This window comes from Ruegeria sp. CI8 (genome assembly GCF_056536865.1).
Window position 1 is genome coordinate 1,681,663 of record NZ_JBQFQL010000001.1, and the last position, 54,868, is coordinate 1,736,530.

60 protein-coding genes and 1 riboswitch (2 of these 61 running past the window's edge) are annotated in these 54,868 nt (G+C 61.4%); of the genes, 32 read left to right on the forward strand and 28 right to left on the reverse strand.

What is annotated here, in order from left to right:
- The 5 genes from ACR0DA_RS08275 to metZ form a co-directional block, all read right to left on the reverse strand.
- On the reverse strand, positions 1-724 hold the 5' portion of the coding sequence (locus ACR0DA_RS08275) for a thiamine pyrophosphate-binding protein (RefSeq protein ID WP_480753571.1). It extends 857 nt beyond the left edge of the window; 724 of the gene's 1,581 nt are visible here — the first part of the coding sequence; its start codon is at positions 722-724; the stop codon falls past the left edge of the window.
- Complete coding sequence (locus ACR0DA_RS08280) at positions 724-2,172, reverse strand: TrkH family potassium uptake protein (protein WP_480753572.1); 1,449 nt, start codon at positions 2,170-2,172, stop codon at positions 724-726. Before ACR0DA_RS08280 ends, ACR0DA_RS08275 begins: the two co-directional genes overlap by 1 nt.
- 52 nt (positions 2,173-2,224) lie before the next feature.
- Positions 2,225-2,821 carry a hypothetical protein gene (locus tag ACR0DA_RS08285; RefSeq protein WP_480753574.1) on the reverse strand — a complete coding sequence of 199 codons (597 nt, stop codon included), beginning with the start codon at positions 2,819-2,821 and terminating at the stop codon, positions 2,225-2,227.
- Positions 2,822-3,098: 277 nt separating this feature from the next.
- Positions 3,099-4,202 (reverse strand): GTP cyclohydrolase FolE2, encoded by a 1,104-nt coding sequence (gene folE2, locus ACR0DA_RS08290; protein WP_170437978.1) that lies wholly within the window; start codon positions 4,200-4,202, stop codon positions 3,099-3,101.
- A gap of 192 nt (positions 4,203-4,394) precedes the next feature.
- Entirely contained in the window at positions 4,395-5,585 is a 1,191-nt protein-coding gene (metZ, locus tag ACR0DA_RS08295) for an O-succinylhomoserine sulfhydrylase (RefSeq protein ID WP_170599402.1), read from the reverse strand.
- A 67-nt stretch (positions 5,586-5,652) separates the two neighbouring features.
- A riboswitch (SAM riboswitch) is annotated at positions 5,653-5,730 on the reverse strand.
- A gap of 105 nt (positions 5,731-5,835) precedes the next feature.
- On the opposite strand from metZ, the gene ACR0DA_RS08300 reads away from it, so the two are divergent.
- From ACR0DA_RS08300 to ACR0DA_RS08310, 3 genes are all read left to right on the forward strand, one after another.
- A complete protein-coding gene (locus ACR0DA_RS08300) occupies positions 5,836-6,534 on the forward strand; it encodes a glutathione S-transferase N-terminal domain-containing protein (protein WP_480753576.1) in 699 nt (232 codons plus the stop codon).
- A 129-nt stretch (positions 6,535-6,663) separates the two neighbouring features.
- Positions 6,664-7,068 (forward strand): hypothetical protein, encoded by a 405-nt coding sequence (locus tag ACR0DA_RS08305; RefSeq protein WP_480753577.1) that lies wholly within the window; start codon positions 6,664-6,666, stop codon positions 7,066-7,068.
- A 36-nt stretch (positions 7,069-7,104) separates the two neighbouring features.
- Positions 7,105-7,731, forward strand: a complete 627-nt coding sequence (locus ACR0DA_RS08310) for a Hint domain-containing protein (protein WP_480753917.1) — start codon at positions 7,105-7,107, stop codon at positions 7,729-7,731.
- Between the two features lie 49 nt (positions 7,732-7,780).
- On the opposite strand, the gene ACR0DA_RS08315 is transcribed toward ACR0DA_RS08310, so the two are convergent.
- The 3 genes from ACR0DA_RS08315 to ACR0DA_RS08325 all read right to left on the reverse strand — a co-directional run bounded on the left by ACR0DA_RS08315 (position 7,781) and on the right by ACR0DA_RS08325 (position 9,485).
- The gene (locus tag ACR0DA_RS08315) at positions 7,781-8,593 is read right to left on the reverse strand and encodes a class I SAM-dependent methyltransferase (protein WP_480753579.1); all 813 of its coding nucleotides are present in this window, start codon (positions 8,591-8,593) and stop codon (positions 7,781-7,783) included.
- Between the two features lie 37 nt (positions 8,594-8,630).
- Positions 8,631-9,068 (reverse strand): OB-fold nucleic acid binding domain-containing protein, encoded by a 438-nt coding sequence (locus ACR0DA_RS08320; protein WP_254429356.1) that lies wholly within the window; start codon positions 9,066-9,068, stop codon positions 8,631-8,633.
- A 102-nt stretch (positions 9,069-9,170) separates the two neighbouring features.
- Positions 9,171-9,485 carry a hypothetical protein gene (locus ACR0DA_RS08325; protein ID WP_093962513.1) on the reverse strand — a complete coding sequence of 105 codons (315 nt, stop codon included), beginning with the start codon at positions 9,483-9,485 and terminating at the stop codon, positions 9,171-9,173.
- 262 nt (positions 9,486-9,747) lie between these two features.
- On the opposite strand from ACR0DA_RS08325, the gene ACR0DA_RS08330 reads away from it, so the two are divergent.
- Positions 9,748-10,071 (forward strand): 2Fe-2S iron-sulfur cluster-binding protein, encoded by a 324-nt coding sequence (locus ACR0DA_RS08330; protein ID WP_093962514.1) that lies wholly within the window; start codon positions 9,748-9,750, stop codon positions 10,069-10,071.
- A 32-nt stretch (positions 10,072-10,103) separates the two neighbouring features.
- Positions 10,104-10,850, forward strand: a complete 747-nt coding sequence (locus tag ACR0DA_RS08335) for an FG-GAP repeat domain-containing protein (protein ID WP_480753919.1) — start codon at positions 10,104-10,106, stop codon at positions 10,848-10,850.
- Between the two features lie 78 nt (positions 10,851-10,928).
- Here ACR0DA_RS08335 and purD read toward each other — a convergent pair whose 3' ends face one another.
- Entirely contained in the window at positions 10,929-12,191 is a 1,263-nt protein-coding gene (gene purD, locus ACR0DA_RS08340) for a phosphoribosylamine--glycine ligase (RefSeq protein ID WP_480753581.1), read from the reverse strand.
- A gap of 74 nt (positions 12,192-12,265) precedes the next feature.
- Between purD and xseA the strand changes: the two genes are divergently transcribed.
- Positions 12,266-13,759 carry an exodeoxyribonuclease VII large subunit gene (xseA, locus tag ACR0DA_RS08345; protein WP_480753582.1) on the forward strand — a complete coding sequence of 498 codons (1,494 nt, stop codon included), beginning with the start codon at positions 12,266-12,268 and terminating at the stop codon, positions 13,757-13,759.
- A gap of 13 nt (positions 13,760-13,772) precedes the next feature.
- Here xseA and ACR0DA_RS08350 read toward each other — a convergent pair whose 3' ends face one another.
- Positions 13,773-14,165, reverse strand: coding sequence for a hypothetical protein (locus ACR0DA_RS08350; RefSeq protein ID WP_170402237.1), 393 nt, complete (start codon positions 14,163-14,165; stop codon positions 13,773-13,775).
- Between the two features lie 127 nt (positions 14,166-14,292).
- Here ACR0DA_RS08350 and ACR0DA_RS08355 point away from each other — a divergent pair, with 127 nt between their 5' ends.
- The 5 genes from ACR0DA_RS08355 to ACR0DA_RS08375 all read left to right on the forward strand — a co-directional run bounded on the left by ACR0DA_RS08355 (position 14,293) and on the right by ACR0DA_RS08375 (position 18,542).
- A complete protein-coding gene (locus ACR0DA_RS08355) occupies positions 14,293-14,928 on the forward strand; it encodes a lysoplasmalogenase (RefSeq protein ID WP_480753584.1) in 636 nt (211 codons plus the stop codon).
- 57 nt (positions 14,929-14,985) lie between these two features.
- Positions 14,986-16,137, forward strand: coding sequence for a signal recognition particle-docking protein FtsY (gene ftsY, locus ACR0DA_RS08360; RefSeq protein ID WP_480753585.1), 1,152 nt, complete (start codon positions 14,986-14,988; stop codon positions 16,135-16,137).
- Between the two features lie 79 nt (positions 16,138-16,216).
- Positions 16,217-17,119 (forward strand): EamA family transporter, encoded by a 903-nt coding sequence (locus tag ACR0DA_RS08365; protein WP_093963009.1) that lies wholly within the window; start codon positions 16,217-16,219, stop codon positions 17,117-17,119.
- A 17-nt stretch (positions 17,120-17,136) separates the two neighbouring features.
- The gene (locus ACR0DA_RS08370) at positions 17,137-17,742 is read left to right on the forward strand and encodes an inner membrane-spanning protein YciB (RefSeq protein ID WP_170338344.1); all 606 of its coding nucleotides are present in this window, start codon (positions 17,137-17,139) and stop codon (positions 17,740-17,742) included.
- A 131-nt stretch (positions 17,743-17,873) separates the two neighbouring features.
- Positions 17,874-18,542: a Crp/Fnr family transcriptional regulator gene (locus ACR0DA_RS08375; RefSeq protein ID WP_170337872.1), complete on the forward strand. Its 669-nt coding sequence runs from the start codon at positions 17,874-17,876 to the stop codon at positions 18,540-18,542.
- Between the two features lie 241 nt (positions 18,543-18,783).
- Here the strand turns inward: ACR0DA_RS08375 and ACR0DA_RS08380 are convergent, their stop codons facing one another.
- From ACR0DA_RS08380 to rpiA, 6 genes are all read right to left on the reverse strand, one after another.
- Entirely contained in the window at positions 18,784-20,277 is a 1,494-nt protein-coding gene (locus ACR0DA_RS08380) for a Do family serine endopeptidase (protein ID WP_480753586.1), read from the reverse strand.
- A gap of 130 nt (positions 20,278-20,407) precedes the next feature.
- Complete coding sequence (locus tag ACR0DA_RS08385) at positions 20,408-20,602, reverse strand: DUF2065 domain-containing protein (RefSeq protein WP_093962522.1); 195 nt, start codon at positions 20,600-20,602, stop codon at positions 20,408-20,410.
- Positions 20,602-21,498, reverse strand: coding sequence for a protease modulator HflC (gene hflC, locus ACR0DA_RS08390; protein WP_170338336.1), 897 nt, complete (start codon positions 21,496-21,498; stop codon positions 20,602-20,604). The genes ACR0DA_RS08385 and hflC overlap by 1 nt, the downstream gene beginning before the upstream one ends.
- Before the next feature lie 3 nt (positions 21,499-21,501).
- Positions 21,502-22,650 carry an FtsH protease activity modulator HflK gene (gene hflK, locus ACR0DA_RS08395; RefSeq protein WP_170338334.1) on the reverse strand — a complete coding sequence of 383 codons (1,149 nt, stop codon included), beginning with the start codon at positions 22,648-22,650 and terminating at the stop codon, positions 21,502-21,504.
- A gap of 72 nt (positions 22,651-22,722) precedes the next feature.
- Positions 22,723-24,081 (reverse strand): glutathione-disulfide reductase, encoded by a 1,359-nt coding sequence (gor, locus tag ACR0DA_RS08400; RefSeq protein WP_480753588.1) that lies wholly within the window; start codon positions 24,079-24,081, stop codon positions 22,723-22,725.
- A 119-nt stretch (positions 24,082-24,200) separates the two neighbouring features.
- Positions 24,201-24,986 carry a ribose-5-phosphate isomerase RpiA gene (rpiA, locus tag ACR0DA_RS08405; protein ID WP_170338330.1) on the reverse strand — a complete coding sequence of 262 codons (786 nt, stop codon included), beginning with the start codon at positions 24,984-24,986 and terminating at the stop codon, positions 24,201-24,203.
- Between the two features lie 242 nt (positions 24,987-25,228).
- Here rpiA and ACR0DA_RS08410 point away from each other — a divergent pair, with 242 nt between their 5' ends.
- The 3 genes from ACR0DA_RS08410 to ACR0DA_RS08420 are packed head-to-tail and all read left to right on the forward strand — an operon-like array spanning position 25,229 to position 28,004.
- Positions 25,229-26,602: an L-serine ammonia-lyase gene (locus ACR0DA_RS08410; protein WP_480753589.1), complete on the forward strand. Its 1,374-nt coding sequence runs from the start codon at positions 25,229-25,231 to the stop codon at positions 26,600-26,602.
- Between the two features lie 25 nt (positions 26,603-26,627).
- Positions 26,628-27,044, forward strand: a complete 417-nt coding sequence (locus ACR0DA_RS08415) for a GFA family protein (protein ID WP_170529031.1) — start codon at positions 26,628-26,630, stop codon at positions 27,042-27,044.
- Between the two features lie 45 nt (positions 27,045-27,089).
- The gene (locus ACR0DA_RS08420) at positions 27,090-28,004 is read left to right on the forward strand and encodes a DMT family transporter (RefSeq protein WP_170372224.1); all 915 of its coding nucleotides are present in this window, start codon (positions 27,090-27,092) and stop codon (positions 28,002-28,004) included.
- Here the strand turns inward: ACR0DA_RS08420 and ACR0DA_RS08425 are convergent.
- A complete protein-coding gene (locus ACR0DA_RS08425; protein WP_480753591.1) occupies positions 27,949-28,656 on the reverse strand; it encodes a thiamine diphosphokinase in 708 nt (235 codons plus the stop codon). The genes ACR0DA_RS08420 and ACR0DA_RS08425 overlap by 56 nt on opposite strands.
- Before the next feature lie 124 nt (positions 28,657-28,780).
- On the opposite strand from ACR0DA_RS08425, the gene ACR0DA_RS08430 reads away from it, so the two are divergent.
- Positions 28,781-30,535, forward strand: a complete 1,755-nt coding sequence (locus tag ACR0DA_RS08430) for a hypothetical protein (protein ID WP_480753592.1) — start codon at positions 28,781-28,783, stop codon at positions 30,533-30,535.
- Positions 30,536-30,604: 69 nt separating this feature from the next.
- On the opposite strand, the gene ACR0DA_RS08435 is transcribed toward ACR0DA_RS08430, so the two are convergent.
- From ACR0DA_RS08435 to nthA, 6 genes are all read right to left on the reverse strand, one after another.
- Positions 30,605-31,318, reverse strand: a complete 714-nt coding sequence (locus ACR0DA_RS08435; protein ID WP_170446656.1) for a porin family protein — start codon at positions 31,316-31,318, stop codon at positions 30,605-30,607.
- Positions 31,319-31,404: 86 nt separating this feature from the next.
- A complete protein-coding gene (locus ACR0DA_RS08440) occupies positions 31,405-31,647 on the reverse strand; it encodes a DUF2842 domain-containing protein (RefSeq protein WP_093962533.1) in 243 nt (80 codons plus the stop codon).
- Positions 31,647-32,942, reverse strand: a complete 1,296-nt coding sequence (locus tag ACR0DA_RS08445) for an adenylosuccinate synthase (RefSeq protein ID WP_170449436.1) — start codon at positions 32,940-32,942, stop codon at positions 31,647-31,649. The genes ACR0DA_RS08440 and ACR0DA_RS08445 overlap by 1 nt, the downstream gene beginning before the upstream one ends.
- Before the next feature lie 218 nt (positions 32,943-33,160).
- Positions 33,161-33,487 (reverse strand): nitrile hydratase accessory protein, encoded by a 327-nt coding sequence (locus tag ACR0DA_RS08450; RefSeq protein WP_480753594.1) that lies wholly within the window; start codon positions 33,485-33,487, stop codon positions 33,161-33,163.
- A complete protein-coding gene (gene nthB / locus ACR0DA_RS08455; protein ID WP_170435017.1) occupies positions 33,484-34,161 on the reverse strand; it encodes a nitrile hydratase subunit beta in 678 nt (225 codons plus the stop codon). The genes ACR0DA_RS08450 and nthB overlap by 4 nt, the downstream gene beginning before the upstream one ends.
- A complete protein-coding gene (gene nthA / locus ACR0DA_RS08460; RefSeq protein WP_480753595.1) occupies positions 34,158-34,772 on the reverse strand; it encodes a nitrile hydratase subunit alpha in 615 nt (204 codons plus the stop codon). The genes nthB and nthA overlap by 4 nt, the downstream gene beginning before the upstream one ends.
- Before the next feature lie 150 nt (positions 34,773-34,922).
- Here nthA and secG point away from each other — a divergent pair, with 150 nt between their 5' ends.
- The 10 genes from secG to ACR0DA_RS08510 all read left to right on the forward strand — a co-directional run bounded on the left by secG (position 34,923) and on the right by ACR0DA_RS08510 (position 42,620).
- Positions 34,923-35,288 (forward strand): preprotein translocase subunit SecG, encoded by a 366-nt coding sequence (gene secG / locus ACR0DA_RS08465; RefSeq protein WP_093962537.1) that lies wholly within the window; start codon positions 34,923-34,925, stop codon positions 35,286-35,288.
- Positions 35,289-35,448: 160 nt separating this feature from the next.
- A complete protein-coding gene (locus tag ACR0DA_RS08470; RefSeq protein ID WP_093963011.1) occupies positions 35,449-37,092 on the forward strand; it encodes a CTP synthase in 1,644 nt (547 codons plus the stop codon).
- An 80-nt stretch (positions 37,093-37,172) separates the two neighbouring features.
- Positions 37,173-37,466, forward strand: a complete 294-nt coding sequence (locus ACR0DA_RS08475) for a DUF1330 domain-containing protein (RefSeq protein WP_170363112.1) — start codon at positions 37,173-37,175, stop codon at positions 37,464-37,466.
- Positions 37,467-37,505: 39 nt separating this feature from the next.
- Positions 37,506-37,955 carry a tellurite resistance TerB family protein gene (locus ACR0DA_RS08480; protein ID WP_170340012.1) on the forward strand — a complete coding sequence of 150 codons (450 nt, stop codon included), beginning with the start codon at positions 37,506-37,508 and terminating at the stop codon, positions 37,953-37,955.
- Between the two features lie 20 nt (positions 37,956-37,975).
- Entirely contained in the window at positions 37,976-38,413 is a 438-nt protein-coding gene (locus ACR0DA_RS08485) for a tellurite resistance TerB family protein (RefSeq protein ID WP_093962539.1), read from the forward strand.
- Between the two features lie 5 nt (positions 38,414-38,418).
- Positions 38,419-39,162: a phosphate/phosphite/phosphonate ABC transporter substrate-binding protein gene (locus ACR0DA_RS08490; RefSeq protein ID WP_480753921.1), complete on the forward strand. Its 744-nt coding sequence runs from the start codon at positions 38,419-38,421 to the stop codon at positions 39,160-39,162.
- Positions 39,163-39,290: 128 nt separating this feature from the next.
- Complete coding sequence (locus tag ACR0DA_RS08495) at positions 39,291-40,067, forward strand: ABC transporter ATP-binding protein (RefSeq protein ID WP_093962540.1); 777 nt, start codon at positions 39,291-39,293, stop codon at positions 40,065-40,067.
- A gap of 32 nt (positions 40,068-40,099) precedes the next feature.
- Complete coding sequence (locus tag ACR0DA_RS08500; RefSeq protein ID WP_093962541.1) at positions 40,100-40,849, forward strand: transporter substrate-binding domain-containing protein; 750 nt, start codon at positions 40,100-40,102, stop codon at positions 40,847-40,849.
- Positions 40,850-40,929: 80 nt separating this feature from the next.
- Complete coding sequence (locus ACR0DA_RS08505) at positions 40,930-41,817, forward strand: ABC transporter permease (RefSeq protein WP_170358530.1); 888 nt, start codon at positions 40,930-40,932, stop codon at positions 41,815-41,817.
- Positions 41,814-42,620 (forward strand): ABC transporter permease, encoded by an 807-nt coding sequence (locus tag ACR0DA_RS08510; RefSeq protein WP_170358529.1) that lies wholly within the window; start codon positions 41,814-41,816, stop codon positions 42,618-42,620. Before ACR0DA_RS08505 ends, ACR0DA_RS08510 begins: the two co-directional genes overlap by 4 nt.
- A 25-nt stretch (positions 42,621-42,645) precedes the next feature.
- Here ACR0DA_RS08510 and ACR0DA_RS08515 read toward each other — a convergent pair whose 3' ends face one another.
- On the reverse strand, positions 42,646-42,933 hold the full coding sequence (locus ACR0DA_RS08515) for a sll1863 family stress response protein (protein WP_170372210.1): 288 nt from the start codon (positions 42,931-42,933) through the stop codon (positions 42,646-42,648).
- Between the two features lie 275 nt (positions 42,934-43,208).
- Between ACR0DA_RS08515 and ACR0DA_RS08520 the strand changes: the two genes are divergently transcribed.
- The 5 genes from ACR0DA_RS08520 to ACR0DA_RS08540 all read left to right on the forward strand — a co-directional run bounded on the left by ACR0DA_RS08520 (position 43,209) and on the right by ACR0DA_RS08540 (position 49,268).
- Positions 43,209-44,528 (forward strand): glutamine synthetase family protein, encoded by a 1,320-nt coding sequence (locus tag ACR0DA_RS08520; RefSeq protein WP_480753597.1) that lies wholly within the window; start codon positions 43,209-43,211, stop codon positions 44,526-44,528.
- A 58-nt stretch (positions 44,529-44,586) separates the two neighbouring features.
- Complete coding sequence (locus ACR0DA_RS08525; RefSeq protein ID WP_170337836.1) at positions 44,587-45,267, forward strand: type 1 glutamine amidotransferase; 681 nt, start codon at positions 44,587-44,589, stop codon at positions 45,265-45,267.
- Positions 45,267-46,625: a glutamine synthetase family protein gene (locus ACR0DA_RS08530; protein ID WP_170338296.1), complete on the forward strand. Its 1,359-nt coding sequence runs from the start codon at positions 45,267-45,269 to the stop codon at positions 46,623-46,625. Before ACR0DA_RS08525 ends, ACR0DA_RS08530 begins: the two co-directional genes overlap by 1 nt.
- Positions 46,626-46,637: 12 nt before the next feature.
- Complete coding sequence (locus tag ACR0DA_RS08535) at positions 46,638-47,942, forward strand: NAD(P)/FAD-dependent oxidoreductase (RefSeq protein WP_480753599.1); 1,305 nt, start codon at positions 46,638-46,640, stop codon at positions 47,940-47,942.
- Positions 47,943-48,053: 111 nt separating this feature from the next.
- Positions 48,054-49,268 (forward strand): DegT/DnrJ/EryC1/StrS family aminotransferase, encoded by a 1,215-nt coding sequence (locus ACR0DA_RS08540; protein ID WP_170372206.1) that lies wholly within the window; start codon positions 48,054-48,056, stop codon positions 49,266-49,268.
- A gap of 48 nt (positions 49,269-49,316) precedes the next feature.
- Here the strand turns inward: ACR0DA_RS08540 and phaR are convergent, their stop codons facing one another.
- The 3 genes from phaR to ACR0DA_RS08555 all read right to left on the reverse strand — a co-directional run bounded on the left by phaR (position 49,317) and on the right by ACR0DA_RS08555 (position 52,387).
- Complete coding sequence (gene phaR, locus ACR0DA_RS08545; RefSeq protein WP_170363106.1) at positions 49,317-49,871, reverse strand: polyhydroxyalkanoate synthesis repressor PhaR; 555 nt, start codon at positions 49,869-49,871, stop codon at positions 49,317-49,319.
- A 136-nt stretch (positions 49,872-50,007) separates the two neighbouring features.
- Complete coding sequence (locus tag ACR0DA_RS08550; RefSeq protein WP_170338288.1) at positions 50,008-50,454, reverse strand: phasin, PhaP; 447 nt, start codon at positions 50,452-50,454, stop codon at positions 50,008-50,010.
- 130 nt (positions 50,455-50,584) lie between these two features.
- Positions 50,585-52,387, reverse strand: coding sequence for a PHA/PHB synthase family protein (locus ACR0DA_RS08555; RefSeq protein ID WP_480753601.1), 1,803 nt, complete (start codon positions 52,385-52,387; stop codon positions 50,585-50,587).
- 111 nt (positions 52,388-52,498) lie between these two features.
- On the opposite strand from ACR0DA_RS08555, the gene phaZ reads away from it, so the two are divergent.
- Together phaZ and ACR0DA_RS08565 are read left to right on the forward strand one after the other, a co-directional pair.
- Positions 52,499-53,770, forward strand: a complete 1,272-nt coding sequence (gene phaZ, locus ACR0DA_RS08560; RefSeq protein WP_170337826.1) for a polyhydroxyalkanoate depolymerase — start codon at positions 52,499-52,501, stop codon at positions 53,768-53,770.
- Entirely contained in the window at positions 53,770-54,354 is a 585-nt protein-coding gene (locus ACR0DA_RS08565) for a DUF6151 family protein (RefSeq protein ID WP_480753603.1), read from the forward strand. The genes phaZ and ACR0DA_RS08565 overlap by 1 nt, the downstream gene beginning before the upstream one ends.
- Here the strand turns inward: ACR0DA_RS08565 and ACR0DA_RS08570 are convergent.
- Positions 54,351-54,868, reverse strand: the 3' portion of a protein-coding gene (locus ACR0DA_RS08570; protein WP_480753604.1) for an alpha/beta fold hydrolase. Its footprint extends 193 nt past the window's final position; only the last 518 of its 711 coding nucleotides appear in the window; its start codon lies beyond the right edge, outside the window; the stop codon is at positions 54,351-54,353. The genes ACR0DA_RS08565 and ACR0DA_RS08570 overlap by 4 nt on opposite strands.

Sequence of the window (54,868 nt, forward strand, 5' to 3'; positions counted from 1 at the left end):
GGGCATAGCCGGTGCCGACCAACCCACGCCCCGCATAAGAGGTGAAACAGGCCGCACCGAGCTGAGACAGAATCTGGCGCCACAGGTTAGACCTCGACCCACCACCCAGTATGAACAGCGGCCGCCGTGCGATGTTCAGCAGCGACAGAACCGGCGCAATGTCCGGCGCCAGAGCCTTGACCCGCACCGCGTCCTGGTTCGGAAAAGGAGCGGGGTCGGCCTCGGCCTCCAACTGCGCGATCGGGACCTGGATATGCTTGGGACGCGGGCGTTTCAGCGCGAACTCCTCAAAGGCGCGTTCGATCAGGCCATAGGCCGATTGTGCGTCGTTTGCCTGGCAGGACCAGTCGGTCACGCATTCAGCGGCCGCGCGCTGGTCTTTCATCTGGTGCAACTGGCCGCGCTGAGCCTGCGTTTCGCTCAGACAGGACGACAGAACCAGCATCGGAACCGAGTCGGTATAGCCCTGCCCCATCGGCGTCATGACGTTGCACAGGCCAGGACCGGTGATCACGTAGGCCACGCCGGGCTTGCCCGTCGCCCTTGCATAGCCGTCAGCCATGAAGCCCGCGCCCTGCTCATGCCGCGCCAGCACATGAGTAATGCCCGCTTCTTCGATTCCACGGTACATTTCCTGATTGTGCACACCGGGAATGCCGAAAATCACTTCGACCCCCCGATCCTTGAGCATGTGCGAGATTTGGGCGCCCAATGGTCTTTTCATCAGCCTCTCCAGAACCGAATGGTGAACAGGACATACACGGCCATCAGCTCCAGCCGGCCGGTCAGCATTCCGAAGGTCAGCAACCACTTGGCCGTGTCGTTCAGCCCGGCGAAATTCCCGGCCGGACCGATCTGATCACCCAAGCCGGGGCCGACATTGGCAAGCGCCGTCGCTGCACCGGATACCGCTGTGATGAAATCCAGACCAGTCAGCGCCAGCGCCCAGGACAGCGCCCCCAGCGACAGCGCGAAGAACATGAAAAAGCTCATGACCGATGTCAGGACATCGCGGCTGATGGCGCGGCCATCGTATTTGGGCACGAACACCCCGTGCGGGGACCGAATCCGGCTGATCTGAGCCTTGATGGACGCAATCAGCAACTGATAGCGGAAGATCTTGATGGAACAGGCCGTCGAACCGGCGCAACCACCGATCAGACCGATCATGAAGAACATCATGATCGGAAAACTGCCCCAGGCCATGTAATCGACACTGGCGTATCCGGTGCCGGAAATGATCGAGGTGATGTTGAACAGCGACTCGCGCACCGCCTGTTCCCAGTGGTGCGGAAAGACCGATGTCAGAAAGACCGCCATGATCACCACCAGAACGGCAATCGTGGCCAGAAAGGCCCTGATCTGGCTGTCTTCCAGGATCGAGCTTGTCCGGCCGTTGACGAATTGTACATACCGCACGAACGGCAGTGCAGCCAGGATCATGAATACGGACGCGGCATATTCCGCGGGCCCCGAGAACGTACCGAACGACGCGTCATAGTTCGAGAACCCGCCGGTGGACATGGTTGTGAACGCATGAACAACCGCGTCGAAAAAGTTCATGCCCAAACCGGCATAAACCAGTGCGCAGGCTACGGTCAGGAAAACATAGATCAGCGAAATCTGGCCCGCGATCTCTTGCGCGCGAGGAAGGATTTTTCCCATGGTTTCAAACCCTTCCGAGCGGAAGATCTGCATACCGCCGACCTTGAGCTCGGGCAGGAAGACCATGGCCACGACAATGATACCGATCCCGCCCAGCCACTGCAGCAAACCGCGCCACAAAAGCAGGCCACGCGGCAGATCATCCAACCCGGAAATTACGGTCGAACCGGTGGTGGTCAACCCGGACATGGCTTCGAAATAGGCATCGACAAATCGCAGCTCGGTCTCACCGAACACGAAGGGGATTGCCCCGAACAGCGGCAGCGCGACCCAGACGCCGGTGGTCAGCAAAAAGGTCTGACGGATGGTCAGCCCCTCGCCCACACCGTTTGAGCAGCTCATGGCCAGAACCACGCCAGTCAGGATCGTGATGACGCCGCTTTCAAAGAAAACGTTCCACTCGCCCCGACCCTCGATGATGTCCGCAAGCATAGGCAACAGCATGGTCGCCCCAAGTATGGCGACCAGCAAGCCAATCACATATCCGACCGGGCGAAGATCCATCATGACGGGCAGCGTTGGCGCGCCGGCCCGAAACTGTCAAGCAGATGATCTGTGATCAGTCGTCCATTTTTTCAGCCACGGGCGGCATGGCCGGTGGCTTGGACGGCGCACGCGTGCGGCGTGTGGCCGGTTTCGGTGCCTCGGCGGGTTTGGTTGTTGCAGCCGCTACGGGCTTTTTGGCCTTGGCTCCAGCGATTGAAGCCGCGGGTTTTGCCGCGCTGGGCTTGACCTTGGGCGTCACCGCCGGTGCCGGTTTTTCCGATGCGACCGGAGCAACGCGCTGTGTGGGGGTGGCCGTCGCGACGGGTTGCGACGGTTTTTTGGCCGGTGCAGGCGGCGTTTTGGGCTTGGCTGTAGCCTTCGCGACCGGTTTCGGTGCGGCTTTTGCGGGTGCCTTCGGCTTCGGAGCCGACTTTGCGACCGTTTTGGCCTTGGCCCGGACCACAGGTTTCGCCTTCTTCGCTGCGGGTTTGGCCGTGGTTCGCGCCACCGGTTTCTTGGCCGGCCTTGTTGGTTCGGTGACCGACGCAACCGGCATCGGGAACACGGTTTGGGCAAATGCCTGCATCATTTTCATCTGGCTGGTCACGGCATAGCCGGCCAGACGAACGGCGGCGGCCTGCAGCTCAAGCTGTTGGGCAATGGGATTCATTCCAAGTCTCTCCTGTACCAATGAAGCAGCCCGATTTCCGAGGTAGAAAAGCCCTTGCCGTTCCGATCGCGCGGACGGACGAAGGTGTATTGCAGTCCAAGGCGTGACACGTCCCGGCTTCCTTTCGGGGTGGTGCGCCACAACTGACATGGCGCGCCACAGCTGCATTCATCTTCAATGTATGCAAATAATCGCGCGCATGCAGCATTTTTCGCTGCATTGCGGCAAAAAGGCGCCTACCGCCCAATATACGCCGGTTTTCTCGGCGCTTTTCGGGTCAGCCGACGTGGAACAGCGTCGTGAACAAGCGCGGGTCCAGGCTGGTGGATGCAAAAGTCGGCCCCTCGGTCAGAATCGACACCGCATCGTGGCTGTGCAGACTTTCCTGATGGCTGGCAATGACGCGGAAGTCACCCACGTGGTGATCGGCCAGAAGCTCGGCACAGAACAGACGCGCGGCGTCTTCGACAAAGATGGGGTTGGCGGCGTTCAGCTCAGCAAAGGCCTGTTCGTCCTCGCGCTTGACCATCACCTGGGTTTCGGTGGGGACGGCACGGCGGCACAGGGCGATCAGATCCTCGAACCACAGGCAATCGGCGTCACAATCGACCACGACCGAAATGCGAGCCACGGAACGCTGCGAATGCGGCGTCGCAAGCTGTCCGCGCACCGACCGGGCGTGTTCGCTGAGTTCCAGCGAGCATGGGCAGGTCGAAGAATAGACATAGTCGAGATGCATGATCTTCTGCCGCACCCCGCCCTGTTCGACCAGTTCAAGCGCGATGTCGTAATACTGATATCCCTCAAGCCCCGAACGCAGGCTTTTGACCCGATCGGGATAGGAGAAGCGCATCTGAAGCCTTGCATCGAAACTGTCGAGGTCGGTCAGATAATCGCTCAGGGCGGATTCCATCACCTCGAAACTGAACGTACGCTCGGCATGCTTGTAGAAGGACCGCATGATCCGGGACATGTTGATGCCCTTTTTCTCGGCCTCGAGGCTGACGGTGCCCGTGACCGAGGTTTCCAGCGTTAGGTCCGGACCGTTCTTGCTGTGAAACCGGATCGGCAGGCGGAAATTCGAGATGCCCACATGCTGGATCTGCTGTTTCGCACCGCGGATCAGGCTGGACGGGCCGTTCTGGAGATCGGGCAACGCGGATTTGTAGGCTTCGTCGACTTTGAAGTCTTCGGGGTATTCACGTGACATCGAAGGGTAGTTGTCCGGCATCAACCCGGGCACCAAGCGCGCCACGGCTGGATCAAGCTGGCTGATCTCGGCCTCGCTGGCGCCCTTTGCCCATTTCCGCAGGACCTTGAGAGCCTCAGCGGCCTCGTCCCGATCAGGTTTTTCGTCAATGTCGCGCGAATGAATGTTCATCGGCTGCGTATCCTCGGTGTGTCGTCAGGTCATCTCTGACTGCGGCGGAAACCGCAGTGTAACCCAATACGGTTGAGATAGCAGCCCGGATCGAAAAAACCATCGCAAAACCGCCATTTCCGAACGGATTGCGCCCTTTTACCCGGGCGACATTGCGCGGTTGCCGATGTGTTCAACGGCGCGTGTCCGCCGTCACACCGCAGCAGCCGACAATGCTTGCCGGATATCTTCCAGCAGATCATCGGCATCCTCGAGCCCGACAGAAAAGCGGATCAAACCGGGCGTGATCCCCAATTCGTCTTTCTGCGCATCGCTCAACCGCTGGTGCGTGGTCGTTGCGGGATGGGTTGCGATCGACTTGGCGTCGCCCAGGTTGTTCGAAATCACCGGGATCGTCAGCGCGTTCAGGAACCGGAAGGCCGCGTCCTTGCCCCCCTTGATGTCCAGCGACAGGACCGTACCGCCCTTGCCCCCCAGCTGGCTCTGCACCAGAGCGTTCTGGGCATGAGATGTCAGGCCCGGATACATGATCCGCTCCAGCGCCTCATGGCCTTCCAGCGCCTCGGCCAGTTTCTGCGCCGTCTCGGCCTGGGCATTGACCCGCAGGGCCAACGTTTCCAGCCCCTTGAGCATGATCCAGGCGCTGAACGGGCTGAGTGCACCGCCCGTGTGTTTGAGGTAAGGCTCGACCGTTCCGCGAATGAATTCCTTGGTGCCCAGGATCACGCCGCCCAGCGCGCGTCCCTGCCCGTCGATATGCTTGGTGGCCGAGTAAACCACCACATCCGCGCCCTGCGCGATCGCTTGCGAGAACACCGGGGTCGAGAACACGTTGTCGACGATCACGGTGGCCCCCACCGCATGGGCCAGTTCTGCCACCGCGCGAATGTCGATGACTTCGAGCGTGGGGTTCGACATGGATTCGAAGAACACGGCCTTGGTGTCGGGCCGGATCGCGGCCTTCCATTGGTCCATGTCCGTACCGTCGACAAAGGTCACCTCGACACCATAGCGGGTCAGGATATTCTCCAGAATGTACAGGCACGACCCGAACAGGGCCTTGGCCGAAACCACGTGATCGCCCGCCTTCAGCATCGAGGTCAGCGCCCCGTTCACGGCCGCCATACCGGACGCCGTCGCAAAACCATCCTCGGCCCCCTCAAGCGCAGCGATGCGCTGTTCGAACATCGCAACCGTCGGGTTGCCATAACGGGCATAGATGAACTCGTCCGGGCCAGTCTCGATGAACCGAGCTTCGGCCTGCTCGGCGGTGTCGTAGACAAACCCCTGCGTCAGGAAAATCGCCTCGCTGACTTCGTTGTACTGGCTGCGACGGATACCGCCGTGGACGGCTTGGGTGCGTTTGTTCCAGCTTTCGCTCATGTCTTTACCTTTCGGCCCCAAAACCCGAGGGCAAATCAAAAAAACCCCATACGCGGTCAAGCGAAAGGGGTCTTTCATCCTGACCTTTTAGCGGTGTTGTTTAGCGTGGCCCGCAATCCGGTAACAAATCGCCACGTGGTTTCTGGATTGCGCATACGCCTCGGGCGCGCGGGCGTCAAGCCGCGACATCCACCGCGCACTTGCCCTTTGCGGCGAATGGCTCATGATCGTCTCGCAACACGGAGGCCCCATGACACACCCGATCGACCTGTATTTCTGGCCCACGCCAAATGGCTGGAAAGTATCCATTGCCCTTGAAGAGATGGGGCTGCCCTACCAGACTCACCTCATAAACATCGGCAAAGGCGATCAGTTCGCGCCCGAGTTTCTGAATTTCTCGCCCAACAACCGGATGCCTGCGATCGTCGACCCAGACGGCCCGGATGGCGCACCGATCTCGGTTTTCGAAAGCGGCGCGATCCTGATGTACCTTGCCCGCAAGACCGGCCAGTTCTACGGGTCGACCGAGCGTGACCGGATCGCGGTCGAGGAATGGCTGATGTGGCAGATGGGTGGCGTCGGACCGATGGCCGGTCAGGCACACCACTTTCTGAAATATGCCCCCCAGTTGGACCCGCCGCAGGACCTGCCCTATGCCAAGGACCGCTATCGCACCGAGGTTGCGCGCCTGTACGGCGTTCTGGACCGGCGCCTTGCCGACAACGAGTATGTTGCCGGCGACTTCTATTCGATCGCCGATATGTCGATTTGGGGCTGGGCGAGCCTGTGGGAGGGTCAGCAGCAGACGCTGGAGGACAAGCCCCACTTTGCCCGGTGGCTGGAAGCCGTGGGAGCCCGCCCCGGAGTTCAGGCGGGACGTGCCCTGCATGCCGAGCTGCGCGGAGATCATCGCAGCAAAGACGCGCAGAACGTTTTGTTCAAACGGTAGAGTTCACCAAATGCTGAAATTTCAGGCAACTAGGTGCGAATCGCACCTCTTTCTGCATCAAGACCCTGACGACAGTTGAATTGCGCGTTGGCCGTTCTGTAACTACAAGCGGTAACAAGGAGTTAAGGTTTGGCGACATTCAATTTCACGGTTCCGATTTACGGGTTCGACCAATGGACCGGCGCATCGACGAACAACACTGTCGGCTATCCTGTCGGAACGACCTTTTCCTTGAATGCCGGTGCCGCACTGACCGTGATCAACGTCGAGGATGACGACGGCACGGCCAGCCAGCTGTTTTCGGACGGTTACATCGACACGCCCGGAGACGGGTCGTCGCCCAGTACGGCCAACAACGACCAGGTTTTGAGCCAGGCGGTGACGATCAACGGACAGACCTTTCAGCCCGGCGATCAGGTCGAGCTTGAGTTCGGTTTTACGACAACCTCCGGCGACACGTTCTGGGTCATTCGCATCGACGGTGTGAATGTCGGCATCAGCGGTCCCGTCCTGCCAACGCCCGGTACGACCTAGGAGGTTGCCGGCAGCAGTGATGGTCAGGCATCGCCGATTTCGAATGTCCCATGCTTTACCGCCGGCACACTGATCACTACCAAGAACGGGACAAAAAAGATCGAAGACCTGTCGGTCGGAGATCTGGTTCTGACCTACGCCGGCAGCTATGAACCGATCCGCTGGATCGGGCGCCGTGAGCTGGACAGCGTCGACTTCTCCGCCAATCCGAAACTGGTTCCCATCCGGGTTTCCGCCGGCGCGCTCTGCGCAGGGCTCCCAGCACAGGACCTGGTCGTTTCACCCCAGCACCGCATTCTGGTGCGGTCAAAGATCGCGCAGCGCATGTTCAACACCAACGAGGTGCTGGTTTCGGCCAAGTCGCTGCTGCCGCTGGACGGCATTGACCGGGTCTGTGCCACGGAGTCCGTTTGCTATTTCCACCTTCTTTTCGACACGCATCAGGTCATCTTTGCCAACGACACCCCAAGCGAAAGCCTCTTCGCCGGTCCCCAAGCGCTGAAATCCATCCCCGAGGCGGCTCGCGCCGAGATATTGGCCCTGTTCCCCGAGCTTGAGGACCCCGGCTTTGAACCGCGGCCAGCCGCCCTGATTCCAAAAGGTCACAAGCAGCGCGGTCTGATTTCGCGTCACCTCAAGAACGGTCAGGCGCTGTTGGCCTGATCGTCATTGGGTTTTTTCTGACCCGGGCCGGATTGTGCGCGAGCTACCGTCAGGTCTTTCGGCAGACGAACGTGGTTGCTGACAGTGGCATCGTCATGCCCTGCGGACCAAAGACGCGCTTCAATTCAGAGAACATCCGCGCCGCCAAGTCCGTGGGATCCACGCCGCCGCGCTCTCGTACTTCATCGACCAACGGGTTTCCAAAAACCAGAGCGTGGGCAAAGGCTTCCGGGTTGACGATGGTCTTCGTCAACCGGATCGTTTCGTGTTCGATATCCGTCCAGCCTGCGGCCCTCAGATCAGCCCGGACAGCCTCGGGGTCACCATAGTGAAACGGTACCTTGTAGAATCCCGGCGGATCCTGCGGAAAGAAATGCGCCCCCACATCGTGCGCGACTTGCGAGAACGGGTTTTCGGACATCGGGCTCCACACGTTGAAAACATAGCGCCCACCCGGTCTGAGCACCCGCGCCGCCTCATGGAACGAAGCGGGTTTGTCGGGAAAGAACATGACCCCGAACTGGCAGGTAATCAGGTCGAACGCGCCGTCTTCGAACGGTAGATCCATCGCGTTGACGACCGCGAACTCGACGTTGTCCGCCGCCGAGAATTTGGCCTTTGCAACCTCCAGCATGGGCGCGTTCAGGTCCGAGATCAGAACTTGGGCCTCGCTCGGCAGCACATCGCACAGCTTGCGGCTCAGGATCCCCGTACCCGCGGCCAGTTCAATGGCCTTGGCCACCGGCTCTTCGGCGCAACGGGCGGCAAGTCTGTCTGCGTAGTCAGTGAAGATATTCGGGCCCAACCCCGCGTCGTAATGACTTGGAATATTGCCCACGAAACCAGCCGAATTTGTTGACATCTGCGCTCCCCCCCCGGCAACCGCATGATGCAAAAGACTAGCCGAAATTGCGCGTTTTGGCGAACTCATTGTGCTCTGCAGTCGGCTGGGGCCGGTAGGCATCCGCCCCGTCACCCCGCACCAGCAGGTCCAGCATGCCCGATATGTCCTCGATCTCCTCCGCGATCACATGGGTCACCGCATGGGCCCGCTGCATCCGCCCGGTTACCCGCAGCAACCGCCCCGAGATCACCGCTCGGCGGAACCGCTCATAGATCTTGCGCCAGACAATCACGTTCACGATGCCGGTCTCGTCTTCGAGCGTGATGAAGATCACCCCTTTGGCCGTACCAGGCCGCTGCCGCAGGATCACCAATCCCGCCACAGCAACCCGCGCACCCTCGGGCGGGTCGTCCAGTCGGTTGGCTGGAAGGCAAGCCGGTGGTCTGGGCCATGGGCGGCCCGAACTGGGCTGTGGTGTCGATGCGATACGCATAAGAACAAAAATAGAACAAATGCCCTGAATGTCCAGATGCAGGGGACCGAAACCACAGCCAGAAAGGTCATGCGCTACGCGCGACCGCAGCGCAGACAAGGGTCACTTGGCGTCATGCGCGTTGAACGTGGCCAAACCTTCCCGCAGAACCGCCTTGGCCTTGGCCAGGTCATCCCCGTCCAACGCATCCAGCGCCCGCAAAACGTCACTGCGCAACCGCAGAGCCTTGGGGCCCGGTGCTCCGACCGGATGAAGCTCATCGTCATTCGCTGCTGCCAATGCACCATGGCTGATCCCGTCGATCACCTCCACGATTTTCGCCTGGCTTTCGCCAAACCACGCGGCAATGTCATGCTCGGCATCGCCCCGCTCGTTCATCCCAACCACAATCTTTGCGTCCTGAACCGTCAACGGCATCTGCTCACTCCCTTATCAAATCACGGTCACACGACCAGAACACAAATCCATGCACGCAACAATCGAAACCGTTATCCGCGCCTCAACCTTTGATGGAAAAAACCGGCCAAACCATTCGGTTGCGGCGCGAACGCGTGGAATTTGGGCGACAATGACGGACCGTTTGCCCGATCACGCCCCGATTGGTCGCAAATGGCACTGGAAAGACCTAAATCCCTTGACTAATGAGGAACCTGAACACCGCAGAAGGAAGACGCGAGCAATGGCAAAGATCACCTATGTCGAGCATGGCGGCACCGAACACACAGTCGAGGTCGCCAACGGCCTGACCGTCATGGAAGGCGCCCGTGACAACAACATTCCCGGCATCGAGGCCGATTGCGGCGGCGCCTGCGCTTGCTCGACCTGTCACGTCTACATCCATCCCGATTGGGTCGAGAAACTGCCTGCCAAGGACGACATGGAAGAAGACATGCTGGACTTCGCCTACGAGCCCGACCCGGCCCGTTCGCGTCTGACCTGCCAGATCAAGGTGACTGACGAACTGGACGGGCTGGTCGTCCAGATGCCGGAAAAGCAGATCTGATGCGACGGCGCATGTCCCGCTCGTCCGGCGGCATGCGCTGCGGCTTCAAAGCGCCGCGTCCGGCGGTGCGCTTTTGGCCGTGCCACGTACGCGGCGCGCTGATGGCTGTGTGCCTGTGGCTGGCGGGTCCAGCCTTGGCCGCCGAAACCATTGTGACCGCCCGCTACACGGATCCGACCACCCGCTATCCCCACGGCGTTCTGGGTGACCAGATCGAATGGGGTTCGATTGAACTCACGCTTTCAGATGGTAAACACCGCAGCTTCACGCTGCCCGATCATCTGGTCTTCGAAGACCTAGCGCCCCGCGTGATCGACGTCACGGGCGACGGGCTTCCAGAAGTCATCGCGGTGGAGAGTGGCGCGCAGCACGGCGCGCGTCTTGCCATCTACGGCCCGCACGGCCGCATGGCGGCGACACCGCATATCGGCACCCGTTTCCGCTGGCTGGCTCCGGTCGGAGCGGCAGACCTGAATGGCGACGGGCATATTGAAATTGCCTATGTCGACCGCCCTCACCTGGCCAAGACCCTGCGCATCTGGCGCTTCTCAGACGGCCGACTGACGGAAATCGCCGCGCTCCCCGGCCTGACCAATCACCGGATCGGAGAGGATTTCATTTCAGGCGGGCTTCGCTCCTGCGACGGCCAGCCTGAGTTGATCGTCGCCAGCGCCGATTGGCGCCGGATCATTGCCGTCCGCTACGATGGCGGCTGGCAAACCCAGGATCTTGGCCCGTTGAAAAACCGACAAGCCCTTATAAGCGCGCTGAACTGCTGATCCGGGGTTCATCTGGTCAAGAAATCCCGAGGTGAGGCCGTCGGCCGAGGTCCCCCGTTCCCTGCAGGCCGTCAAACGTCAAAGCGCCCGCCAACCGATATCGCGGCGATAGAAGCCGCCCGGCCAATCGATGGCCTCGACCATCGCATAAGCGTTGTCACGCGCCTCCTGCAGTGTTGCTCCGCGCGCCGTCACGTTCAGAACCCGGCCCCCTGAGGCCACAATCTGCCCGTCCTGCGCTTTGGTGCCTGCGTGAAAAACCATATGGCTGCTGTCCTCGGGCAAGTCATCCAGCCCGTTGATCACGCTGCCTTTTTCATACGCCCCGGGATAGCCCAGCGCGGCCATCACTACGGTCAATGCGTGATCGTCGGCCCAATTGACCCGCACCTCGCCCAGCCGTCCCTCGGCCGCCGCATGCATCAGGTCCAGCGCCTGCGCCCCCAACCGCATCATCAGCACCTGGCATTCCGGATCGCCAAAGCGCACGTTGTATTCCACCAGCCGCGGTTGTCCGTCCTTGATCATCAGACCGGCATACAGCACCCCCTGAAACGGCGTGCCGCGCCGTTTCATCTCGGCCATCGTCGGGCGCACGATCTGTTCCATCGCTCGCTCCTCAATCTCAGAGCTCAGAACCGGTGCCGGAGAATAGGCGCCCATGCCGCCGGTGTTCAGGCCGGTATCACCTTCGCCCACGCGCTTGTGGTCCTGCGCGGTGCCGACCGACAGGATGTTCTCGCCGTCGCACAGCACGAACAGCGAGGCTTCTTCACCGTCCATGAACTCCTCAATCACCACCTCAGCCCCGGCCCCGCCGAAGGCGCCGCCGAACATGTCGTCCACGGCCTCCAGCGCGGTCGCCTCGTCCGTCGCCACGATCACGCCCTTGCCCGCGGCCAGACCGTCGGCCTTAACCACGATCGGCGCACCCTGCTGGCGAATATAGGCCTTGGCGGGCTCGGCCTCGGTAAACCGGGCATAGGCCGCGGTGGGCGCACCGGCCGCATCGCAGATTTCCTTGGTGAAACTTTTCGAGGCCTCCAGCCGCGCCGCCTCGGCCGAGGGGCCGAACACCAGGATGCCCGCCTCGCGCAGCCGGTCGGCCACCCCGGCAGCCAGGGGCGCTTCCGGCCCAACGATCACGAAATCAATCGCGTTTTCCTCGGCAAAACTGACCACCGCGCCGCCATTCTCTATATCCAGCGCCGCGCAATCGGCGATCTGCGCGATCCCGGCATTGCCCGGCGCCACGATCAGGCGGTCGCATTTGGGGTTCTGCATCACCGCCCAGGCCAGGCTGTGTTCGCGCCCGCCGCTGCCGAGAATGAGGATGTTCATGAAAGTCTCCGATCTGCTTGGCCTTGCCTGCGCGGCGTTCTAAGCTGCGCGAGCTATCGAAACAAGGCGCTGAAATGTCCGACCTGCTTGACGATCCGATTCCCGGCCAGAATACCGCCGAATACTCCGTGTCCGAGATCTCGGGCGAGGTGAAACGCACGCTGGAAGGCACATTTGGCCGAATCCGCGTACGGGGCGAGGTCGGGCGTGTGTTCAAGGCGCGCTCGGGGCATTTGTACTATGACATCAAGGACGACCGGAACGTGCTGGCCTGCACCACCTGGAAGGGCCAGATAGCGGGCCTGTCGGTGGTGCCGGAAGAGGGGCTCGAAGTCGTCGTCACGGGCCGCCTCACAGCTTTTGGCGCGCAGTCGAAATACAACCTGAACGTCGACGAGGTGGCCGTAGCCGGGCAAGGCGCGCTGATGGCGCTGCTGGAAAAACGCAAGAAACAGCTCGAATCCGAAGGGCTCTTCGCGCCCGAGCGCAAGCAGCTCCTGCCCTTCCTGCCTCAGATCATCGGCGTCGTCACCTCGCCCTCGGGCGCGGTGATCCGCGACATCCTGCACCGCCTGCGCGACCGTTTCCCGCGCAAGGTGCTGATCTGGCCCGTGGCCGTGCAGGGCGCCAATTGCGCGTCCGAGGTCGCCAACGCCATTCAGGGCTTCAACCGCCTGACACCCGGCGGCGCGCTGCCCCGCCCCGATCTGATCATCGTCGCCCGCGGTGGCGGCTCGATCGAGGATCTGTGGGGATTCAATGAGGAAATCGTCGCCCGCGCCGCCGCCGAGTCCGAGATTCCGCTGATCTCGGCCGTGGGGCACGAAACCGACACCACATTGATCGACTATGTCTCGGACCGCCGTGCGCCCACCCCCACCGCCGCCGCCGAACTGGCGGTTCCCGTGCGGATGGAACTGCTGGCCTGGACCGGCGAACAGGGCGCGCGTCTGTCCCGCGCAGCCACCGACGCCGTGCAGCGCCGGGCCCAACGCCTGCGCGATCTGTCGCGCGCCCTGCCGCGCCCCGAGACCCTACTGGATGGTCCGCGCCAGCGACTGGACCTGATTGCCGATCGTCTAGCCCCAGCGTTGCAACGCGGTGTGCAAAACCGCCGCCTGCAGGTGGTGGAACTGTCCGGGCACCTGCGCCCGTCAACGCTGCGCAACCTCGTGGCCGCGCGGCGGGACACGCTGCACAACCTGTCCTCGCGTCTCTCGATCCGCCCGATCCAACGCGACATTCAGCAGCAGCGCGACCGAGTCAACCAACTGGCCCAGCGCATGACGGCCGCGCAGACCCTGCGGGTGGACCGGCTCCGCCAGCAACTGGATGCGACCGACCGGTTGCGCGAGACGCTCAGCTACAAAGCCACGATTCAACGCGGCTACGCCGTGGTGCATTCCGAAAGCGGCGTGGTCACCACAAAGGCGCAAGCCAGCAAGCACGCTGCACTGACCATCGAGTTTGCCGATGGAGAATTGAAGACCGCACCGCTGTCCGGGACGACCCCGACCGCCAAGAAACCGTCCAAGCCACCAGCCCCGGATCAAGGGTCGCTGTTCTGACGAAGGCCAATGTTCAGACGCCGACCTCGGGCCCGTAACAGATCATATCTTCGTCGACGTCGGCTGCTTCGTACAGTTCGGTGGCTTCGGGGTTGCCCTCGAACTGCGCGATTAGTCCCTGGGACGAGCGGTTAAAGACCCAGCATTGCGGGTCGGGGCGATCTTCGTAAACAAAGCAAATCTGGCCGTTCTGTTCGTACCAGATGCCCTCCTTGCAGTCGCCATCCAAAAACGACCAGACCACGCGCCGGTTGGGCAAGTACCGTTCGACGCCATAGGTCGTTCCACCGAAGCCGTAGAACAGGGTTTTGCCGCGTGTATAGGCGTCAAATTCTGCCCCTGACAAAGACTGCGCGACGACCGGCTGGGCCAGCAAAGATCCGAGAATCAACGAACGTATCCACATCGTTTCATTCTGGCAGATGCCACGGCCGCGCGCCAATCTTGGAACGCCCTGCCCCAACGTTATGGGTTGAGCGTAAACTCAGTTCGCGGCGACACTGCATTGCATCGGTGCCATCGGAAGGCAGGACATGACGATACTCGTACTCGCAGCGCTGGCCTGTGCCCTGGCCTACCTGGCCCTGACGGCCCGTCCGGCCAGCCTGTTACGCACGGCGTTGAAAACCGCCAGCGTCGCCCTGCTGGCGGTCGAGGCGGCGGTGCAGTCCGGCCCTCTGCTTCTGATCCTCGCGCTGTCTCTCTGCGCCTTCGGCGACGCCCTTCTGTCGCGCGAAACCGACGGCACCTTCATGGCAGGCATCGGGACGTTCGCCGCCGGGCATCTGGTATACATCGCCTTGTTCCTGACCCATCCGGCAAGCGACACCGACCTGATCCTGGACAAACCCGGATACGCCTGGACGCTGGTCATTCTGGGCATCGTGATGGCCACGCTGCTGGCCCAGCGGGCCGGTGATCTGCGCGGACCGGTCCTGGCCTATATCCCGATCATTCTGGGCATGGGCATCACCGTTCTGGCCCTGCCCGAGGCCGGAGCGCTGCGATGGGCGCTGCCGGCCGCGATGGCCTTCATCGCCTCGGACCTGATCCTGGCAACCGAAAGGTTCCTGCTGCCGTCCGGCCACCCGGCCCTGCGGCTGGCCCCCTATCTGGTCTGGCCGCTCTACTGGGGCGCGCAGTTCGGCTTTTTCCTGGCCTTCACCTGACCCTTTGCAACTGCCGCCATTCCGCATTAGGTGAAGGGAACACCTGCGGAGACCAAGATGGCGTTTTTTACCAAGCTCAAGGACCGGCTGTTCAAATCCTCGTCCCGCCTCGAACAGGGGCTTGAGGCAATCGTCGAGGACGGCGGCGAAGAAACCACCGCCCCTGACCCGGTGATCCCCCAGCCCGAGCCCGAGCCGCAACCCGTCCCGGAAATCCCCGAACCCGCGCCCACACCGCAACCGGTCGAGACACCTTCGCCAGAGCCTGCCGACCCAACGCCCGCCCCGCCTCCGCCGGAACTGCCGGATCAGCCCCAGTCCAAGGGCCTGATCGGGCGTCTCTTCGGTCACGGCGATGCCGGGCCGGTGGTGCGCCGCACGCTGGACGACGACATGCTCGAACAGCTCGAGGAACTGCTGATCGCCTCGGACATGGGTGTCGACACTGCCCTGCGCGTCACCGCCAACATGGCCGAGGGGCGCTATGGCCGCAAACTCTCGACCCCGGAAATCAAGCAACTGCTGGCGCAGGAAATCGCCCGCGTGATGGAGCCGGTCGCCAAACCGATGCCCCTCTACCCCAAGCGCCCGCAGGTGGTGCTGGTGGTGGGCGTCAACGGCTCGGGCAAGACGACGACCATCGGCAAGCTGGCCAGCCAGTTCAAGGCAGCAGGCAAAAAGGTGGTTATCGCAGCGGGCGACACCTTCCGCGCAGCCGCCGTGGAACAGCTGCAGGTCTGGGGCGACCGCGCCGGAGTTCCAGTCCTGACCGCGCCCGAAGGCTCCGACCCCGCCTCGCTTGCCTTCGACGCCCTGACCAAGGCACAGGCCGAAGGCGCCGACCTGCTGATGATCGACACAGCCGGCCGCCTGCAGAACCGCGCCGACCTGATGGAGGAATTGGCCAAGATCGTCCGCGTCATCCGCAAGATCGACGAAACCGCCCCGCACAACACCCTGCTGGTGCTCGACGCCACCACCGGCCAGAACGCGCTCAGCCAAGTGGAAACCTTCCGCAAGCTGGCTGATGTCTCGGGGCTTGTCATGACCAAGCTAGACGGCACCGCCAAGGGCGGCGTGCTGGTGGCGCTGGCCGACAAGTTTGGCCTGCCGATCCACGCCATCGGAGTCGGCGAACAGATCGACGATCTGGCCCCCTTCGACCCCGAGGAATTCGCCGCCGCCCTGACCGGCCTCGACAGCAACTGACCTTCATCTGGCCCCAAATATTCTCGGGGGTCTGGGGGTGGAAAATCCCCAGATTCTCCACCAGCGAAAGACCCGCAGCGTGAGCGACTGGCTGATCTCTCTCGAAGGCACCGAGGCCGGGCACAGGCTGGCCCTTGGCCTCGCCCTGATGGCGGCCTTTCTGCATGCGGTGTTCGGCGCGCTGCAGAAGGGTCGGCACGACCCCTGGCTGTCGCGCGGCGCGATCGACGCCTGCTATTGCCTGATGGCCGCACCCTTTGCGTTCTTCGTCGTGCCCTGGCCCGAACCTTTCATGTGGCCGATATTCGCCGTGGTCTGGCTGATCCATGTCGCCTACAAGACGCTGCAGGCGATGGCCTATACCAAGGGGTCCTACACCGTGGTTTACCCGGTGGTGCGTGGCACCGGCCCGCTGTTCACCGTCATCGGCGCCTATCTTCTGTTCAACGAAACCTTCTCGCCCACCCAATGGCTGGGCGTTGCCGTGCTGCTGACCGGCATCTTCGGGCTGGCCGCCTACAATTTCCGCTTCCTGGAAACCAACCGCGAGACTTTAGGCATCGCATTGGCCCTTGCGGTTGCAACCGGCCTCTTCGTGGCGCTCTACACCACGTATGACGCCTACGGCATCCGCGCCACGGCCGATCCGTTCACCTTTCTGGCCTGGTTCTTCATGATCGACGGGGCGACAATGCCGATCTACGCCTTCCTGCGCTGGCGGGCGATGGTTCACCGCCCGGCAATCGGGCCGTTGATGCTGCGGGGGCTTGCAGGCGGGCTTATCGCCCCCATGTCTTTCGGAGCGATCATGCTGGCCACCCGGCTGGACAAGGTCGGCGAAGCCGCGGTGCTGCGCGAAACCTCGACCGTCTTTGCCGCCTTGATCGGCTGGCTGGCCCTGAAAGAGACCGTGGGGCCTCGGCGCATAATCCTGATGGCATTGATTGCATTGGGCGCGGTAATAGTTGAAATGGGCGGGTGAACAGCAGGACGACAGGCATGGCAGACAAGAAAGAGATCAATCCGTTTCTGAAACAGGTGCTGGAACTGGGACCACCGCTGGCCTTCTTCTTCATCTACCTGCGCCTGCGCGACGACAGCTTTCTGATCGGCGGCACCGAATATTCCGGCTTCATCGTGGCCACCATCATTTTCGTTCCGCTGATGCTGGGGGCGATGGGCGTCCTGTGGTATCTGACCGGCAAGCTCAGCCGGATGCAGATCTTCACCGCCATCATGGTCATCTTCTTCGGTGGCCTGACCGCCTGGTTCAACGACGAGCGGTTCTTCAAGATGAAAACCACGCTGGTCTACGGGTTCTTCTCGCTGATGCTGGGCATCGGCCTGCTGCAAGGCAAATCCTACCTCGCCTATGTGCTGGACGAAATGCTGCCCATGCGCCACGAGGGCTGGATGATCCTGACCCGCCGCCTTTGCGCCTGTTTCGCAGTGCTGGCGGTGGCCAATGAACTGGTCTGGCGCACCCTGTCCACCGATTTGTGGGTCAAGATCGAAACCTTTGGCTTTCCGATTGCCTTGATGGGGTTCCTGATGCTGCAATTCAGCATCCTGCAAAGCTATATGGACGATCCGGACAAGCAGTAATGCGTCCCTGACACGGGCCGGCGGACCTTGGGGAAACCTTAGGAAAACCGGATAAAATCCTTGGCTTAGCTCCAAAGCTGTGGAAAGCTGGGAAACCACCCACACCACTCATCCGGAGAACCGTGTCTTCCATGACCGCCTTTCCGAACAGCGGGTTCCTGTCCGAAGCTTCAGACCGGCTTCGTGATATGCTCTCTGCGCTAGCCACTTCTGTCTCGCTGGACCGCGGCGAGGTCTTGTTCGAACAAGGCGACGAGGGGGACGCCCTCTATGCCTTGCTGGAAGGCGCTTTGGAGGTGTCCTTCCTGGCCATGAGCGGGCGCAAGTTGGCGCTCAGCCTGATGCGCCCGGGCGAAGTGTTCGGCGAAATCGCCCTCTTCGACAGCGGCCCGCGCACCGCCACCATCACCGCAGCCGAGCCGTCGCGTGTACTGCGCGTGCGCCGCAAGGATCTGATGGAACAAATCCGCAAGCACCCCGAACTGGCCGAGGACATGATCCGGCTGGCCGGACTGCGCATGCGCTGGATGGGGGCGCAGTTGAACGAGCAGGTATTCCTGCCGATGCCTGTGCGACTTGCGCGAAAGCTTCTGCTTCTGGCCAACCAGCAGGACGCGCCGTCCGAACGCATCGCCCTGTCGCAGAGCGAGCTAGCGGAATTCGTCGGCGCGACGCGCGAGGCGGTATCCAAGACGATCTCGACGTGGAAACGCTCGAACGTGGTCGAGGCTTCGCGCGGTGGGCTGCAGATCCACGACTTTGACGCCCTGCGCCAACTCGCCGAATCCGATCTGATCTGACCTGCTGCCCGGAAAATGACCCGGATGTGATCCGCTTCACATACAACGGGATTCGCTTCTATTAGGTAATGAATTGTTACCGTAGGGTGCCAGAGTATCATCCCCGATATCTGTCCACTGGCATCTCCCTGCACCAGAGCCACGCGCCTCCCCGGCGTGTGGCTCTTTTGATTCATGCAGCCAAAACGAAAATCGGCCGGAGCATCTGCCCCGGCCGATCATGTTGACCAAACTGGCTGCCCTACTCTTCGAGGCTCAGCGCGACGAAGCGCGGATCGCCACCGCGGCGCACCAGCAGCAGCAGCGACTTGCGCCCTGCCTCCCGAGCCTCGTCCATCCGATCCTCGAGATCGGAGATCGACGACACTTTCTGCTGACCAGCCTCGGTGATCAGGTCGCCTGCCCGCAGGCCCTTGGCGTAGGCTTCGGAGGCCTCATCCACATCCGTCACAACCAGACCATCTGCGTCCGCGTCCAGACCCAGATCTTCGCGCAACGTGTCGGTCAGCGGCGAAATCGTCAGGCCAAGGATGTCTGCATTCTCGTCCAGCGGCGCCTCTTCCGCACCATCATCATCGCCGGTTTCCGCACGCTCGGCATCCTCGCGACGCCCAAGAGTGACAAGCACGGTCTGAGTGCTGCCGTCCCGCTGAACAACCACGCGCACGGACTTGCCGACCGGTGTCTCACCGACCTGCCGCACCAATCCGCGCGTGTCCTTCACCTCGACACCATCAAAGCTGAGAATCACATCCCCTGCGAGCAGACCCGCTTCTTTGGCAGGGCCGTCCGGCACATCGCTGATCAGCGCGCCGCCCGGCTTGTCCAGGCCCATCGCCTCGGCCATATCCTCGGTCACGTCCTGAATGCGGACACCCAGCCAGCCGCGGCGGGTTTCGCCGAATTCCCGCAACTGATCGACAACCTTGGACACCACGTTCGACGCCATCGAGAACCCGATACCGATCGACCCGCCATTCGGCGACAAGATCGCGGTGTTCACACCGATTACCTGACCGTCCATGTTGAACAGAGGACCGCCCGAGTTGCCCCGGTTGATGGCCGCGTCCGTCTGGATATAGTCGTCATAGGAACCGCTGAGCTCGCGATTGCGCGCCGACACGATCCCGGCAGATACCGAGAACCCCTGGCCCAGCGGGTTGCCCATAGCAACCACCCAGTCCCCTACAAGCGCTGTGTCGCTGTCGCCGAAAGTGACGTATTTCAGTGGACCCGACGCGTCGACCTTGAGCAACGCGATGTCCGTTTTCTCATCCGTTCCAATGACCTTGGCCGGCAGCTCTTTTACAGGCTGACCATCGCCGGGAAAGAACTCGATCAGAATTTCATCCGCCTCTGCGATGACGTGATTGTTCGTGACGATGTAGCCATCCTCGGAAATCACGAAGCCCGATCCCAACGCATTGCTGCGGCGCGGGCGATTGTCCTGGTCGCCATTGCGGTCCTGAAACTCGCGAAAAAAGTCCTCGAACGGGGACCCTTCGGGAACGATCCCCTGCGCGCCCGACTGCCCCTCGATCAGAGTCGTCGTGGTGATATTGACCACGGCCGGGCTGATCCGGTTGACCAGCGGCGCCAGGCTTTCCTGACGGGCCTGTGCAGCCAACGTCTGGAGCAACAAAAGGGAAACCGCGGCAAAGGCCAGCCACAAAAGCCGCGCCATCGTCACCACATCGTCCCGGCGGACGGATACACTGCGTGCTACTGCCTGCACTTGGTCTCTCCTTGTCGACATTGTTCTGTTGGTGGCTGCCTGAGCAGCTTGCTGGGAAACAATGTAGTCAGTTTGTGACCGCCCGCAACTCGGGAAGTTGAGGAATTCACTGCCAGTTTACTTCAACCGATCAAAACCCCAGCCGATTGGCCGTCCACAACAGGACGAAGCCGCTGACCACACACAGAAGTCCGACCAGTCTGCGGGCCGGTTCGGGGATGCTGCGCAACGCCTCAAGCATCCGCTCCACAAGCGAAGGGGCCAGCGCATAGGCCAGCCCCTCGACGATCAACACCAGCCCGAAGGCCAGCAGGATCATACCCATTACTGGGAGGCCGGCGCGGCGGGCGCCGAACGGCCTTGCGGAGATCCGAGGTAGTTGAAGAACTCGGAATCTGGGCTGAGCACCAGCGAGCTGTTGCCGCCTTTCAGAGCGTTCTCATAGGCCGAAAGCGAGCGGTAGAACTCGAAGAACTCCGGGTCCTTGCCATAAGCTTCCGCAAAGATCGCGTTCCGTTCGGCATCAGCCTCACCGCGAACGATCTCCGCCTCACGGCGGGCCTCGGAGACCAGTTCGACCACGGTCCGGTCAGCCTGGGCACGGATCCGCTGTGCAGCTTCTTCACCGCGCGCCACTTCGTCGGCCGCCTCGCGTTCCCGCTCGGCGCGCATCCGGGCAAAGGTCGCTTCGAGGTTGGCCTGCGGCAGGTCGGTACGTTTCAGGCGAACGTCGATCACCTCAAGGCCCAGATCGCGGGCCTCGGCGATCGCGCCGTTGCGAATGCGCAGCATCAGCGCCGCCCGGTCCGAGCTGAGAATGTCATTCGAGCTTACCGAACCCAGAACCTCGCGGGTTTTGGCGCGCAGGATCGAATCCAGACGCTGCTCCGCTGTGTCGATGCCACCGGCACCCACGGCCTCACGGAACTGCCGCACATCGGTGATCCGATAGCGCGCGAAGGCGTCGACCACCAGGCGGCGGTCATCCAGCGGCGTGACTTCCAGCGGCCCGACCTCGCGGCTTAGAATACGGTCATCGTAGCGCACGACCTCCTGAATGACCGGAATCTTGAAGGCCAGGCCCGGGTCTTCCTTGACGTCGATCACGCGACCGAATTGCAGAACCAGCGCTTTTTCACGCTCGTCCACGATGAAGATCGCTGAGAGGGCGATCACAATAACCACGAAAATGGCAGGTAGGAGAAAGGTTGATTTACGCATGTCTTAGTTCCCCTCACCCGAGTTGCGGCGCAGTTCGTTCAGCGGCAGATAAGGCACGACGCCCTGCCCCTGGCCTGTTGCGCTGTCATCCAAGATGATCTTGTCCACGTCGCCCAGAACCTGCTCCATCCGTTCAAGGTACAGACGTTTGCGGGTCACATCCGGAGCTTTCGAGTATTCTTCGAGAACCGCGCCAAACCGGCTGGCCTCACCCTGAGCTTCGTTCACGACCTGTGCCCGATAGCCTTCGGCCTCTTCCAGCACCTGCGCGGCTTCACCACGCGCGCCGGCCAAAACCCGGTTCGCATAGGCATCGGCCTGCTTCTCCAGCCGGTCGCGTTCCTGTCCAGCCGACTGAACCTCGCGGAAGGCATCCTTTACCGGTTCCGGTGGGTCGGCGCCGTCAAAGTTCACACGGACGATGTTGATACCCGAGTTGTAGCTGTCCAGAGTCGACTGGATCAGTTCCTCAAGCCGTTCGGCGATGATAGCACGGTCGCGGTTCAGGATCGGCGCGAGGTCCGACTGCGCGATGATCTCGCGCATGGCCGACTCAGACACGGCCTGGATAGTTTGTTTCGGGTCGCGCAGGTTGAACAGATAGTCCGCAGGATTCGAGATATTCCAGACCACCTGGAAATCGATATCGACGATATTTTCGTCGCCCGTCAGCATCAGACCGGCGTCCGAACCGCGACCGCCAGATCCGATGGTTTCGGTCTGTTCGACCTTCACCGGGATGACTTCGGCCGTGACGACAGGCCACGGGGCAAAGTTCAGGCCTTCGGTGCCGATTCCGGTAAAGCGACCGAACAGCAGCTCAACCGACTGCTCTTCGGGCTTGACCGTATAGGCGCTGGCAAAACCCCACAGAACCAAGGCGGCAACCCCGCCCAACAGGATCGTGCCCTTGGTAATCGCCGGGCCGCCACCGCCGCCCTGACCGGATCCGTTGCCGCCTCGGCCACCGCCGCCGCGCCCGCCCATCAGCACGCGCAGCTGCTCCTGGCCTTTTTTCATCAACTCGTCGATCTCGGGGATCTGCGGCCCGTCGCCTTCGGGCGGGCGTCGCCCGTCCCCATTGTTTCCCCGGTTTCCTCCGCCACCGGATGAGCCTCCGCCCCCCCAGGGGCCTCCGCTGTTGCCCGCCATGTGTTTCATTTCCCTTGTTTTGGCCCGTGTGCTTACGGGATCACTTGTAACCTGTGTGCGCGCGCTTGCAAATCAAGCGGTACGCACGGGTTGCCGCATGGTTACCAGTTCTTCGGCCATCACCGGATGAACTGCAACCGTGCGATCGAAATCTTCCTTTGTCGCGCCCATTTTGACCGCGATTCCCGCCAACTGGATCATTTCACCCGCGCCGGGGGCGACAATGTGACAGCCCAGCACCTTGCGGGTGGCCTGGCTGACGATCAGCTTCATCAACACCCGTTGCGTGCCGCCCGCGAACGCCTTCTGCATCGGCTTGAACGAGGTCGCGTAAACCTCGATCGGCTCCTGCTCGGCAGCGGCCTCCTCGCTCAGGCCCACGGTGCCCATCTCGGGCTGGGTGAAGATCGCGGTCGGGATCAGTTCATGATCCACCGGGGTGGGGTTGCCCTTGAACACGGTCTCGACAAAGGCCATCCCCTCGCGGATGGCGACCGGCGTCAGGTTCACCCGGTCGGTCACGTCCCCGATGGCATAGATCGAGGGCACCGCGGTCTGGCTGTATTCATCCACGATGATCTGCCCCTTGCGGCCACGTTCGACGCCCAGCGCCTCAAGGCCCAGATCATCCGCATTTGGCGCCCGGCCCGTGGCATACATCACCACATCGAACAGCTGTTCAGACCCGTTGGTCGCCTTGACCCAGATCTTGTCACCCTGTTTTTTCATCTCGAGCACATTGGTGCCCAGATGCACGTCGATCCCGTTTTGGCACATCTCTTCGCAGATCAGCCCGCGCGCCTCGTCGTCGAAACCCCGCAGGATTTGCGCGCCGCGATAAAATTGCGTGGTCTTGACGCCCATGCCGTTCATGATCCCGGCGAATTCACAGGCGATATAGCCGCCGCCGACGATCAGCATGGTCTCGGGCAGCTTCTCAAGGTGGAAGATTTCATTCGAGGTGATGGCCAGATCTGAACCGGGGAATTCCGGCACCACCGGTCGCCCGCCGGTGGCGATCAGGATGTGCTTGGCCGTCTTGCGAGTGCCGTCGGCCAGTTCAACCGTATGCGTGTCGACCAGTTTCGCGCGCTGGTCAAAGGTTTCGACACCGTTGTTCTTGAGGATATTGCGATAGATGCCTTCCAGCCGGTCGAGTTCGGCATGCAGCTTGCCGCGGAACTGCGGCCAGTCGAAAGCGCCTGGCTGAATATCCCAACCATAGGCACGAGCGTCCTCGACCATTCCCGCGTATTCGCTGGCAAACACCATCAGCTTTTTGGGAACGCAGCCACGGATCACGCAGGTTCCGCCATAGCGGTCCTCTTCGGCCAGCGCGACCTTCGCGCCGTTTTCGCCCGCCGCCACACGCGCCGCGCGGACACCGCCCGAGCCGCCTCCAATGACGAAAAGATCATAGTCAAAGCTCATGCCGCGTTCCTTTTGTCAGCCTGCCTGAAATTGCCCTGAGTATTTGGGGGCGTGAATGATCGTGCCAACCCCTTGGCCTGGAAATCGCACACCGCTGTGAAGCCGGGTGCGCGGTTGGCTCAGTCGGCCAGGTCCGAAAACAGGTTGTCGTGTTCGTCGCCCAACCGATCCAGCTCGATCGTACCGCTGTTGAAATCGCGCAGCTCGACCCGGCCGTCGCCGTGGCCGATCACGACCTTGTCGCAGATGTCGATGAACAGCCCGTTTTCGACCACACCCGGTATCTGGTTCAGCACCAAAGCCAGTTGCCTCGGGTTGCCGATGCGTTGCAGGTGCAGGTCGAGTATGTGATTGCCCTCATCCGTCACGGTCGGCGCCTCGCTGTTCATCCGCAGGGTCGCCGAAGTACCCAGCACGTCCATCGTGTCCAGCAACTCCTCAATCAGCGTGCGCGTGGTCTGCCACCCAAAGGGAATGACCTCGACCGGCAGCGGGAACGCGCCCAGCGCCTCGACCTCTTTCCCTGCATCGGCGATCACGATCATCTGGTCGCTGGCCGTTGCCGCGATCTTTTCCTGCAGCAACGCCGCGCCGCCGCCCTTGATCAGGTTCAGCTCGCCGTCGAATTCGTCGGCGCCATCGATCGTCACGTCCAGCCAACCCGCCTGATCCAGCGAAACAACCTCGATCCCGACCTCGCGCGCAAGCTGTGCCGTAGCCGTCGACGTTGGAACGCCTTTGATCCGCAGACCTTCGTCCCGAACCCGCTCTCCCAGACGACGCACCAACCATGCCGCGGTCGATCCGGTACCCAGACCCACGCGCATCCCGTCTTCGACCATCTCGGCCGCGCGATAGGCGGCGACGCTCTTGGCCCGGTCGATGGGTGACAACTCTGCTGTCATTGCGGCTTCCCCTCAGTTCTTTGGGGAACTTATACGGAAAGCCCTGCCCGACTGCGAGGCCCAAAATCCGCGGGACCGGCGCAATAATCGATACACGAATACGCGTTTCCCATCGGAAACGTCGCAATCAAATCTTCAGTGGTCGGCTCGGTTGTGTAAATAAAGCGCATACAGTTTCCCAGCGGTTCGGGCAGTTCAAAACGACCCGGCCGCCAACTCGCCACAAGGCTCAGCGACCAGACATGTTTCTATCCGTCTTCGATATGTTCAAAGTGGGCGTTGGCCCATCCTCGTCCCACACGATGGGGCCGATGGTGGCGGCCGCGCGGTTCCTCGATCTGATGCGCGCATCGCCATTCGAATTCGCTGGCTTGCGCGCGTCTCTGCATGGATCTTTGGCCTTCACCGGCGTCGGCCACGCCACGGACCGCGCCACGATCCTGGGGCTGGCTGGGTTTGTCCCCGACAGCTATGACCACGATCATGCCGAAGCAGCACTGGCTGCAATTGCCGTAACCGGCACTGTCACACCCGAGGGTCTGCCGACCCTGCGGTTCGACCCAAAGGCCGATCTGATCTTCGACTACGACAATACCCTACCCGGCCATGCCAACGGTATGATCCTGATGGCCACCGACGCGCAGGGCGACGTGATCTTGCGGCAGGTTTATTACTCGGTCGGCGGCGGCTTTGTCCTGACCGAAGAGGAACTGGCCGAAGGCAAGGACACCAATGACGGCCCGCCGGTGCCCTTCCCGTTCAAGACCGCCGCCGAAATGCTGGAAATGGCGCGCAGCAGCGGCAAGACGGTCGCCGAGATGAAACGCGCCAACGAGATCGCGCGCGGCTGCGCCGACAGTTTCGCGAAGGGCACCGCTCGATTGTGGGAGGTGATGAACGCCTGTATCGAGCGCGGGCTGAGCACCGACGGCATCCTGCCCGGCGGCCTCAAGGTGCGGCGCCGGGCCAAGGCGATCCACGATGCCCTGATGGCCGAGCGCGGCATGAACCTGAACGCGCCGCACACGATCAACGACTGGATGAGCGTCTATGCGATGGCGGTGAATGAGGAAAACGCCGCCGGCGGTCAGGTCGTCACCGCCCCCACCAACGGGGCGGCGGGCGTGCTGCCGGCGGTGCTGCGCTATTACCTCGACCACGTTCCAGGCGCGTCGGGAAGCCATATCGAGGATTTCCTGCTGACCGCCGCCGCGATTGGTGGGTTGGTGAAGTACAACGCCTCGATCTCGGGTGCCGAGGCTGGTTGCCAGGCCGAGGTCGGCAGCGCGGCCGCAATGGCCGCGGCGGGTCTTTGCGCAGTGATGGGCGGCACACCGGAACAAGTGGAAAACGCCGCCGAGATCGCGCTGGAGCATCACTTGGGCATGACTTGCGACCCGGTCGCCGGGCTGGTTCAGGTGCCCTGCATCGAGCGCAACGGGCTGGGCGCGATCAAGGCGGTTTCGGCGGCGTCGCTGGCCCTGCGCGGAGACGGGCAGCATTTCGTGCCGCTGGATGCGGTGATCGAGACCATGCGCCAGACCGGCCATGACATGCACGAGAAGTACAAGGAAACCTCGCTGGGCGGACTGGCCGTCAATGTGCCAAACTGCTGAGGGATCGAACCGGGAGGGCAGCTCAATGCGTGGACATTGCCTGTGCGGCAGAATCGGGTTCGAGGTCGACCCTCCGGTCCTGTCTTGTGTTTCCTGCCATTGTGACAGCTGCCGCCGCCAGTGTGCCGCGCCGATGACCACATATTTTGGGGTCCGCGACGGTCAGTGGCGTTGGACCGGAGAGGAACCGAAGCGGTTCAACTCTTCCCCCGGTGTCGAGCGCAGCTTTTGCCCGCATTGCGGAACGCCGATCTCGTTCCGATCCACTACGATGTCCGACGTTTTGCACCTTTATGTAGCGACGCTGGAGAACCCCGAAGCCCTGCGGCCAACGCTGCATGTCGCCCATGAAGAAAAACTGACGTGGCTCAAACTGGGCGACGGGCTGCCCACTTGCCTCGGTCCGGACTACACAAAGGTACAGCCCTTGCCCGAGGGCTGACGACGGGCCTTTCCCATTCTTCGGGAAACGTCTAGCGTCGCGCCCATGACACAGGATCGTCCCGTCTTCGGCATCGTTTTGATGCTTGGTTTCTGCGTGCTTGCACCGCTGGGCGATGCCTTGGCCAAGCTGTTGGGAGAAACCACTCCGCTTGGCGTTCTTGTGCTGGTGCGTTTTGCGGTGCAGGCGGCCATCCTGATCCCGCTGGTGGCGCTGACGGGTCGGACCTGGCGAATGCGCGGGCGCGTGCTGCGGCTGACCGTGCTGCGCACTCTACTGCACATTGTCGGAATAGCCGCGATGTTCAGTGCGCTGCAATATCTGCCGCTGGCCGATGCCGTCGCCATCGCCTTTGTCATGCCATTCATCATGCTGCTGCTGGGCAAGTATGTGCTGGGTGAAGAAGTCGGGCATCGTCGTCTGATCGCCTGCATTGTCGGTTTTGCTGGCACGTTGCTGGTCATCCAACCCAGCTTTGCCGAGGTTGGTGCTCCGGCCCTTTTGCCGCTGATCGTGGCTGTCGTCTTTGCCCTGTTCATGCTGGTGACCCGGCAGATTGCCAAAGAAACCGATCCAATTGCCCTGCAGGCTGTGTCAGGGCTGCTGGCCACCGCGGTCCTGGCTCCAGTGCTTGCGATCGGGGCCCTGACAGGTCTTCCGGATCTGGCATTGACCCTGCCGCAAGACAACGCTCATTGGTTGCTGTTGGCGATCGGTGTTCTGGGAACCGTGGCACATCTGCTGATGACATGGGCGCTTCGGTTCGCGCCTTCGGCAACGCTGGCGCCGATGCAATATCTGGAGATTCCGGTGGCGACGTTGATCGGCTGGCTCATCTTTCACGATCTGCCAAACGGCCTGGCGGCCCTGGGGATCGCCATCACGATCGCGGCCGGGCTTTATGTCATCCTGCGCGAGCGGGCCAGTGCCCGGTCTGCGCCGACGCAAACGCCCGCATGACAGCATCAAGAGCATCGCGCGGCACCATGACCAACAACCCAGGTCCGTCGACCTCGAGGGCAACCTGAGCCAGCGCACGGTTCGATGTTCCGACCCGCCCGTCCGGCTCAAGCACCAGACCGTCGATCGGCCATTCCAACCCCGAACTGCGTCCGGTTACACGCTGAAATGGAAACAATGACACTGTGTCGCCCGGCGTGAGCGACAGTGATATGCTGGGCGGGGCGTGAAAGACCACTTCGCGTGCGCCCAGCAGGACGCACGGCCTGTCTTGGTGGCAAACCAGCGTATTGAGCACCGCCAACTGGTGGTCCAGCCGACCTCCGAGAAACCCGACGCCCAAGACCAGCGGCGCTCGGATATTGCGCAGGGCTTTGTCGAAATCAGTGCTGTCCTGTTCCCGGATCGGAAACAAACGGTCCTCTGGTATCCGTGCAAGATAGGCGTGTTCCAACGAATCGAAGTCGCCGATCACCGCATCCGGAACGCGCTCCGAATCGATCAATGCGGCGGCCCCGCCATCCGCAGCTACCGCGCCGTTGACGCGATTCAGCGCCAGATTCAGGTCATCGGGGCCGATTTCCCCTCCTCCGAACAGGGCAATTGGTCTTTTGGAATGAACAATTTCGCCGTTTTTTCCAAGATTGACCATTTTTCCCGCTTTTGGACACATTGAGACCACAAAATGATAGGTTCTTTAGAACAGGTTCGAGCTGACAGACGCGCCCAGCGTCGCGCGGGTTGGCTCTGTGTAGTTTGTAGAGGACGTGCGTCTGATGGTACAGAACAACAAGGTATTGACCGTTTCCTACGGAACCTTCTCATGCACTTTGGAAGGCTTTGACGATTCCTTTGAGACGATGAAGGCGATTGCCGAATACTTCCGCGATCTTGCCGCGGATGACAGGTATTTCGGCTCCGAGCCTCCGCAACCAGACGCAGAAATGTTGACCCGTATCGCTCAGCGTGACGCTTCGCGCCGCGTGGAAGCCAAGCAAAACGACACCGGACTGCTGCTGCGCGCCACGGACGAAGCCCATGATGCGGCCCCGCAACAACCCGCACCCGCAGCTAGCACACCGGCGCCCGCCAGCCCTGACCTGAGCGTGGTCGACACAGCACCGGCGGCTGGTGCTGCCGCATTCTTTGCCGATGCCGAGCCAGTCGAATCCGCAGCCCCCCAAGGCGCCGACAGCATCGCCGCCAAGCTGCAGCGCATCCGCGCGGTCGTCTCGCATAATGACCAGACGCCCCCCGCCTACAGCGAAGACGAAGACAGCGGTTTTCTAGCGTCGCCCGAGCCCCAGATTGACGCCATCTCGGCCGCATTCGAAGCCGGAGCGCTCAGCCCCGACGATCTGGATGCAACTGAAGAGGTGATACAGGAAGATGCTCCGGTAGAGGCCACACAACAGCCCACGGACCCGTTTGTCGACCTGGCCGAGGAAGAACCTCAGGCAGCGGTCGAATTCGAAGCGGAAGAAGAATTCCAGGCAGCACCGGAAGTCGAAGCGGAGGCTGAGGTTGTAGCGGAGGATGATGAAGGCGCCGAGGATGCTCCGGAAGTTGAAGCTGATCTGGAAGAGGCTGAGGAAGCCGCAGCGGAAGAAACGTCCGAAGACGACAAGTCCGCCAGTGATGAAGAAACCTCGTCCGAGATTCTCTTCGCGGATCTTGAAGAGGACACCGACTCGGAGCCCGAGGCTGACGACATCCTCAACATTCTGGGTGATCAGCCCGAAGATGCCGATGGGGAAGTCTCTGAACTCGCGGAAGACGGCGTCCTGACCGCCGAAGACGAAGAGAGCATCCTGGGTGAGATCTCGGAAATCGAGGCGGAAATGGATGCGCGCTCGAAACGCGACGCAAACAAGCCTCAGGACGTGGACTCGGACGTGTTGCGCCTGATGGAGAAGGCCGACGCCCAAATGGACGACCCGGCCACTTCGGACAAGCGGGAAACTTATTCCCACCTGCGCACAGCTGTAGCAGCCACCGAAGCTGAAGGCGGCAAGGCCCGCGATGCGGATGAGGACGAAAACCAGAAATATCGTGGAGACCTGGCCTCGGTCGTCAGCCCCCGTCGTCCCGAAATCCATGTCACCAGCATGCGCCCCGAGTCGGATACGGCCGCGCCGCTCAAGCTAGTTGCCGAGCAGCGCATCGATACGCAGGACGCGGACGCCGGTCCGGTCACCCCGCGCCGCGTGACCGCAGCACAAGACGACGACCCATCCGAAGAAGGCGGCTTTGCCCATTTCGCTCAGGAGCAGGGCGCACAATCCCTGCCCGACCTGCTGGAGGCGGCGGCGGCCTACCTGTCTTTCATCGAAGGTCAGGAGCAGTTCTCGCGTCCGCAGCTGATGAACAAGGTGCGTTCACTCAAGCAGGATGAGTTCAACCGCGAAGAAAGCTTGCGCTCGTTCGGCCAGCTTCTGCGCGATGGAAAGATCGAAAAAGCCGGCGGAGGGCGCTTTGCCGCCTCGAACCAGATCGGCTTCCGCCCCGACGACAAGCGCGCCGCGGGCTGACAAGACCCCCCAACTGCCCAAGACAGGCCGGAGATCCTCTCCGGCCTTTTTTGCATTTTACGAAAAAGCTCAGAACTTGAACGCCAACGCCACGTATGGGCCAGTAAGTATAAGATCGACAACGTTGCGGCCGTCCTCAAAATCAACGCTCAGATGACGGTAGCCGGCTGCAACATCGATGGTCTCGGTCCAGCTCCAATTGGCTTGAACGAGGGCTTCCCACTGGAATTTCGACCCATAGCCAAAACCACCGATGTTGCCCATGGCCGCAAGCTTCCAACGCTCATTCAGCGCGCGAGAGTATCGTGCCCCAATGATTGGATCTGTCCAGCTTTGGTCAGTGCTTGCCGTGAAACCGGCTACGGTTGTCGACAGATCAAGATCCCAATGGCGCAGCCCGCCCAGCACCTCAATTCGGGACCGGCTGTCCTCTGCCACCGCGTAGCTGCCCGCGAGCGAGGTCATGATCCCGTCCAGCTCCCAGCTCGCGGCGTTGCTGAACGGTCCGATGGAAACGGTGTCGCCCAAATTCAGATAGTTGAACTCGCCTCCGATCGTCCAACGCCCTTTCCGGGCCTCGCCCGCGATCAGGAAAGCACTGTTTAGAATGTCGAAGATGGATTTGCTGCCATCAACCGGAGGGTTCGGCCCAATGTCCAGAGAGGTTCTGAAATCCGGCCCCCAGAGATAAGGGGCAATGACGAACTCCCAATCATCAGCCCAGACGGCGCCTGAACTCAGGGTTGCGAGACTGGTCAATGTGACCAAAACAGCATTTTTCATCAAGGATCCACCTGCCGACTTGTGCTTACCGAAACTGTTTTTCGGACAAGCCTGTCACGTCGGCAGGTTTCTTACAACGGTCCGGTCTATTGCTGATCTTGATCCGGGTCTTCTTTGCCAACGCCACGAAACACAAATTTGAATGGCAGCGCCCACAGAACACCCAAAACCACATAGACCAGCAGTTCGACCAGGATTGATGGTCGGTCCAGCCAGTTCACGATGGTGACCACCGCCACAATGTACAGCGGCAGCCCCACCAGCAACAGAACCAGCGACCACCGCCTGCGGGCCTTGTAGCTGAGGCCGGGTTTGTCCGCGCCTGCCATCAGTCGGCAAACGGGTCGGTCACCAGGATGGTGTCGTCCCGCTCCGGGCTGGTAGACAGCAGCGCCACCGGGCATTCGATCAGTTCTTCCACCCGGCGGACATATTTGATGGCGTTTGCCGGCAAGTCTGCCCAGCTGCGCGCTCCTTCGGTGGACTCGCTCCAGCCCGGCATTTCTTCATAGATCGGTGTGCACCGCGCCTGCTGATCCGCAGCCGTGGGCAAATAGTCCAAACGCTTGCCGTCCAGTTCGTAAGCGACACAGATTTTCAGCGTCTCGAACCCGTCCAGAACATCGAGCTTGGTCAGGGAAATGCCGTTGACGCCACTTGTGGCGCAGGTTTGCCGCACGAGGCAGGCGTCAAACCAGCCGCAGCGCCGTTTGCGGCCTGTCGTGGTGCCGAATTCATGTCCGCGCTCTCCCAGTCGCTGCCCGTCGGCGTCGTGCAGTTCGGTCGGAAACGGGCCTTCGCCGACACGGGTGGTGTAGGCCTTCACGATACCCAGAACGAAGTCGATCGACCCCGGACCGATCCCCACGCCCGTCGCCGCCTGCCCTGCAATCACGTTTGACGAGGTCACAAACGGATACGTGCCGAAATCGATATCCAGCAATGCACCCTGAGCGCCTTCGAACAGGATGCGCTTGCCCGCTTTGCGCTTTTCATTCAGCACTTTCCAGACGGGGGCCGCAAAAGGCAGGATCTGCGGCGCGATTTCCTTCAATTGGGCGATCAGTGTGTCACGATCCACGGCGTCGATACCCAAACCCTTGCGCAGCGGGTCGTGGTGTTGCAACGCCCTATCGACCCGGGCCTCGAGAGTCGCCTCATCCGCAAGATCGGCCACACGCACCGAGCGGCGACCAACCTTGTCTTCATAGGCCGGGCCGATCCCGCGCCCGGTCGTGCCAATCTTGGTGCCCTTGCTCGCTGCTTCCTCGCGCGCGCGGTCCAGCTCGCCGTGGATCGGCAGGATCAAGGGTGTGTTTTCCGCAATCATCAGCGTTTCAGGTGTGATCTCGACGCCTTGCGCGCGGATCGTTTCGATCTCTTTCAGCAGATGCCAGGGATCCAGGACAACCCCGTTGCCGATGACGCTCAGCTTGCCACCACGCACCACACCAGACGGCAGTGCATGCAGCTTGTAGACCTCACCATCGATGACCAGCGTATGCCCGGCGTTGTGCCCGCCCTGAAAACGCGCGATCACGTCTGCCCGCTCGCTGAGCCAGTCGACGATCTTGCCTTTTCCTTCGTCACCCCATTGGGCGCCGACAACAACCACATTGGCCATATCCGGTCCTTTTTGCGCTGAATTACCAAACCCGGCCCATATAGCGGGGCGCAGGCAACAGGGAAACCGGTAATTCGCCGCAGCCACCAATCGCGCCGACGCTCAATGCTCTTGTCGGGGATCATGGCCACCGGACGGAGTCCGCGCCGTTGTTCATCTGGCCGGGAACACACGTGGAAAAGGCCCTGAACGGGCAACACCTTGAAAGCCAACTTGCGCTACAGGCGCACCGGCATTCCGTGAGGCGTCTTTAGATACGCCTCCTCCCAAGATGCGCGCATTTCGTGGATTTCTTCGGGCAATGCCGTTTCCTGCTCGGCCAAAACGGACTCGAGCGTTTCGAGCCATGCCATGAAATAATCGTCGCCCCCGTCCAGCTCGCGGTTCAGCCCGTGGCGCCGCAAAGTCTCGGAGAACCGAGCGGCCCAATCGCTCCAGGAAATCCGGCCGGCCTCATTCAACGCCACCGTCACCGCAAACAACTGAGCGTGCCAGGGGCTCTCAAAAACCGGACTTGGGGCGTTGTGATCGGGACAGATGCTCATGCGGGTTCCAGATAGCTTTGCCAGAGATCCAGAATCACCTCGTCGTCCGGGTGTTCGGGATTGGCCCACAGTTCCGACGCGGGAAAAGCAACGGCATAAAGCGGCTCGGGCGCTTCACCCAGACCATGCGCGCTGGAGTCCGGCAAGACATGTGTGCCGTGAAACCGCAAAATGCGTCCGGTCGCGCCCGCTCCGTATGCGGGCAGCCGCGTGTGCCCCCCTTCAACAAGACGATTGGCCGAAGGGCGCAGCGTGCGAACGGTCTGGCCGACCTCAAAAGCGGCAGGGATGTTCGACGGGCGATCGGCCGGTCCACCTTTGGCCAGAACTCTGGCCACCGCATCTGCCGGCAGTTTTCGCGGAGCAAGCGGATGTGGCTCGTCAACGCCCTGCCCGCGCAGATCCTCGATCCGCAAAACCCCGGTCTCGATCAACAGGTTGGCCAGGGCCGAAATCCATTTCTCGTAATAGCTAAACCGGGCATAGTCCTTGGGGGACAGCCTTTCCCGCGCATGGCGCGACGTGTCGATGTTCCATTGGCCCAACGCGCCCGCAGCCAGCGTCACGGCAAGGGCCCGCGCGTGCCAGCCTTCGGCAAAAACCGGCGCGTCCTCAGGCTCGGGGCGTACCGGCCCGTCACCGAACCGCCCGCCCATGTCGTGGACACGGGTCATGCCGACACCTTCGGCAAACCCGTGCCGATCATGCTGTCGCGCGTGACCAGCGCGGCCAAGTCCTCTTCGCTCAAACCGTCAGTGCCTTCTGGGCGCATGGGCAAGACCAGATACCGTACTTCGGCAGTCGAATCCCAGACACGAACCGTGGTACCTTCGGGCAGTTCAACTCCGAACTCAGCCAGGACGCGGCGCGGCTCGCGCACGGCTCGGGCGCGGTAAGCGTCAGATTTGTACCAGCCCGGGGGGATACCCAACAGCGGCCATGGGTAACAGCTGCACAAGGTGCAGACGACCATGTTGTGCGTCCGGGGAGTATTCTCGACCACGACCATATGCTCGCCCTGCCGGCCATAATACCCCATCTCAGAGAGCACAGGCGTAGCGTCGTCCAGCAGGGCGCGTTTGAAGTCCGGGTCAGACCAAGCTTTGGCGACAACCTTCGCACCGTTCTGCGGACCGATCCGGTTCTGATAGGTGTCGATGATCTCGTCCAGAGCGGCCGGATCGATCAAACCCTTGCGGGTCAGGATCGTCTCAAGCGCTTTGACGCGCAAAGCGGGGTCCGGGGGCAGCAACGCGTGCGGGTGGTCTTGGTCGTCATGTGGCATGGCCGCAGCCTGAGCCAGGCACCGCCGGGTGTCCAGCCCCATTTGGCCTGTTCGGCACAATCCCCTGCGGTGATGGCAACTCGTGGCTTGCCCCCGGCCTCAAACTTGCTTAAGTACCCGGCGATACACGCCACGCCGCACAGGAACACCATGGAAAACGTCGTTCTAATCATCCACCTTCTTTTGGCTTTGGGCCTGATCGCCGTTGTTCTGCTGCAGCGGTCCGAAGGCGGTGGCCTGGGCATGGGTGGCGGCGGTGGTGGCGCCATTGCAGGACGTTCGGCAACGACGGCACTGGCAAAGGTGACCTGGATCCTTGCAGCCTGCTTCATCGTCACCTCGATCACCCTGACGATTCTTGCCGCGGAAAAATCGGCTGGAAGCTCGGTCATCGACCGACTTGGCGTTCCGGCTCAGGACGCGACCGAAGAGAGCACACCTGCTGTTCCTTCGGCCGAGGACCTGCTGCCGCCGGCGCAGGGCGACAACGCGCCGCTGATCCCACAGGCCGACTGATCCACAAAACCTAGAAATCTGAAAGAGAACCACAACAGCATCTTGCGGTTCTCTTGCGCTTTTTGCGCGAATCCTTTATACGTGAAGTCCCGTGATGCTGCGGTTTTTTCGAACCGCCGGGCAGTTGATGTTGACGTCTCACGGGGGCAGCCGAAGAAACATGGCGCGATTTATTTTCATCACTGGTGGTGTTGTTTCATCCTTGGGCAAAGGGCTGGCGTCCGCTGCTCTGGGTTCGCTTCTGCAGGCTCGGGGATACTCGGTTCGGCTGCGCAAGCTGGATCCCTACCTGAATGTCGATCCGGGCACGATGTCGCCGTTCGAACACGGTGAAGTTTTCGTCACCGACGACGGAGCCGAGACCGACCTGGACCTGGGACACTACGAACGCTTCACAGGTGTTGCCGCACGAAAGACCGACTCGGTCAGTTCGGGGCGGATCTATTCAAACGTTCTGGAAAAGGAACGCCGCGGCGACTATCTTGGCAAGACCATTCAGGTGATCCCGCACGTGACCAACGAGATCAAGGACTTCATCGCCATCGGTGAGGATGAGGTCGATTTCATGCTGTGCGAGATCGGCGGCACCGTGGGCGACATCGAAGGCCTGCCCTTCTTTGAAGCCATCCGTCAGTTCAGTCAGGACAAACCGCGCGGCCAGTGCATTTTCATGCACCTGACCCTGTTGCCTTACATCAAGGCCTCTGGCGAGCTGAAGACCAAGCCCACCCAGCACTCGGTCAAGGAACTGCGATCGATCGGCCTGGCACCCGACATCCTGGTCTGCCGTTCCGAAGGACCGATTCCGCAGAAAGAGCGCGAAAAGCTGGCCCTGTTCTGCAACGTGCGCCCCGACGCGGTGATCGCCGCGCAAGATCTCTCGACCATTTACGACGCGCCGCTGGCCTATCACCGCGAAGGTCTCGATCAGGCCGTGCTCGACGCATTCCAGATCAGCCCAGCGCCCAAGCCCGACCTGTCGAAGTGGGAAGACGTCAGCGACCGCATCCACAACGCCGAGGGCGAAGTGAAGGTCGCCATCGTCGGAAAGTACACCCAGCTGGAAGACGCCTATAAGTCCATAGCCGAGGCGCTGACCCATGGCGGCATGGCCAATCGCGTCCGGGTCAAGGTTGAGTGGGTCGATGCCGAGATCTTTGACACCGAAGACCCCGGCCCGCATCTGGAAGGGTTCCATGCCATTCTGGTGCCCGGCGGTTTTGGCGAGCGCGGCACCGAAGGCAAGATCAAGGCTGCGCAATATGCCCGCGAACACAAGGTGCCGTATCTGGGCATCTGTCTGGGCATGCAGATGGCAGTGATCGAGGCCGCGCGCAACGTGGCCGGCATTTCCGGCGCGGGGTCCGAGGAATTCGACCACGAGGCCGGCAAAAAACGCTTTGAACCGGTGGTCTATCACCTCAAGGAATGGGTTCAGGGCAACGCCAAGATCGAACGCAAGGTTGGTGACGACAAGGGCGGCACCATGCGTCTGGGTGCCTACAACGCGGTTCTGACCGAAGGCTCGAAAGTTGCCGAGGTCTATGGCAGCACCCAGATCGAAGAACGACACCGCCACCGCTATGAGGTGGACACCAAGTATCGCGAACAGCTTGAGAAAGCGGGTTTGAACTTCTCGGGGATGTCACCCGACGGACGCCTGCCCGAGATCGTCGAATGGTCGGATCACCCGTGGTTCATCGGCGTGCAGTACCACCCGGAACTGAAATCCAAACCTTTCGATCCGCACCCGTTGTTCCGCGACTTCGTTCGCGCGGCCAAGGACACGTCGCGTCTGGTCTGAAGCGGACTGTACCGCTTGGTCTTGCTTTGCAAAGCGTTCCGGTTCAGTTTGAGCCGGAACGGACAAAAGGAGCAGACCGCGTGAGCAAAGGATACTGGGTGGCCCATGTCGATGTAGACGACATGGAGACCTACAAGACCTACATCGCTGCCAATGGCGAGGCTTTTGCCGAATACGGTGCCCGTTTTCTGGTCCGCGGTGGAGATCGGCAGGTGCGGGAAGGCGCAGCGCGGGCGCGAACCGTCGTTATCGAATTTCCCAGCTACGAGGCCGCCCTGGCCTGCTATGAAAGCGACCTGTACCAAAAGGCAAAAGCCTTGCGCGATCCAGTTTCATCCGGTGATCTGGTGATCATCGAAGGGTATGACGCCTAGCACGGACACGGTGACAGAAATACGGATTCCCCAATGCCACTGCTAAAGAACTTCCTGCAGGCTTTGCGCCCTCCTCAGCAGACCACGCTGCCGGACCCCGATGCGGAACTGGCGCTTGGCGCTTTGCTGGTGCGTGTTGCGCAGGCCGACCGCGACTACAAGATCGAGGAAATCAGCCTGATCGACCGCATCCTGGCACGGCTGTACCAGCACAACGCGATCGAAGCCGCCAAGGTCCGCGCCACCTGCGAGAAGCTGCACGCCGCAGCCCCCGACACGGATACGTTCGGCAAACTGATCCGCGAAACGACGGATTTGCACGAACGTCTGGCCGCGATGGAGGCCCTTTGGGAGGTTGTGCTGGCCGACGGCAATTCGGACGAGGGCGAGATCAAGATCGTCGAAGAAGCGCGTATCGCCATGGGCCTCAGCTACAATGACAGCCAAGCCGCGCGCGAACGGGTGCAAAGCCGCTTGGACGCGGGCTGAGTGGCCGCTATATCTAGGCCATGTTCAACGCCTTCCTGTCCCGGCTGACCCAGCCGCAGCCCGACCCACTGACCGATGACGACGCCCGGCTGGCCTTGGCCGCCCTGCTGGTTCGCCTCGCTCGGTCCGATGATGACTATGCCGATACCGAGATGTCGCGCATCGACAAGGTTCTGGCCGAGCGCTACGGCCTGTCCCCGTTCGAGGCCGCAGGGCTGCGCGCCCAGGCCGAAGATCTGGAGGCCGAGGCCCCTGATACCGTCCGCTTTACCCGTGCCATCAAGGATGCGGTGCCGTACGACCATCGCCTCGGCGTGGTTCAGGCGCTGTGGTCGGTGGCGCTGGCTGACGGTCAGCGCTCGCAGGACGAGGACTCGCTGCTGCGGCTGGTCGTCAGCCTCCTGGGCGTCAGCGACGTGGATTCAGCTCTAGCCCGGCAGAAGGCCGCCAAATCGTGACGGCGATGCTGGGCATGTACGACATGCCCGCTTTGCAACCGGCCAACGATCGCTTTTGGAGTTTGATTCGCGCACATTTGGGCGAAGGTCCGAACCATCTGACCCGTGATCGCGATTTCTGGGAGATCTGGCAGGACCCTGACCTTGTCTTTGCCCAGACCTGCGGCATGCCTTATCGCACGCGCCTGCACGGCAAGGTGCATCTGGTCGGCACTCCAGATTATGACCTGCCGGGCTGTCCGCGGGGACACTACTGCTCGGTTTTCGTGGCCCGCGCTGAAGACGCGCGCGATCTGCCTGAACTGGCGGCCGGTTTTTTTGCTTTTAACGAGGCGCTGTCCCAATCGGGTTGGGCCGCGCCGGTCACGCATCTGTCCGAACTGGGCCTTGCTCCGGCGCGCCTGCTGGAAACCGGTGGACACGCTTTGTCGGCGCAGGCCGTGGCCGATGGACATGCCGATTTCGCATCGCTGGACGCGCTTACATGGGTGCTGCTGCAAGAGCATACCGATCTGAGCAAGCGCCTGCGCCAAGTGGCAATCACGCGCCCCACCCCGGCGTTGCCCTACATCACCGCGATCAAGCGCGATCCGGGCCTGGTCGCCTCTGCGGTTCGCGCCGCGATCTCAGACCTTTCCCCGGCTGATCGGGCAGCGCTGCACATCCGCGGGTTGATCGACATTGCAGATGATCTCTACCTGGCCGTTCCCAACCCGCCATCGCCTGCGGCTTTGCTGCCTGAAAGCTGACCAATTTGACCACTGACCGTGGCCGAATCGGAGGTTTCGGGACTTGAACTTGTCATTTGCACATTGCATTGCTCTTGTTTTTCGGCCCTAGTACCGCACCAACGCAATCAACAACACCAGGACGACCCGTGACAGACAGCACTCCCGTCATCGAGATCAAGAACCTGCACAAAAGCTTTGGCAATCTCGAAGTCCTCAAAGGAGTGGACATCACCGCCCATCGCGGCGACGTGGTGTCGCTGATCGGATCATCCGGGTCGGGCAAATCCACCCTGCTGCGCTGCTGCAACCTGCTGGAAGACAGCCAGGAGGGCGAGATCCTGTTCAAAGGTGAGCCGGTGCGCTGGACCGGAACCCGTGATCACCGCCGCCCCGCCGATCCCAAACAGGTGCTGCGCATCCGTACCAACCTGTCGATGGTGTTCCAGCAGTTCAACCTTTGGGCTCACATGACCATCCTGCAGAACGTGATGGAAGCCCCGATCACCGTGCTGGGCCGTGACCGGCATGAGGTCGAGGACAGCGCCCGCAAATACCTGGACAAGGTTGGCATCGGCGACAAATGCGACGCCTATCCCGCGCAACTGTCGGGCGGCCAGCAACAACGCGCCGCGATCGCGCGAGGCCTGTGCATGGAGCCCGAGGCGCTGCTGTTCGACGAGCCGACCTCGGCACTCGATCCCGAGCTGGAACAGGAAGTGATCAAGGTGATCAAGGATCTGGCCGCGGAAGGCCGCACCATGATCATCGTCACGCACGACATGCAGATGGCCGCCGACATCTCAAGCCACGTGGTGTTTCTGCACCAGGGCCTGATTGAAGAAGAAGGCTCGCCCGAAGATATTTTCACTGCTGCCGAATCCGAAAGGCTTCGGGGCTTTCTCTCCGCCACAAAGGCGGCATAAAATCAGGACAGAACCAAACAGGGGAGTTACCAATGAAAAACCTGATTCTGACCACTGCAGCGCTGGCGCTTGGCGCTGGTATGGCCATGGCCGACACGGTCCGCATGGGCACCGAGGGCGCCTATCCTCCGTACAACTTCATCAACGACGCCGGCGAGATCGACGGCTTCGAGCGTGAGGTCGGCGACGAGTTGTGCAAACGCGCCCAGCTGGAATGCGAATGGGTCAAGAACGACTGGGATTCGATCATTCCGAACCTGGTCTCGGGCAACTACGACACCATCATCGCGGGCATGTCGATCACGGCCGAGCGTGATGAGGTCATCGACTTCACCCAGGACTACTATCCGCCTACCGCGTCGGCCTATGTCGCAACCTCGGCGGATGCTGACGTGACCGGCGGTGTGGTCGCCGCACAGACCGCCACCATCCAGGCCGGCCACGTGGCCGAGTCGGGCGCAACTCTGGTTGAGTTCGCGACGCCCGAAGAAACCATCGCCGCCGTGCGCAACGGTGAGGCTGATGCCGTTCTGGCCGACCGCGACTACCTGGTGCCGCTGGTCGAGGAATCGAATGGCGAACTGGTCTTTGTCGGCGATCCGGTCCCGCTGGGCGGTGGCGTCGGCATGGGCCTGCGCGAAAGCGATGCCGAACTGCGCGGCAAGTTCGATGCCGCCATCACCTCGATGAAAGAGGACGGCACCCTGAACGAGATGCTGAAAAAGTGGTTTGGTGAAGACACCGCCACTTACGCACCTGACGGCTCGGTCGTCACCAACTAAGCATCCGGTCCTGCGGTTCGGCGCCACGCGCGCCGAACCCACCCCGGCCCGCGCCGGACCCGACGTTCGAAAGACGCCCCATGTTTTCCTACTGCGCTGATCCCGACACGCTCGGCACGTTCCGCTGGTTTTCATGCTATCTGACCAACGGCGTGCACTGGTCGTTCTACCTGTCGTTCATCAAGGTTCTGGCCTTGCTGGCGGTGACGGCCCCGGTGGCGTTGGCTTTCGGCTTTGCGGGGGCCATGGCGGCGCGGTCGCATGTCCCGCCACTCGGTTGGCTGGGCAAGGGCTATATCGCCATCGTGCGCGGTGTGCCCGACATTGCGTTTTTCCTGTTTTTCGTGATCGCCCTGGACCAGGGGTTCGAGTGGATGCGGCATCAGGTGCTGTGTCCCGACTGGACCGATCCGATCCGCCAGGGCAACGATTTCCTCGTCTGCCCCCAGGCCAAGCTGCCGCTGGGCACCGCACCGGAATGGGTGCACGAAACCTACGGCTTTTTCCTGGCCGTCATCACCTTCTCGATCGTGTTCGGTGCCTTCGCCGCCAACGTTCTGTTCGGCGGTATGCGCGCCGTGCCGCTTGCGCAGCTTGAAACCGCCGAGGCCTATGGCATGACCCGCCGCCAGACCTTCTGGCGCATTCTCGTGCCGCAGATGTGGGTCTATGCCCTGCCGGGCCTATCGAACCTTTGGATGGTGCTGATCAAGGCCACGCCCCTGCTGTTCCTGCTGGGGGTCGAGGACATCGTCTATTGGGCGCGCGAGCTGGGCGGCACCAAGACCTCGAAATTCACCGCCTATCCGCATGGCGACTGGCGCATGTGGTACTTCCTGTTCCTGCTGGTTTTCTACCTTGGCATGACCCGCGTTTCCGAGATCGGCCTCGAACGGCTGATGCGCCGCCTGTCGCATGGCCAGGCCACATCGGGCGGAGAGCTGCTGCGCAAGGAGACCACCGCATGAGCTGCCTGCAGACCATCCAGGATTACGGCCTGCGTTCGATCGGGTTTGGCGAGCGCCTGCTGCCGCGCAGCGATTTCACCCTGTGCGAACAGTTCACCCTGATCGGTTCAGGGATGATCTGGAACATCTATTTCGGCGTGATGGCGCTGGCCACCGGGTTCTTCCTGGCCACGGCCGTGGCCCTGGGCAAGGCGTCCAGCCGCAAGTGGCTGCGCAAACCGTCCGAGTGGTTCATCTTCATCTTCCGCGGCTCGCCGCTGTTCATCCAGTTCTTCTTTGCCTACTTCTTGTTCCTGTCGCTCAAGAAGACCTACCCGATGTTCGACGCCTTCACCTCGGCTTGGCTGGGGGCGCTGATCGTGTTGTTCCTGAACACCGCCGCCTATTCGGGCGAGATCTTCTATGGCGCGCTGCGGTCGATCCCCAAGGGAGATATCGAGGCCGCCGATGCCTATGGCATGTCGGGTTGGTCGCGCTTCCGCCGGATCGTGTGGCCCACCATGCTGCGGTTGGCCTGGCCCGCCTACACGAACGAGGCGATTTTCCTGTTCCATGCCACAACGCTGGTCTTCTTCTCGGCCTTTCCGGCCTGGCAGCAACGCGGGGACGCGCTGTACTATGCCAGCTATTTCGCCGACAAGACGTTCAACCCGTTCGTTCCCTACCCGATCCTGGCGTTCTATTTCATCCTGCTGACACTGGTGATCGTGGGCGTGTTCGGCCTGATCAACAAGCGGCTGAACCGGCACCTGCCGGTGGCGCGCAAGGCCAAGATGCGGTTCCGCCTGAACTTGGCGCGCTAAGGCGCCAAGCCCTTCAACTGTCGTTTCACTTAAAGCGCGCCATCGCGGAGTCAAAAGCCTCGGACATGTTGTCCCATGCCTTGTCGAATCCGGCTTTCATATCAGCCCAGGCCGCGTCACTGGCCTTGCGCATTTCCTTCAATTCGGCTTCGGCCTTGTCCCGCTGCGCCCGCATCTCTTCCAACTGCTTTTGGTACTGGGTTTTACTGTCCGCCGCGGCTTCGTCGATTTTGGCCTTGGTCTTGTCGATTTCGGCGTTCCACTGGTCCAGCATGGCCTTGGCTTTTTCGACGTAAACATCTCTTTCCGACATCCGAACATTCCTTTCTTGTGAAAACTTTCCTGACTGCGGATCAAAGCGTAACCCAGCCCTCGCGATTCCCACAAATACGCAACCGAGTGTTGATCCGAGCCGGCCGATTGAAGTTGCAAAAAACCGTGCAATGCATGTGCTGGAATGGGTACATATCCTGATGTTTCGTTTATTCCTGCCGCGCCCGAGATTGTCACCCGAATAATTTGATCAAAAATCGTGACAAGGGCAGAAAGCTCGACTAGGTTTGCCGCAGCACAGCTACGGAGCCCCAGATGGACCTTGCCGCCCTGCATACATTTCGCGTCGCCGCCTGTGACCTGAACGGCCAGATGCGCGGCAAACGCGTGCCCCCGTCTTACGCCGACAAGCTGGACAGCGGCGCGGTGCGCATGCCGTTTTCGGCGCTGAACGTCGATCTGTGGGGCGCCGATATCGAGGGCAGCCCGCTGGTGTTCGAAACCGGCGACGCCGATGGCGTGCTGCGCCCGACCGAGCGCGGCCCCGTGCCGATGCCCTGGCTGACCACACCCACGGCGCTGGTGCCCATGTGCCTGTACGACGATCACGGCACACCCTTTGCCGGCGATCCCCGCCATGCGCTGGCCGCAGTCCTGTCGCGCTATGCCCAGCGCGGATGGAAAGTTGTTGCCGCGACCGAGTTGGAGTTCACCCTGCTTGACTCCTCGGACGCGCAACCAAAACCCCCGCACAACCCGGTCACCGGCCGTCGGCTGCGCGGCGAGGCGGTGCTGTCGATGGCCGAAATGGACGCCTTCGACGCCTTCTTCACCGAACTTTATGATGGGTGCGCCGAAATGGGAATTCCCGCCCAGACGGCAATCTCAGAGAGCGGCATCGGCCAGTTCGAAATCAATCTGAACCATCAGAATGCCATGCGCTGCGCCGATGATACGTGGCTTTTCAAGGCATTGACCCGAGGGCTAGCCCGCAAGCACGGCTTTACCGCGACCTTCATGGCCAAACCCTATGCCGATGATGCGGGGAACGGAATGCATGTTCACTTCTCGGTGCTGGATGACCAGGGTCGCAACGTCTTTGACAATGGCGGGCGTGAAGGGACCGAAATCCTGCGCTCTGCCGTCGCCGGCTGTCTGGCCGCCATGCCCGGCAGCACGCTGATCTTTGCTCCGCATGGAAATTCTTACACGCGGCTCGTGCCCGGAGCCCATGCCCCCACTGGCGCGGCCTGGGCCTATGAGAACCGGACCGCGGCAATCCGCATTCCGGGCGGTGCGCCCGCCGCCCGCCGGATCGAACATCGCGTGGCCGGCGGCGACATCAACCCCTATCTGATGCTGGCCGCGGTTCTGGGCGCGGCTCTGATCGGCATCGAGGACGGCCTTCAACCCCTGCCCCCGATCACGGGAAATGCCTACGAGATCGAAGGGCTACCGCAATTGGCAGGAGACTGGGATTCGGCCATTTCGGCATTCGAGACGGACCCGATCATCGCGCGCATCTTCTCCGAGGATCTGATCCGAAACATGGTGATGACCAAAAGGCAGGAATCCGCACGCTTTGCCGACATGGACCCCGACAGTCACTGGCTGAGCTATCTGGAGTCCGTATGATCCTCTTGCCCGTGGATCAAGACTCGGGTAGATTGAATTTGATCAAATTTGGTGACTCATGAAAATCGGCATACTGCAGACCGGCCACGCGCCCGAACCGCTGGAACGATCGTTCGGCGACTACGACCTGATGTTTCAACAGCTTCTGGACGGCAACGATTTCGAGTTCGTGACCTATGCGGTGGTGGATGATGTGTTCCCCGACAGCGCAAGCGACTGCGATGGATGGGTGATTACCGGCTCGCGGCATGGCGCCTACGAAGATCATCCGTGGATCCCCAAGCTCGAGCAACTGATCCGCGAGATCCAAGCGGCACGGAAACCGTTGATCGGGGTCTGTTTCGGCCACCAGATCATCGCTCAGGCGTTGGGCGGCAAGGTTGAAAAGTTCGACAAGGGTTGGGCGATCGGACGCACGGAGTATGACTATGACGGGCGCAAGGTGTCATTGAACGCATGGCACCAGGATCAGGTGACGGCCTTGCCCGACGGCGCCCAGCTATTGGGTAGCAACGCGTTCTGCAAGAACGCGATGGTTGCCTACGGGGACACGATCTGGACGGTGCAGGCACATCCCGAATACTCCAACGATTTCATTCAGGGCCTCATGGAGACACGCGGTAAAGGCGTGGTGCCCGACGCCCTGATGGACGACGCAAAAACCCGATGGAACGCTCCGGATGACAACGCCAATATCGGGCGTTTCATGGCAGAGTTCCTGAAGAAAGAGAGGGCCTGATGGCCGACTGGACAGACCAACTTCCACAAGCAGCACGGGATTACATCGAAGGGCACCGGCTGGACGAGGTCGAATGCATCATCTCAGACCTGCCGGGGATTGCCCGCGGCAAGGCAGTTCCGGCATCGAAATTCGCCAAGCAGGCCTATTTCCATCTACCCGACAGCATTTTCTACCAAACCATCACTGGTGACTGGGGTGAGGCCGCGGGTGAGGATGGGTTCATCGAACGCGACATGATCCTCAAGCCCGATTTCAGCACGGCCTCGGCGGCACCGTGGACCGGTGACTGGACCCTTCAGGTGATCCATGACGCCTACGACAGGGACGGCGATCCCATTCCGTTCAGCCCGCGCAACGTGCTCAAACGCGTGGTCCAGCTGTACAAGGACAAAGGGTGGAAACCGGTTGTCGCGCCCGAGATGGAGTTCTTTCTGGTTGCCCGCAACGTGGACCCGGCCAAGGGGATCGAGCCGATGATGGGCCGGTCGGGCCGTCCGGCTGCCGCGCGGCAGGCCTATTCCATGACCGCCGTGGATGAATTCGGCCCCGTGATCGACGACATCTATGATTTCGCCGAAGCGCAAGGGTTCGAGATCGACGGCATCACCCAAGAGGGCGGCGCCGGTCAGCTTGAGATCAACCTGCGCCACGGCGACCCGGTCAAGCTGGCCGACGAGGTGTTCTATTTCAAACGCCTGATCCGCGAGGCTGCGCTGCGCCACAACTGCTTTGCCACCTTCATGGCCAAACCGATCGAGGATGAGCCGGGATCGGCCATGCACATCCATCACTCGATCATCGACATGGAGACGGGCAAGAACCTGTTCTCGGGGCCTCAGGGCGGCGAAACGGACGCGTTCTACAACTTCATCGCCGGTCTGCAGCTGCACCTGCCGGCCGGGCTGGCGGTGATGGCGCCCTACGTCAACTCGTACCGGCGCTACGTCAAGGACCATGCCGCCCCGATCAACCTTGAATGGGCGCGCGACAATCGCACCACGGGCATCCGCGTGCCACTGTCAGGCCCCGACAGCCGTCGGGTGGAAAACCGCATCGCCGGTATGGATTGCAACCCCTATCTGGGCATCGCCGTGTCGCTGGCCTGTGGCTATCTGGGGCTGGTCAACCAGGACCGGCCGCGCCGTCAGTTCTATGGCGACGCTTACGAAGGTGACGGCGACATCCCGCAGGTCATGGGCAACGCGCTGGATCTGTTCGACGAGGCCGAAGCCTTGCATCAGGTTCTGGGCCCTGAATTCGCCCGCGTCTACAGCATCGTGAAACGCGCCGAGTACGAGGAGTTCCTGCAGGTGATTTCGCCGTGGGAGCGTGAACACCTGCTGCTGAACGTCTGAACCATGTGCGCCATGAACCTGCTGTACAGCAATGACAAACGCGGCACCTACCCGCCCAGCTGGTATGCCGCCACCGCGCACCCGCGAACCCCGACCGAGCCGCTGCGCGGCGAGGTCACCGCCGACGTTTGCGTCGTGGGTGGAGGGTATACGGGCCTCTCGACCGCGCTGCACCTGGCCGAGGCCGGGTTCAGGGTGGTCCTGCTTGAAGCGCACCGCGTGGGCTTCGGCGCCTCGGGGCGCAACGGCGGGCAACTGGGCAGCGCCCAGCGCATGGATCAGGAAGACCTGGAGAAGCTGGTGGGGCGCGACGACGCGGCCAAGCTGTGGGATCTGGCCGAAGACGCCAAGACGCTGACCAAATCGCTGATCGAACGCCAGGGCATCGATTGCGACTTGAAACCGGGCATCGCCACGTTGGGCTTCAGCGACGGCGAACGGGGCGAATTGCACGCCCACGCCAAGCACCTGAAAACCGCCTATGGCTATGACCAGATCGAGCTTCTGGATGCCGAAGCCGGGCGCGCGCTCTGCCCCTCGCCGGCCTATGCGGGCGGATATCTGGACATGGGCGCGGCCCATCTGCACCCGTTGAACTATGCGCTTGGCCTGGCCGAGGCCGCCTTGGCCGCCGGCCTGACGCTGCACGAAAACACCGAGGTTCTGGGCATCGAGGAAGGCCCGCGCGTCACCGTTCGCACCGAACAGGGTTCGGTCACGGCCGACCATCTGGTTCTGGCTTGCAATGGCTATCTGGGCAACTTGAACCGCAAGGTCGCCGCGCGGGTCATGCCGATCAACAATTTCATCGCCGCGACCGAGCCGCTGGGCGCCGAGGCCGCAAAGGTTCTGACGCAGGACGTGGCAGTGGCCGACACGAAATTCGTGGTGAACTATTTCCGGCTCAGCGCCGATGGGCGGCTGTTGTTCGGCGGAGGCGAGAGCTATGGCTATCGCTTTCCATCCGACATCGCCGCCAAGGTCCGCAAACCGATGACCGAGATCTTTCCGCATCTGCGCGATGTTCGGATCGACTATGCCTGGGGCGGTACGCTGGCCATCACCATGCGGCGGATGCCCTACCTGACACGCCTGGCACCGAACATCCTGTCGGCCTCGGGCTATTCCGGTCATGGGGTCGGCACTGCAACCCATGCCGGACAGTTGATGGCGCTGGCCATCCAGGGCCAGGCCGAAGGGTTCGACACGATGGCCCGCGTGCCTGCCATGCCTTTTCCCGGAGGCTCGGCCCTCCGCAGCCCTCTGCTGGTGCTGGCGATGACTTGGTATGCCCTGCGTGATCGGCTGGGCCTTTGACCCGCAACTTGTGACGGTTCGGTGAAATTTCGCCCAACAGGCGAATGAAGACTTGGTTTGCTCAGCTTTTCATTTTATCTTTTCCAAACATAGAATTTGGGATTATCAAATATGACGCTGCCACCCAACGTCCATGACGCCGAACCGATCCCTGCCGCCGCCAAAGACGCGATCGAGTCCCTGATGCAATCCGGGGACCTGTTCCGCTATACCGCGCCGCAGGACGCGCCGGTTGCTTTGCTTGAGGCAGAGTTCGCCGAGTTGCTGGGCAGCAAATACGCTCTGGCGGTGTCGTCCTGTTCGGCGGCTCTGTTCCTGTCGCTCAAGGCGCTGGGGCTGCCGCGGGACGCGCGGGTGCTGATCCCGGGCTTTACTTTTGCGGCGGTGCCCTCGTCGGTGGTGCATGCAGACTGCGTTCCGGTCCTGTGCGAGGTGGGCGACAATTACCGCATCGACATCGACGATTTCGCGGCCAAGCTCGACGACGTTCAAGCGGTGATCATCAGCCACATGCGCGGCCATACCTCGGACATGGACGCGATCATGGCGCTGTGCGACGCGCGCGACATCCCGGTGATCGAGGACGCGGCCCATTCGCTGGGCACCACTTGGCATGGCCGCAACATCGGCACCATCGGCAAGGTGGGCTGTTTCTCGTTCCAGTCCTACAAGATGATCAACGCGGGCGAAGGGGGCATCCTTGTCACCGACGACGCCGACCTAGTCGCACGCGCCGTAATCATGTCGGGCGCCTACGAGCACAATTGGAAGAAACACAAAGGCCCGCACGGCCAGAATACACCTGATCTGGAGCAAGCTTTTGCGCGATGGCAGAACAAGTTGCCGCTCTACAATCTGCGTATGAGCAATCTCAGCGCCGCGGTGATCCGCCCCCAACTGCCCGAACTGGCGCGGCGGGTGCGGGACGGGCTGGCCAACCACGATTATGTCGCGCAGCGCCTGAACTCCTCACCGCATATCCACGTCCCCGACCCGTTGACACCGGAGCGACGCGCGCCGGATTCGATCCAGTTCAACCTGGTCGATCTGGACAAAGACCAGATCAAGGCATTTGCCGCTGCCGCCGAGGGCCGTGGCGTCAAGGTGCAGGTGTTTGGTCTGAACGAGGACAATGCCCGCGCCTTCTGGAACTGGCAGTTTCTGCCAGAGCAGGTCGAGTTGCCTCGAACGCGCGCAATGCTGATGTCGGCCTGTGACGTGCGTCTGCCGGTGCGCCTGACCCGTGCGGAACTGGATGTAATCGCCGACATCATCCTGGCCTCGGTCGGCGAGGTTACCGCGCCCGAAGTGGCCTTCGGCACCTGACCCCAACACAGGAAAGAAAAAGCCCGGGTTGTCCGGGCCTGTCCGACATCAGCTGAGCTTGGAAAGCTTCTGCTGCAACTCGGCCAGTTGTTTCTTGATGTCGTCCAAGTCTTCTTTGGACTCGGACTTGCCTTCTTCGTCCTTGTCCGGCCCGGACCAATTACCCGACAGCCCGCCTGTCATGGCCTTCAGGAACGCCTGCTGCTGCGCCTGCATTGCTTCGAACCCGGGCATGCTGCTCATGGGGTTCATCGCATTCATGTTTTCCATCATCTTGGCCTGGCTTTCGCGCAGCATCTCAAAGCTGGATTGCAGGAATTGAGGCATCATGCCCCCGCCCGGCACCATGTAGCTGCGCACCAGGTCATTCAGAACGTTCACAGGCAGAACGTTCTCACCCCGGCTTTCATGTTCGGCAATGATTTGAAGTAGATACTGTCGTGTCAGGTCGTCGCCGGTTTTCAGGTCGATGATCTGAACCTCGCGCCCGTCGCGGATGAACCCAGCGATGTCCTCGAGCGTGACGTAGTCGCTGGTCTCGGTGTTATACAGCCGACGGCTGGCATACCGCTTGATCAGCAGAGGTTTATCTTTGTCCGACACCGTTTACCCTCCCCAAGGATGATGCGTTGCAGCAGAGGTTATGCGACTGCAGAACAAAAAGAAAGGGCAGGTCAATGGACCTGCCCTTAGCGATTGCACCAATTTGGGAGGGATGGGTGCGTTTCGCGGATCCTGCTTACTTGGCAGCCGTTGCTTTCTTGGCAGCAGCGGTCACTTCGTTGGTGGCTTTCTTGACGGCCGCGGTGGTTTCTTCCGCAGCTTCTTTGCCAGCAGCCATCAGCAGCTCGACAGTTTCCGACTGAACTTTCTTGGCGATTTCAGCGAAAGCAGCCAGGTTCTCGGCAGCAACTTCAGCCGAAGCGCTGGCGAAATCGGTTGCTGCTTTGGCGTAGTCGGCCGGCTCTGCTTTGGCTTTCGACATCTCGCTCAGCTTGGCCAGAGTTTCCTTGGTCCATTTGTTCGAGATTTCAGCCGATTTCTCGGCAGCTTCCAGAGCAACACCCGACAGCTTTTCGTTCAGCGAAGCGGTCGATTTGAATGCATTTTCAACGGCGGAGGTGTCCACCGGGAACGCGCCCATCATGTCTTTCATGATCGCGGTAAAGTCTTGGGTCTTTGCCATTGTCCTAATCCTTTCAGCCGGTCCGGGCCCACCCCGGGTTTCATCAGCTTGAGGGCAATATGATTGCTGCGTCGCAGCATTTCAAGTTTTTTGTTGCTGCACCGCAGAATTTTTTAGTTTCAATGTGAAATCAAGACTTTGGTTCGGCGACTACATAGGTTCCCGGCGCCGGAGCCAACGGTGGATGGCTCGAATCACCCGGTTCGCGTGCCGGAACCTGCTTGCCAGACCGCTTCTTCAACCAAGCCTCCCAGCGGGGCCACCACGAGCCTTCGTGGAAGCTTGCCTCTTTCATCCAGGTATCGGCACCCGCCTTGAGATCGGGGTTGGTGTAGTGACCGTATTTCTTTTTGCTGGGCGGATTGACGATGCCTGCAATATGTCCCGATTCCGAAACGATGAAGGTTTTGCTGCGCGACCCCATTTTCTGCACGCCGCGATAGCAGTCTTTCCAAGCGGCGATATGGTCCGTCTCGCAGGTGATCGCCATCAACGGCACATCCACATCGCGGACATGCAGCTTGTGGCCCATCAATTCGAACCCGTCCGAGGCGAACTCGTTGCGCTGACACAAGCCACGTAGATACTGCACGGCCATTTTCGCGGGCAGGTTCGCGCCGTCCCCATTCCAGTACAAAAGGTCAAAGGCGGGTGGCGTCTCGCCCAGCATGTAGCTGCGGATCGCCGGTCCATAAACCAGGTCGCGAGACCGAAGGAACGACATCGTGCGCGCCATGATCCATGACCGCAGCACACCTTCCTTGTTCACCTCTTCCTCGATCCCGTCGATGAAATCATTCTGCAGGAAGGGGGTAAACTCGCCCTGATCCGAAAAATCGGTCAGCGCCGTGAAGAACGTGGCGGATTTGATCGACTTGTCACCGCGCTGTTTCAAAAGCGACAGAGTGAGGCTCAAGGTCGTTCCGGCAATGCAGTACCCGACCGCATTGACCTGTTTGACCTTGCAGATCTTCTTGGCCTCTTCGACCGCCGTCAGGAATCCGTCCTGAACGTAGTCTTCCATTCCCGTTTCGGCATAGCTGGCATCCGGATTGACCCAGCTGACGACGAACAAGGTATAGCCCTGATCGGTGATCCACTTGATCAGGCTGTTCTGTGCCTTCAGATCCAGGATGTAGAACTTGTTGATCCAGGGCGGGAACAGAACGACGGGGGTTTCATAAACCGTCTCAGTCGCAGGACTGTACTGGATCAGTTCCATCATCCGATTTCGATAGACGACTTCTCCGGGTGTTGTGGCCAGGTTGCCGCCCACCTTGAACGCGTTTTCATCCGCCAGCTTGACGATCAGCTCGCCATCATTGGCTTCGAGATCGGCAACAAGATTCTCCAGCCCCTGGATCAGCGACTGGCCATCGGTTTCTATCGCCTTCTGCAGAGCGTCGGGGTTGGTCGGCAGGAAATTCGTCGGCGACATCATGTCGACAATCTGCTGCGAGAAGTATTTCAGCCGCCGCTTGTCCTTGGCGTCCAAGTCCTCGACCGACTCCACCGCGTTCGCGATGGCTTCGGCATTGGTCAGGTATTGCTGTCGGACGAGACGGAAATAGGGGTTCGTATCCCACAGCGGGTTCGAGAAGCGTTTATCCTTGCTCGGAGCCTCGTCCGCTTCGCCTTCACCCGCCAGCAGGGCCTGCTGCGCCGCAGCAAAATTCAGGACGGACTTGCCCCAGTATTCCAGCTGTTGTTCCAACAACTTGGCCGGGTTCTGCAGGGCCTCGGCCCAATAAGCAGTTGCTGCTCTTGCAAAAAGTTCCTGATTCGGGCCGTCCAGCGCGGGAGTATGAGCTTTTTTCGACGCCATCACCTCGATCAGCCGCTTGGACAGATCTTCGACTTTCAGCATGTTTTCCTTAAGGCGTTCAACGTGTTCGTCGCTTAAGTCGGGCATGTGGCCTTCACTTGTTGTCATTTTAACAAATCCCCCCTAACCTCGCTGCTGTGCAGAATATCGTCGTGGGCACCGGGGGGCAAAGCGACGAATGGTCCGAACTCTCAGGCTGACATTTAGGAGGCCATTCCCGTGCGTTACATGATGACCTACGACCTGATGGAAACCATGCGCAACACCAACCAATGGCTTGGTGCAACCGCAAGCGCGATGGCGTCCTACCCCCAGTTTTCCATGATCCCCAATCCGGCATTCAACTGGATGGCCGCGTGGGGCGAAGTAACCGAACGCACGTTTCAACGCATGGTCGTGAAACCCGATTGGGGTATCCGAACGTTTACCTGCGAAGACGGCAAAGATCATCTGGTGGATGTCACCTCCGTGCTTGAACGCCCGTTTGGCGATCTGGTCCACTTTCGCGTGAATGGCCGCAAAGAGCAACCGCGCAAGGTGCTGTTGGTTGCGCCGATGTCCGGACACTACGCCACCCTGCTGCGCTCGACCGTCAAGAGCCTGCTGGTCAATTGCGAAGTCTATGTGACCGATTGGCATAACGCGCGCGACATCCCCGTGTCCGAAGGCAAGTTCGATGTCGAGGACTACACCCTTTACCTTGTCGATTTCATGAAGGAGCTGGGGCCGGACACGCATGTCGTCGCTGTCTGCCAGCCCGCGCCCCTGACCCTTGCGGCGACGGCGTACCTTGCCGAAACCGACCCAAAAGCGCAGCCCAGCACGCTGACGCTGATCGGTGGCCCGGTTGACCCTGATGCGACCCCGACCGAAGTCACCGATTTCGGCCGCCGGGTGACCATGGGCCAGCTTGAGGAAACGATGATCCAGCGGGTGGGCTTCAAATACAAGGGCGTGGGACGCATGGTTTATCCCGGGCTTCTTCAATTGGCATCCTTCATGTCGATGAATGCCGAGCGCCACGGCAAGGCTTTCTCCGACCAGATCCAGCGCGTCATGCGGGGTGAGGCGTCGGATCATGACGCCCACAACCGTTTCTACGATGAATATCTGGCCGTGATGGACATGACGGCAGAGTTCTACCTCTCGACGGTCGAGCGGGTGTTCAAGAACCGTGAGATCGCCCGGAATGAGTTCATCGTGGCTGGCCACAAAGTCGACATCGGCAAAATCACGGATGTGGCGGTCAAGACGGTCGAAGGCGCCAATGACGACATCTCGGCCCCCGGTCAGTGTATCGCGGCGCTGGACTTGTGCACCGGCCTGCCCGACAGCAAGAAGGCCAGCCATGTCGAACCCGGCGCGGGCCACTACGGTATCTTCGCCGGACGCAGTTGGCGTGACAATATCCGCCCGCTGGTCATAGATTTCATGAACGAAAACAGCCGCAAACCGCGCCGCCGCGCGGCCAACAGCAACAAGGTTGCTTGATGTCCGCAGACCCGGCGCCTGCCCTTCCGTTTGCCTGCAACTGCGGTAAGCTTAGCGGCGAGATCACGGCCAAAGGGGTGTCCAGCGGCACCCATGTCGTCTGTTTCTGCCCAGATTGCCGCGCCGGACAGCTGTATTTTGGTCAACCTGACCCCGCACCCGGGCCGGCCGATATTTTTCAGATGTCGCCCGAATATATCCGCATCACCAAAGGCGCCGAGAACCTGGCCGTGATGCGGCTAGGACCCAAAGGTCTGTTTCGATGGTACGCCAAATGCTGCAACGCGCCTGTGGCTACCACCACCAGCAGCATGAAATTCCCCTTTGCCGGATTTGATGTCGCCAGGTTTTCCGATCCATCCCCTCTGGGGCCTGTGAAGACCCGCGCCCATGTCCCGCAGGCGAATGGGAAATGGAAACACGAGAATGTGGCTCCTGCTGTTCTCGGCATGATCCGCAGAGTCATTTCGGCGCGCCTTTCCGGTCGTTGGAAGCAGACTCCGTTCTTCGACGTCGCAACCGGCAATCCGGTTGTGGCTCCGCATGTCATCAGCCTTGAAGAACGCAAGGCGCTGTACGACTAGAAAGCCCGCACGGGTATGTCCAACCAGTCGGACAGCGCGTCGGTGGTTTCACTCGGCGCTTCAAGCGTTGGTAGATGCCCCGCCATGTCCACCACATGCAAGGCTGCACCGGGGATCAACTCGGCCATGAAACTGTGTTTTCTGACCGGCGTTAAAGTGTCGTGTGCCCCGCACAGAACCAAGGTCGGCATCTTTATTCGCCGCAAGGTGCCCTGCTGATCCGGGCGGCGCTGCAGAGCGCGCATTTGGCGCACGAACAGTTCCGGTCCCAGCTCCAGCGCCATTTCCAGCATGTCGTTCAATATCGGGATCCGCTGCGGTCCGGGGGCCAGCGTGTCCGAACCCAGAACCTTGCGCATGACATCCTCAAGACGGCCAGCCTGTGCCGCAACGATCAGCTCTTCGCGGTCAGCGGCGATCTGGGGGGTATCGGCCTGCGCATCCGTCGCCATGAGGCAAAGGCGGGTCACGCGTTCCGGGGCGCGGCGCACCAGTTCCAGCGCGACAATGCCCC

Excerpts from the sequence above, each read along its gene's own strand:
- ACR0DA_RS08500 (WP_093962541.1), top strand. The coding sequence starts at position 40,100 with ATGAAAAACCTGATTCTGACCACTGCAGCGCTGGCGCTTGGCGCTGGT.
- nthB (WP_170435017.1), bottom strand. The coding sequence starts at position 34,161 with ATGACCCGTGTCCACGACATGGGCGGGCGGTTCGGTGACGGGCCGGTA.
- purD (WP_480753581.1), bottom strand. The coding sequence starts at position 12,191 with ATGAACATCCTCATTCTCGGCAGCGGCGGGCGCGAACACAGCCTGGCC.
- secG (WP_093962537.1), top strand. The coding sequence starts at position 34,923 with ATGGAAAACGTCGTTCTAATCATCCACCTTCTTTTGGCTTTGGGCCTG.
- ACR0DA_RS08280 (WP_480753572.1), bottom strand. The coding sequence starts at position 2,172 with ATGATGGATCTTCGCCCGGTCGGATATGTGATTGGCTTGCTGGTCGCC.
- ACR0DA_RS08415 (WP_170529031.1), top strand. The coding sequence starts at position 26,628 with ATGCGTGGACATTGCCTGTGCGGCAGAATCGGGTTCGAGGTCGACCCT.
- ACR0DA_RS08470 (WP_093963011.1), top strand. The coding sequence starts at position 35,449 with ATGGCGCGATTTATTTTCATCACTGGTGGTGTTGTTTCATCCTTGGGC.
- ACR0DA_RS08355 (WP_480753584.1), top strand. The coding sequence starts at position 14,293 with ATGACGATACTCGTACTCGCAGCGCTGGCCTGTGCCCTGGCCTACCTG.
- ACR0DA_RS08525 (WP_170337836.1), top strand. The coding sequence starts at position 44,587 with ATGAAAATCGGCATACTGCAGACCGGCCACGCGCCCGAACCGCTGGAA.
- ACR0DA_RS08440 (WP_093962533.1), bottom strand. The coding sequence starts at position 31,647 with ATGGCAGGCGCGGACAAACCCGGCCTCAGCTACAAGGCCCGCAGGCGG.
- ACR0DA_RS08565 (WP_480753603.1), top strand. The coding sequence starts at position 53,770 with ATGTCCGCAGACCCGGCGCCTGCCCTTCCGTTTGCCTGCAACTGCGGT.
- ACR0DA_RS08535 (WP_480753599.1), top strand. The coding sequence starts at position 46,638 with ATGAACCTGCTGTACAGCAATGACAAACGCGGCACCTACCCGCCCAGC.
- ACR0DA_RS08410 (WP_480753589.1), top strand. The coding sequence starts at position 25,229 with ATGTTTCTATCCGTCTTCGATATGTTCAAAGTGGGCGTTGGCCCATCC.
- ACR0DA_RS08320 (WP_254429356.1), bottom strand. The coding sequence starts at position 9,068 with ATGCGTATCGCATCGACACCACAGCCCAGTTCGGGCCGCCCATGGCCC.
- ACR0DA_RS08425 (WP_480753591.1), bottom strand. The coding sequence starts at position 28,656 with ATGGTCAATCTTGGAAAAAACGGCGAAATTGTTCATTCCAAAAGACCA.
- nthA (WP_480753595.1), bottom strand. The coding sequence starts at position 34,772 with ATGCCACATGACGACCAAGACCACCCGCACGCGTTGCTGCCCCCGGAC.
- gor (WP_480753588.1), bottom strand. The coding sequence starts at position 24,081 with ATGAGCTTTGACTATGATCTTTTCGTCATTGGAGGCGGCTCGGGCGGT.
- ACR0DA_RS08300 (WP_480753576.1), top strand. The coding sequence starts at position 5,836 with ATGACACACCCGATCGACCTGTATTTCTGGCCCACGCCAAATGGCTGG.
- ACR0DA_RS08555 (WP_480753601.1), bottom strand. The coding sequence starts at position 52,387 with ATGACAACAAGTGAAGGCCACATGCCCGACTTAAGCGACGAACACGTT.
- ACR0DA_RS08285 (WP_480753574.1), bottom strand. The coding sequence starts at position 2,821 with ATGAATCCCATTGCCCAACAGCTTGAGCTGCAGGCCGCCGCCGTTCGT.
- ACR0DA_RS08520 (WP_480753597.1), top strand. The coding sequence starts at position 43,209 with ATGGACCTTGCCGCCCTGCATACATTTCGCGTCGCCGCCTGTGACCTG.
- ACR0DA_RS08450 (WP_480753594.1), bottom strand. The coding sequence starts at position 33,487 with ATGAGCATCTGTCCCGATCACAACGCCCCAAGTCCGGTTTTTGAGAGC.
- ACR0DA_RS08370 (WP_170338344.1), top strand. The coding sequence starts at position 17,137 with ATGGCAGACAAGAAAGAGATCAATCCGTTTCTGAAACAGGTGCTGGAA.
- metZ (WP_170599402.1), bottom strand. The coding sequence starts at position 5,585 with ATGAGCGAAAGCTGGAACAAACGCACCCAAGCCGTCCACGGCGGTATC.
- ACR0DA_RS08530 (WP_170338296.1), top strand. The coding sequence starts at position 45,267 with ATGGCCGACTGGACAGACCAACTTCCACAAGCAGCACGGGATTACATC.
- hflK (WP_170338334.1), bottom strand. The coding sequence starts at position 22,650 with ATGGCGGGCAACAGCGGAGGCCCCTGGGGGGGCGGAGGCTCATCCGGT.
- ACR0DA_RS08485 (WP_093962539.1), top strand. The coding sequence starts at position 37,976 with ATGTTCAACGCCTTCCTGTCCCGGCTGACCCAGCCGCAGCCCGACCCA.
- ACR0DA_RS08540 (WP_170372206.1), top strand. The coding sequence starts at position 48,054 with ATGACGCTGCCACCCAACGTCCATGACGCCGAACCGATCCCTGCCGCC.
- rpiA (WP_170338330.1), bottom strand. The coding sequence starts at position 24,986 with ATGACAGCAGAGTTGTCACCCATCGACCGGGCCAAGAGCGTCGCCGCC.
- ACR0DA_RS08375 (WP_170337872.1), top strand. The coding sequence starts at position 17,874 with ATGACCGCCTTTCCGAACAGCGGGTTCCTGTCCGAAGCTTCAGACCGG.
- ACR0DA_RS08335 (WP_480753919.1), top strand. The coding sequence starts at position 10,104 with ATGCGCTGCGGCTTCAAAGCGCCGCGTCCGGCGGTGCGCTTTTGGCCG.
- ACR0DA_RS08505 (WP_170358530.1), top strand. The coding sequence starts at position 40,930 with ATGTTTTCCTACTGCGCTGATCCCGACACGCTCGGCACGTTCCGCTGG.
- ACR0DA_RS08385 (WP_093962522.1), bottom strand. The coding sequence starts at position 20,602 with ATGGGTATGATCCTGCTGGCCTTCGGGCTGGTGTTGATCGTCGAGGGG.
- ACR0DA_RS08435 (WP_170446656.1), bottom strand. The coding sequence starts at position 31,318 with ATGAAAAATGCTGTTTTGGTCACATTGACCAGTCTCGCAACCCTGAGT.
- ACR0DA_RS08490 (WP_480753921.1), top strand. The coding sequence starts at position 38,419 with ATGCTGGGCATGTACGACATGCCCGCTTTGCAACCGGCCAACGATCGC.
- ACR0DA_RS08350 (WP_170402237.1), bottom strand. The coding sequence starts at position 14,165 with ATGTGGATACGTTCGTTGATTCTCGGATCTTTGCTGGCCCAGCCGGTC.
- ACR0DA_RS08445 (WP_170449436.1), bottom strand. The coding sequence starts at position 32,942 with ATGGCCAATGTGGTTGTTGTCGGCGCCCAATGGGGTGACGAAGGAAAA.
- ACR0DA_RS08315 (WP_480753579.1), bottom strand. The coding sequence starts at position 8,593 with ATGTCAACAAATTCGGCTGGTTTCGTGGGCAATATTCCAAGTCATTAC.
- xseA (WP_480753582.1), top strand. The coding sequence starts at position 12,266 with ATGTCCGACCTGCTTGACGATCCGATTCCCGGCCAGAATACCGCCGAA.
- ACR0DA_RS08430 (WP_480753592.1), top strand. The coding sequence starts at position 28,781 with ATGGTACAGAACAACAAGGTATTGACCGTTTCCTACGGAACCTTCTCA.
- ACR0DA_RS08420 (WP_170372224.1), top strand. The coding sequence starts at position 27,090 with ATGACACAGGATCGTCCCGTCTTCGGCATCGTTTTGATGCTTGGTTTC.
- ACR0DA_RS08325 (WP_093962513.1), bottom strand. The coding sequence starts at position 9,485 with ATGCCGTTGACGGTTCAGGACGCAAAGATTGTGGTTGGGATGAACGAG.
- ftsY (WP_480753585.1), top strand. The coding sequence starts at position 14,986 with ATGGCGTTTTTTACCAAGCTCAAGGACCGGCTGTTCAAATCCTCGTCC.
- ACR0DA_RS08330 (WP_093962514.1), top strand. The coding sequence starts at position 9,748 with ATGGCAAAGATCACCTATGTCGAGCATGGCGGCACCGAACACACAGTC.
- ACR0DA_RS08510 (WP_170358529.1), top strand. The coding sequence starts at position 41,814 with ATGAGCTGCCTGCAGACCATCCAGGATTACGGCCTGCGTTCGATCGGG.
- folE2 (WP_170437978.1), bottom strand. The coding sequence starts at position 4,202 with ATGAACATTCATTCGCGCGACATTGACGAAAAACCTGATCGGGACGAG.
- ACR0DA_RS08515 (WP_170372210.1), bottom strand. The coding sequence starts at position 42,933 with ATGTCGGAAAGAGATGTTTACGTCGAAAAAGCCAAGGCCATGCTGGAC.
- ACR0DA_RS08550 (WP_170338288.1), bottom strand. The coding sequence starts at position 50,454 with ATGGCAAAGACCCAAGACTTTACCGCGATCATGAAAGACATGATGGGC.
- hflC (WP_170338336.1), bottom strand. The coding sequence starts at position 21,498 with ATGCGTAAATCAACCTTTCTCCTACCTGCCATTTTCGTGGTTATTGTG.